Annotated in this window: 55 protein-coding genes; 27 read left to right on the plus strand and 28 right to left on the minus strand. The window is 56.4% G+C overall.

Translation table 11 applies throughout. The features are described 5' to 3' along the window. Window positions 1–105 precede the first annotated feature (105 nt). Window positions 106–1,038, minus strand: a complete 933-nt coding sequence (locus tag ACR0ID_RS16875) for a phosphotransferase (RefSeq protein WP_480607210.1) — start codon at window positions 1,036–1,038, stop codon at window positions 106–108. Window positions 1,039–1,053: 15 nt separating this feature from the next. Further along, window positions 1,054–3,477, minus strand: coding sequence for a GcvT family protein (locus tag ACR0ID_RS16880; RefSeq protein ID WP_480607213.1), 2,424 nt, complete (start codon window positions 3,475–3,477; stop codon window positions 1,054–1,056). A 146-nt stretch (window positions 3,478–3,623) separates the two neighbouring features. On the opposite strand from ACR0ID_RS16880, the gene ACR0ID_RS16885 reads away from it, so the two are divergent. Further along, window positions 3,624–4,385 (plus strand): DeoR/GlpR family DNA-binding transcription regulator, encoded by a 762-nt coding sequence (locus tag ACR0ID_RS16885; RefSeq protein WP_480495848.1) that lies wholly within the window; start codon window positions 3,624–3,626, stop codon window positions 4,383–4,385. A gap of 346 nt (window positions 4,386–4,731) precedes the next feature. On the opposite strand, the gene ACR0ID_RS16890 is transcribed toward ACR0ID_RS16885, so the two are convergent. The 6 genes from ACR0ID_RS16890 to ACR0ID_RS16915 all read right to left on the minus strand — a co-directional run bounded on the left by ACR0ID_RS16890 (window position 4,732) and on the right by ACR0ID_RS16915 (window position 7,753). Continuing rightward, window positions 4,732–5,463, minus strand: a complete 732-nt coding sequence (locus tag ACR0ID_RS16890; protein WP_480555697.1) for an amino acid ABC transporter ATP-binding protein — start codon at window positions 5,461–5,463, stop codon at window positions 4,732–4,734. Further along, window positions 5,460–6,113 carry an amino acid ABC transporter permease gene (locus ACR0ID_RS16895; protein WP_480607216.1) on the minus strand — a complete coding sequence of 218 codons (654 nt, stop codon included), beginning with the start codon at window positions 6,111–6,113 and terminating at the stop codon, window positions 5,460–5,462. The genes ACR0ID_RS16890 and ACR0ID_RS16895 overlap by 4 nt, the downstream gene beginning before the upstream one ends. Then, a complete protein-coding gene (locus ACR0ID_RS16900) occupies window positions 6,113–6,544 on the minus strand; it encodes an amino acid ABC transporter permease (protein ID WP_480607219.1) in 432 nt (143 codons plus the stop codon). Before ACR0ID_RS16900 ends, ACR0ID_RS16895 begins: the two co-directional genes overlap by 1 nt. A 12-nt stretch (window positions 6,545–6,556) precedes the next feature. Then, a complete protein-coding gene (locus tag ACR0ID_RS16905; RefSeq protein WP_480607222.1) occupies window positions 6,557–6,718 on the minus strand; it encodes an ABC transporter permease subunit in 162 nt (53 codons plus the stop codon). A 154-nt stretch (window positions 6,719–6,872) separates the two neighbouring features. Continuing rightward, window positions 6,873–7,439, minus strand: a complete 567-nt coding sequence (locus ACR0ID_RS16910; protein WP_480607225.1) for an ABC transporter substrate-binding protein — start codon at window positions 7,437–7,439, stop codon at window positions 6,873–6,875. 173 nt (window positions 7,440–7,612) lie between these two features. Further along, window positions 7,613–7,753 carry a hypothetical protein gene (locus ACR0ID_RS16915; protein WP_480555687.1) on the minus strand — a complete coding sequence of 47 codons (141 nt, stop codon included), beginning with the start codon at window positions 7,751–7,753 and terminating at the stop codon, window positions 7,613–7,615. A 427-nt stretch (window positions 7,754–8,180) separates the two neighbouring features. Here ACR0ID_RS16915 and ACR0ID_RS16920 point away from each other — a divergent pair, with 427 nt between their 5' ends. Next, a complete protein-coding gene (locus ACR0ID_RS16920) occupies window positions 8,181–8,897 on the plus strand; it encodes a substrate-binding domain-containing protein (protein WP_480607228.1) in 717 nt (238 codons plus the stop codon). Window positions 8,898–9,087: 190 nt separating this feature from the next. On the opposite strand, the gene ACR0ID_RS16925 is transcribed toward ACR0ID_RS16920, so the two are convergent. The 7 genes from ACR0ID_RS16925 to pobA form a co-directional block, all read right to left on the minus strand. Then, window positions 9,088–10,149 (minus strand): 3-carboxy-cis,cis-muconate cycloisomerase, encoded by a 1,062-nt coding sequence (locus ACR0ID_RS16925; protein WP_480607231.1) that lies wholly within the window; start codon window positions 10,147–10,149, stop codon window positions 9,088–9,090. Between the two features lie 66 nt (window positions 10,150–10,215). Further along, a complete protein-coding gene (locus ACR0ID_RS16930; RefSeq protein ID WP_480607234.1) occupies window positions 10,216–11,037 on the minus strand; it encodes a 3-oxoadipate:acetyl-CoA acetyltransferase in 822 nt (273 codons plus the stop codon). Window positions 11,038–11,085: 48 nt separating this feature from the next. Beyond that, entirely contained in the window at window positions 11,086–11,703 is a 618-nt protein-coding gene (pcaG, locus tag ACR0ID_RS16935; protein ID WP_480607237.1) for a protocatechuate 3,4-dioxygenase subunit alpha, read from the minus strand. 2 nt (window positions 11,704–11,705) lie between these two features. Beyond that, entirely contained in the window at window positions 11,706–12,434 is a 729-nt protein-coding gene (gene pcaH, locus ACR0ID_RS16940; RefSeq protein ID WP_480607241.1) for a protocatechuate 3,4-dioxygenase subunit beta, read from the minus strand. A 52-nt stretch (window positions 12,435–12,486) separates the two neighbouring features. Continuing rightward, window positions 12,487–12,864, minus strand: a complete 378-nt coding sequence (pcaC, locus tag ACR0ID_RS16945) for a 4-carboxymuconolactone decarboxylase (RefSeq protein ID WP_480477645.1) — start codon at window positions 12,862–12,864, stop codon at window positions 12,487–12,489. Beyond that, the gene (gene pcaD, locus ACR0ID_RS16950; protein WP_480607244.1) at window positions 12,857–13,645 is read right to left on the minus strand and encodes a 3-oxoadipate enol-lactonase; all 789 of its coding nucleotides are present in this window, start codon (window positions 13,643–13,645) and stop codon (window positions 12,857–12,859) included. Before pcaD ends, pcaC begins: the two co-directional genes overlap by 8 nt. Beyond that, window positions 13,645–14,814 (minus strand): 4-hydroxybenzoate 3-monooxygenase, encoded by a 1,170-nt coding sequence (gene pobA / locus ACR0ID_RS16955; protein ID WP_480520864.1) that lies wholly within the window; start codon window positions 14,812–14,814, stop codon window positions 13,645–13,647. Before pobA ends, pcaD begins: the two co-directional genes overlap by 1 nt. A 97-nt stretch (window positions 14,815–14,911) precedes the next feature. Here pobA and pcaQ point away from each other — a divergent pair, with 97 nt between their 5' ends. From pcaQ to ACR0ID_RS17000, 9 genes are all read left to right on the plus strand, one after another. Continuing rightward, window positions 14,912–15,853: a pca operon transcription factor PcaQ gene (gene pcaQ / locus ACR0ID_RS16960; protein ID WP_480607247.1), complete on the plus strand. Its 942-nt coding sequence runs from the start codon at window positions 14,912–14,914 to the stop codon at window positions 15,851–15,853. Between the two features lie 44 nt (window positions 15,854–15,897). Next, window positions 15,898–16,605, plus strand: a complete 708-nt coding sequence (locus ACR0ID_RS16965; RefSeq protein WP_480607250.1) for a class II aldolase/adducin family protein — start codon at window positions 15,898–15,900, stop codon at window positions 16,603–16,605. A 197-nt stretch (window positions 16,606–16,802) separates the two neighbouring features. Continuing rightward, window positions 16,803–17,828 (plus strand): LacI family DNA-binding transcriptional regulator, encoded by a 1,026-nt coding sequence (locus ACR0ID_RS16970; protein ID WP_480607253.1) that lies wholly within the window; start codon window positions 16,803–16,805, stop codon window positions 17,826–17,828. 93 nt (window positions 17,829–17,921) lie between these two features. Then, complete coding sequence (locus ACR0ID_RS16975) at window positions 17,922–19,226, plus strand: ABC transporter substrate-binding protein (RefSeq protein WP_480477635.1); 1,305 nt, start codon at window positions 17,922–17,924, stop codon at window positions 19,224–19,226. 106 nt (window positions 19,227–19,332) lie between these two features. Further along, window positions 19,333–20,199, plus strand: a complete 867-nt coding sequence (locus ACR0ID_RS16980; RefSeq protein ID WP_480477633.1) for a carbohydrate ABC transporter permease — start codon at window positions 19,333–19,335, stop codon at window positions 20,197–20,199. A 12-nt stretch (window positions 20,200–20,211) separates the two neighbouring features. Beyond that, window positions 20,212–21,042 carry a carbohydrate ABC transporter permease gene (locus ACR0ID_RS16985; protein ID WP_480477631.1) on the plus strand — a complete coding sequence of 277 codons (831 nt, stop codon included), beginning with the start codon at window positions 20,212–20,214 and terminating at the stop codon, window positions 21,040–21,042. A gap of 12 nt (window positions 21,043–21,054) precedes the next feature. Further along, entirely contained in the window at window positions 21,055–22,059 is a 1,005-nt protein-coding gene (locus ACR0ID_RS16990; RefSeq protein ID WP_480607256.1) for an ABC transporter ATP-binding protein, read from the plus strand. Next, a complete protein-coding gene (locus tag ACR0ID_RS16995) occupies window positions 22,056–22,829 on the plus strand; it encodes an L-iditol 2-dehydrogenase (RefSeq protein WP_480520850.1) in 774 nt (257 codons plus the stop codon). The genes ACR0ID_RS16990 and ACR0ID_RS16995 overlap by 4 nt, the downstream gene beginning before the upstream one ends. Beyond that, the gene (locus ACR0ID_RS17000) at window positions 22,829–24,328 is read left to right on the plus strand and encodes a mannitol dehydrogenase family protein (RefSeq protein WP_480607258.1); all 1,500 of its coding nucleotides are present in this window, start codon (window positions 22,829–22,831) and stop codon (window positions 24,326–24,328) included. Before ACR0ID_RS16995 ends, ACR0ID_RS17000 begins: the two co-directional genes overlap by 1 nt. Window positions 24,329–24,435: 107 nt before the next feature. On the opposite strand, the gene ACR0ID_RS17005 is transcribed toward ACR0ID_RS17000, so the two are convergent. The 3 genes from ACR0ID_RS17005 to ACR0ID_RS17015 form a co-directional block, all read right to left on the minus strand. Further along, a complete protein-coding gene (locus ACR0ID_RS17005; protein WP_480607261.1) occupies window positions 24,436–24,558 on the minus strand; it encodes a hypothetical protein in 123 nt (40 codons plus the stop codon). A gap of 93 nt (window positions 24,559–24,651) precedes the next feature. Further along, window positions 24,652–25,809, minus strand: a complete 1,158-nt coding sequence (argE, locus tag ACR0ID_RS17010) for an acetylornithine deacetylase (RefSeq protein WP_480607264.1) — start codon at window positions 25,807–25,809, stop codon at window positions 24,652–24,654. 3 nt (window positions 25,810–25,812) lie between these two features. Further along, window positions 25,813–27,024: a M24 family metallopeptidase gene (locus ACR0ID_RS17015; RefSeq protein WP_480607267.1), complete on the minus strand. Its 1,212-nt coding sequence runs from the start codon at window positions 27,022–27,024 to the stop codon at window positions 25,813–25,815. Window positions 27,025–27,490: 466 nt separating this feature from the next. Here ACR0ID_RS17015 and ACR0ID_RS17020 point away from each other — a divergent pair, with 466 nt between their 5' ends. From ACR0ID_RS17020 to ACR0ID_RS17050, 7 genes are all read left to right on the plus strand, one after another. Continuing rightward, window positions 27,491–27,865, plus strand: a complete 375-nt coding sequence (locus tag ACR0ID_RS17020; protein ID WP_480607269.1) for a hypothetical protein — start codon at window positions 27,491–27,493, stop codon at window positions 27,863–27,865. Between the two features lie 305 nt (window positions 27,866–28,170). After that, on the plus strand, window positions 28,171–29,754 hold the full coding sequence (locus ACR0ID_RS17025) for an ABC transporter substrate-binding protein (protein ID WP_480495867.1): 1,584 nt from the start codon (window positions 28,171–28,173) through the stop codon (window positions 29,752–29,754). Window positions 29,755–29,822: 68 nt separating this feature from the next. Next, entirely contained in the window at window positions 29,823–30,917 is a 1,095-nt protein-coding gene (locus tag ACR0ID_RS17030; protein WP_480607272.1) for a M24 family metallopeptidase, read from the plus strand. After that, window positions 30,917–31,924 (plus strand): ABC transporter permease subunit, encoded by a 1,008-nt coding sequence (locus tag ACR0ID_RS17035; RefSeq protein ID WP_480477613.1) that lies wholly within the window; start codon window positions 30,917–30,919, stop codon window positions 31,922–31,924. The genes ACR0ID_RS17030 and ACR0ID_RS17035 overlap by 1 nt, the downstream gene beginning before the upstream one ends. Next, complete coding sequence (locus ACR0ID_RS17040) at window positions 31,924–32,826, plus strand: ABC transporter permease subunit (RefSeq protein ID WP_480488831.1); 903 nt, start codon at window positions 31,924–31,926, stop codon at window positions 32,824–32,826. The genes ACR0ID_RS17035 and ACR0ID_RS17040 overlap by 1 nt, the downstream gene beginning before the upstream one ends. Before the next feature lie 4 nt (window positions 32,827–32,830). Then, complete coding sequence (locus ACR0ID_RS17045) at window positions 32,831–33,808, plus strand: ABC transporter ATP-binding protein (protein WP_480488833.1); 978 nt, start codon at window positions 32,831–32,833, stop codon at window positions 33,806–33,808. Then, entirely contained in the window at window positions 33,805–34,761 is a 957-nt protein-coding gene (locus ACR0ID_RS17050) for a dipeptide ABC transporter ATP-binding protein (RefSeq protein WP_480607275.1), read from the plus strand. Before ACR0ID_RS17045 ends, ACR0ID_RS17050 begins: the two co-directional genes overlap by 4 nt. 73 nt (window positions 34,762–34,834) lie before the next feature. Here ACR0ID_RS17050 and ACR0ID_RS17055 read toward each other — a convergent pair whose 3' ends face one another. After that, window positions 34,835–35,605 (minus strand): transporter substrate-binding domain-containing protein, encoded by a 771-nt coding sequence (locus tag ACR0ID_RS17055; RefSeq protein ID WP_480607278.1) that lies wholly within the window; start codon window positions 35,603–35,605, stop codon window positions 34,835–34,837. Window positions 35,606–35,726: 121 nt separating this feature from the next. On the opposite strand from ACR0ID_RS17055, the gene ACR0ID_RS17060 reads away from it, so the two are divergent. From ACR0ID_RS17060 to ACR0ID_RS17070, 3 genes are read left to right on the plus strand one after another with little or no spacing between them, the layout of a single operon-like run. Then, a complete protein-coding gene (locus ACR0ID_RS17060; protein WP_480607281.1) occupies window positions 35,727–36,467 on the plus strand; it encodes an amino acid ABC transporter ATP-binding protein in 741 nt (246 codons plus the stop codon). Between the two features lie 9 nt (window positions 36,468–36,476). Beyond that, the gene (locus ACR0ID_RS17065) at window positions 36,477–37,235 is read left to right on the plus strand and encodes an amino acid ABC transporter permease (protein WP_480477601.1); all 759 of its coding nucleotides are present in this window, start codon (window positions 36,477–36,479) and stop codon (window positions 37,233–37,235) included. Between the two features lie 11 nt (window positions 37,236–37,246). Continuing rightward, the gene (locus tag ACR0ID_RS17070) at window positions 37,247–37,582 is read left to right on the plus strand and encodes a carboxymuconolactone decarboxylase family protein (RefSeq protein WP_480477599.1); all 336 of its coding nucleotides are present in this window, start codon (window positions 37,247–37,249) and stop codon (window positions 37,580–37,582) included. A 31-nt stretch (window positions 37,583–37,613) separates the two neighbouring features. Here ACR0ID_RS17070 and ACR0ID_RS17075 read toward each other — a convergent pair whose 3' ends face one another. Then, window positions 37,614–38,546: a hydrogen peroxide-inducible genes activator gene (locus ACR0ID_RS17075; RefSeq protein WP_480520830.1), complete on the minus strand. Its 933-nt coding sequence runs from the start codon at window positions 38,544–38,546 to the stop codon at window positions 37,614–37,616. Between the two features lie 107 nt (window positions 38,547–38,653). Between ACR0ID_RS17075 and katG the strand changes: the two genes are divergently transcribed. Continuing rightward, window positions 38,654–40,834: a catalase/peroxidase HPI gene (gene katG / locus ACR0ID_RS17080; RefSeq protein ID WP_480607284.1), complete on the plus strand. Its 2,181-nt coding sequence runs from the start codon at window positions 38,654–38,656 to the stop codon at window positions 40,832–40,834. 69 nt (window positions 40,835–40,903) lie between these two features. Here the strand turns inward: katG and ACR0ID_RS17085 are convergent, their stop codons facing one another. The 6 genes from ACR0ID_RS17085 to ACR0ID_RS17110 all read right to left on the minus strand — a co-directional run bounded on the left by ACR0ID_RS17085 (window position 40,904) and on the right by ACR0ID_RS17110 (window position 45,691). Continuing rightward, a complete protein-coding gene (locus tag ACR0ID_RS17085; protein WP_480607287.1) occupies window positions 40,904–41,746 on the minus strand; it encodes a fumarylacetoacetate hydrolase family protein in 843 nt (280 codons plus the stop codon). 18 nt (window positions 41,747–41,764) lie between these two features. Next, entirely contained in the window at window positions 41,765–42,520 is a 756-nt protein-coding gene (locus ACR0ID_RS17090) for an SDR family oxidoreductase (RefSeq protein ID WP_480607290.1), read from the minus strand. A 139-nt stretch (window positions 42,521–42,659) separates the two neighbouring features. After that, window positions 42,660–43,490, minus strand: coding sequence for an amidohydrolase family protein (locus tag ACR0ID_RS17095; protein WP_480607292.1), 831 nt, complete (start codon window positions 43,488–43,490; stop codon window positions 42,660–42,662). Further along, the gene (locus ACR0ID_RS17100; RefSeq protein WP_480607294.1) at window positions 43,487–43,915 is read right to left on the minus strand and encodes an RbsD/FucU family protein; all 429 of its coding nucleotides are present in this window, start codon (window positions 43,913–43,915) and stop codon (window positions 43,487–43,489) included. The genes ACR0ID_RS17095 and ACR0ID_RS17100 overlap by 4 nt, the downstream gene beginning before the upstream one ends. Further along, window positions 43,905–44,957, minus strand: coding sequence for an aldo/keto reductase (locus tag ACR0ID_RS17105; RefSeq protein ID WP_480607297.1), 1,053 nt, complete (start codon window positions 44,955–44,957; stop codon window positions 43,905–43,907). The genes ACR0ID_RS17100 and ACR0ID_RS17105 overlap by 11 nt, the downstream gene beginning before the upstream one ends. Continuing rightward, window positions 44,954–45,691 (minus strand): GntR family transcriptional regulator, encoded by a 738-nt coding sequence (locus ACR0ID_RS17110; RefSeq protein WP_480607299.1) that lies wholly within the window; start codon window positions 45,689–45,691, stop codon window positions 44,954–44,956. The genes ACR0ID_RS17105 and ACR0ID_RS17110 overlap by 4 nt, the downstream gene beginning before the upstream one ends. Window positions 45,692–45,772: 81 nt before the next feature. On the opposite strand from ACR0ID_RS17110, the gene ACR0ID_RS17115 reads away from it, so the two are divergent. The 4 genes from ACR0ID_RS17115 to ACR0ID_RS17130 are packed head-to-tail and all read left to right on the plus strand — an operon-like array spanning window position 45,773 to window position 50,887. Further along, a complete protein-coding gene (locus tag ACR0ID_RS17115; protein ID WP_480607303.1) occupies window positions 45,773–47,326 on the plus strand; it encodes a UxaA family hydrolase in 1,554 nt (517 codons plus the stop codon). 41 nt (window positions 47,327–47,367) lie between these two features. Continuing rightward, window positions 47,368–48,891, plus strand: coding sequence for a sugar ABC transporter ATP-binding protein (locus ACR0ID_RS17120; protein ID WP_480607306.1), 1,524 nt, complete (start codon window positions 47,368–47,370; stop codon window positions 48,889–48,891). Then, a complete protein-coding gene (locus ACR0ID_RS17125; RefSeq protein WP_480495892.1) occupies window positions 48,891–49,898 on the plus strand; it encodes an ABC transporter permease in 1,008 nt (335 codons plus the stop codon). Before ACR0ID_RS17120 ends, ACR0ID_RS17125 begins: the two co-directional genes overlap by 1 nt. A 44-nt stretch (window positions 49,899–49,942) precedes the next feature. Then, window positions 49,943–50,887 carry a substrate-binding domain-containing protein gene (locus ACR0ID_RS17130; protein WP_480607309.1) on the plus strand — a complete coding sequence of 315 codons (945 nt, stop codon included), beginning with the start codon at window positions 49,943–49,945 and terminating at the stop codon, window positions 50,885–50,887. Between the two features lie 54 nt (window positions 50,888–50,941). On the opposite strand, the gene ACR0ID_RS17135 is transcribed toward ACR0ID_RS17130, so the two are convergent. After that, the gene (locus tag ACR0ID_RS17135; protein ID WP_480607312.1) at window positions 50,942–51,241 is read right to left on the minus strand and encodes a CcdB family protein; all 300 of its coding nucleotides are present in this window, start codon (window positions 51,239–51,241) and stop codon (window positions 50,942–50,944) included. Beyond that, window positions 51,241–51,471: a type II toxin-antitoxin system CcdA family antitoxin gene (locus ACR0ID_RS17140; RefSeq protein ID WP_480520806.1), complete on the minus strand. Its 231-nt coding sequence runs from the start codon at window positions 51,469–51,471 to the stop codon at window positions 51,241–51,243. The genes ACR0ID_RS17135 and ACR0ID_RS17140 overlap by 1 nt, the downstream gene beginning before the upstream one ends. Between ACR0ID_RS17140 and ACR0ID_RS17145 the strand changes: the two genes are divergently transcribed. After that, window positions 51,459–51,712 (plus strand): hypothetical protein (locus tag ACR0ID_RS17145; protein WP_480607315.1); only part of this gene is annotated, 254 nt, incomplete at its 3' end. The genes ACR0ID_RS17140 and ACR0ID_RS17145 overlap by 13 nt on opposite strands.

Raw genomic sequence — 51,712 nt, forward strand, 5'->3', positions numbered from 1 at the left:
ATTGACCACAACATAAACGCTGAGACATAAACAAAGGTGGGTCAAATCTCGGTGAAAATACCGGGTCACTTCTCAGCGGAAATCAACACAACTTATCCATCTGCTTTATTCGGTCGCAACTGCCTGAACATGCGCTGCGAAAGCAGGATCAAACATCAATGCCTTGCACCTGTCGAACCGACCCGTTGCATAGGCCCAGAAATCTTCGGCGGGGTTATCATCGGCATGTTGGATCAAGCCCCAGAGTGTCCACAGAAGATCGCACATCGCCTTGTAGATCACCATTCGCCCGAATTGAGCCGCTGTTGGTGCCGCGCCGAAATAGGACGTCAGCATCTCGATTTCTTGCGCCTCGGTCAGCCCGGCTTCGACCGACAAATCGCCGAGGTCCCAAAGGGCATCATTCATGCCGGAATACTCGAAATCCACGATCCACATACGGTCACCGTTGTCGAGAAAATTCTCGCAAAGCGGATCGCAATGGCTGGGAACCAGCATGCCCGGCCTGTCTTGCAGCAGCTGTTTGATCGGCGCAGCTTCCGCGACAATTTCTGTATAGCCTTCGGGCAGGGAAATATCCTTTGTTGACAGGACTTTCAGATATTCATCGATCATCGAAAAAAGTTCGAACCGAAATTCGAAAGGGCGGGGTGACTCGTGTAGTTGCCGCAGGGCATGCCCGGCACGTGCGGCCGCTCCGGTGCGCGTTGCGAAAAGCTCGGGTGTCATGGTGACGATACCGTCAATGCAATCACTGATCATCACACCGGTATCTGCATCCGCCCAAAGCACAGCAGGACCGATACCAGCTTCGGCTGCGACCCTGGCATTGTGAATCTCAACGCCGCGATCGATGTAATCCGCGGTGCCATCTCCGGGGATACGAACGATCATGGAGTGCCCGCCGGTTTCCACTCTGTAGACCAGATTGGTCAACCCACCCAGCCGTTTGATTTTGCTGTCTTGTGCTGAGATTTCCTCAAAACCTTTCAGGTTGCGAAGTTCACTCAGGACACGATCAGTGTTTCCGTCAGTCATTTTCTGCCCTCCCCCTCAGGCTTTTAGCCGCTCATTGGTCGGATCGTACAGAGGCCCATCCACCCGGTGGATCTGTTCGCGGTCTCCGAACAATTCGAGTTCGAATTCCGTCTGGTCCATCAGCGCCACCGGAAGATAGCCGTAGATGATCGTTTTCCCGACATGGTGCCCATAGCCACCGCTGCTGGCGCGCGAAACGGTTACGCCATTGTGCAGGATGGTTTCCCCCCCGGTCATCGGCAGTTTTTCCTCGGTCACGAAGGTACAGAGTTTCTGTGCTGCGCCATTGGATTTCTGGCCCTCCAGAACATCGCGCCCGAAAAAACTTCCCTTGGATTTCAGGTGGACGCGAGAGCTCAGGCCCGCTTCTACAGGTGTATAGTCCGGGGTGATATCGGTGCTCCAGTAAAGATACCCCTTTTCCAGGCGCAGCGAGTCTATGGTCCGGTAGCCAATGTCGCGGATGCCATAGGCCTGTCCTGCCTTCCAAAGCTGATCATAGACATGAAGTGCAAATTCGGTTGGGATGTGCAGTTCCCAGCCCAATTCGCCGGTATAGCCGATGCGCACCGCACGCACTTTTGCTGCTCCGACCGTAATGTCGCGCGCTGTTGCAAAGGGAAACGCAGCGTTTGAGATATCCTCTTCGGTTACCGCCTGCAGGACGTCGCGCGCTTTTGGTCCGCAGATATTGATCACCGCCCGGGATGAGGTAACCTCGATCAGATGTGCCGATCCGTCTTGCGGCAGATGGCGTCGGATCCAGTCGGAATCGTGCACCCCGAATCCGGCGCCGGTCACGATATAGAAATGGTCGCGCCTCAGGCGGGTGATGGTGACATCCGCCTCGACGCCGCCTTTGTCGTTACAAAGCTGGGTATAGATTACGCTGCCATCCGGCTTGTCCATGTTTGAGACCGCCAGGTGTTGCAACACACCCAACGCGCCAGAGCCGATCAGTTCGAACTTGGAAAAGCTCGACTGGTCGATCAGAACGACACCTTCGCGGGCAGCGCGGTGTTCTTCGGCCGCGAAGACATTCCAACCGGGATTGAGAAAATCGAGCTGATCCACTGGGGCGACCCCAGCTGGCGCAAACCACAAGGGCCGCTCCCACCCGTTCTTTGACCCATAGACCGCCCCGTGTTCTTTCAATCGGTTGTATAGCGGAGACAGTCGCAAATTGCGTGCGGTCTCGGCCTCCTGGCCCGGATAGCGCATCTTGTAGTGATGCGCGTAATGTTCGACGGCTCGGGGATACATAAAGGCCTTGGTCGCATGATGTGGGCTGAACCGCCGCACGTCCAATGGCCAAAGATCCAGGCTTGGACGCCCGTTCAGAATCCATTCCGCGATCATTTCCCCCGCGCCCCCGCCAGCCGCAATACCGTAGAGGAACCCGGTCGAGAGCATCAGGTTTTTAACCTCAGGGGCCCAGCCCATGACAAAATCACCATCGGCGGAGTAGGGGATTGGTCCATTGATGATTTGCCGGATGCCGACCTGGTTCACGACAGGCGTGACGACACCGGCAAGTTCAGCCAGCGGCGCGAAACGGTCAAGATTGTCCGGTAGCAACTGGCGCACGAACTCTCCGGGAATGCCCCGTTCTCCAAATGGCAATGTGTCGTCTTCGTAACCTCCGATGACCAGACGCCCGCCAGCATCGGGCTTGTAATAGACCAGACGCTCAGGGTCGCGCAGCGTGGGCAGGCCCTTGACCAATTCCGGCTCTGGCAACGGTTCTGTTACGACATATTGGTGCTCGACAGCGCAGGCTGGCACCACGACGCCCAGTCTTGCGGCCAGTTCACGGCTCCACATGCCCGAGGCCAGCACAACGGTTTCCGCCTCATAGTCGCCGTTGGTTGTCATCACTTTGGTTATGCGGCCATTGCGGATTTCGAAATCCTCGACCTTCACCCCCTGCCTGATCTGTGCGCCGTGGCTCCGCGCACCGGCTGCAATCGCCAGACACAGGCCAGCGGGGTCAACGTGGCCATCCGATGGAATAAAGGCAGCCCCCTCTAACCCGTCGGCATCAATATAGGGAAACAGGGCTTTCGCTTCGGCTGGTGAGATGATTTCCATCTCCAGGTCAAAACTGCGTGCCATTGTCGCCAGACGTTTTGCCTCCAGCAGCCGTTCCTTGGTTGCCGCCAGCCGCAAGCTGCCGACTTTCTTCCAGTCGAACTCCATACCGGTCTCGTCGGCCAGCCGGTCATAGAGCGCGACCGATCGTTTCAGCATCCGGGTCGTATTGCGGGAAGACCGCAGTTGCCCAACCAGCCCGGCAGCGTGCCATGTTGCACCCTCTGTCAGAGATGCCTTTTCCAGAAGGACGACATCCGTCTCACCTGCCCGGGCCAGATGATAGGCGATTGAGCATCCGATGATGCCGCCGCCAATAATAAGGTGTTTTGCAGAATGGGTTGTCATGGCCTCGCCCCTGTCGACAAATTTGATGCCAGATCATCGTATCGACCAACAGAAATCAACAAAAATTAAAAAAGAGTGTTGAAATATGTTGATTTAAAGAGGTATCAACAATTCATCCTGTTAGAATCCAACATCCGAGTGGCTGAATGTCGAAATACGAAAAGGACATCCTAAGCGCGGTTAACATTCATGGCCGAATCTCGGTCATGGACCTGGCGCAGAGGCTTAACGTTTCCGATCAGACAATCCGTCGAATTGTGAAGCCGTTGGTGGATGCGGGGCACATCGACAAGGTTCACGGCGCGTTGGTCAGCACCCAAAAGGTTCTGGATCCCCCTTTCATCGCGCGTATGACAACCAACCGCGCGGCGAAAGTCGCCATTGCAAAGTCCATTTTGAACCTTGTGCCTGATAACGCGTCCATTGCTATTGATACAGGATCTACGTCGGGTTTTGTGGCTCAGGCTCTCAAGGCGCGCAGAGATCTTACCGTGGTGACGAATTCAGCGTTCATTGCAACAACTCTGGCGATGGGGAACGGCAACCGGGTATTTATGGCGGGCACACAGCTTAGAAATCATGACGGCGCAGCGTTCGACCGCGCGGCCTTTGACGTTATTGCAAATATGTCGGTGGAATACTCGATCCTGTCGGCGTCGCGTGTGCATCCGAAACAGGGTTTTTTGGTGTTCGAACAATGCGAAGTCGATATTGCGGTCGCAATGAAGGCGATCAGCGAACGATGTTTCATGGCAGTGGACTCGACCAAGTTCCAGGCATCCGAACCCAAACCGGCCTTGCATCTTCCAGCTCTTTCGGCAAGTGACTTCCTGATAACCGAGCGGAAGCCTACGTCAAAATTTGAAGGCGTTATAGGTCGGGCAAAGACAGTAATCGCCGCAGATTAGTTTCAAGCTTTTGACGAATGAGCGGCTAAGAAAGGACGCGGCCCACCTGCACGCCGCGTTCAGTCATGTTCTGGACAGAGTGTACCGGGGTTATAAGTTAACAGCGTGCAAGACTGTATCCTTGGGGAAGTGACAGGGCTTCAATGTGATCAAGTTGCGAACTGTTAACGAACTGTTTTATGGGAACAAACGTCAGATCACCTATGCTCCCCAACTGTATTTTAAAGTTGGCAACATAGTCTTCGTCCGCAAATGCGCGGCGTACGTCGCTCCGCCGCGCGTGTTTTCGGGCATCTAGGTCCGGATTAGAAGATAAATTGGCCAGCTGTAGACATCCGGATCTGCTTCAGTGGCTGAGAATCTTGGAAAGGAAATCCTGAGCACGCGGGCTTCGCGGGGAACCAAAAAACTCGGCCGAGGGCGCGTCTTCGACGATTTCGCCATGGTCCATAAAGACCACGCGGTCGGCCACCTTCTTGGCAAACCCCATCTCATGCGTGACGACCATCATCGTCATGCCTTCCTTGGCCAGTTCCACCATGACGTCCAGAACCTCGTTGATCATCTCTGGGTCGAGCGCCGATGTTGGTTCGTCAAAGAGCATTGCCATCGGCTCCATCGCAAGGCCGCGGGCAATCGCCACCCGCTGCTGCTGGCCGCCGGACAACTGAGAGGGGTATTTCTGCGCATGTTCCGTCAGGCCCACGCGCTCAAGAAGTGCGAGCGCCTTTTCCTCCGCCTCTTTCGGATCGCGCCCCAGCACCTTGATCTGGCCGATCTTGATGTTCTCGGTCACGTTCATATGGGGAAACAGCTCAAAATTCTGAAAGACCATACCGATCTTGGAGCGCATCTTGTCGAGATTTGTCGATTTCGCGGTGATCGAGGTGCCCGCGACGGTGATCTCGCCATCATTGATCGGCTCAAGCCCGTTCACCGTTTTGATCAGCGTGGACTTGCCCGAACCAGAAGGGCCGCAGACCACGATCACCTCACCTTTGGCGACGCTGAGGGTACAGTTCTTCAGAACCTGAAAGGTCTTGCCGTACCATTTGTTGACATTCTTCATCTCGATCATGTGGCAAGCCTTTTTTGCAGATACCGGACGCCCATGGAGGCGAGGAAACAGAGGGTGAAGTAGACCGCAGCGACGAAGAGGAACATTTCCACCAGCTTCTGGTCACGGTTTGCAACGATCTCGGCACTGACAAGGAAATCGCGCAGGCCGACGACATAGACGAGCGATGTGTCCTGAAAGAGGATGATCGCCTGTGTCAGCAGGATCGGCGTCATCGCCCGGAAGGCCTGAGGCAGCACGATATAGCGCATCGACTGGCTGTAGGTGAGGCCGATGGCGCGCGCGGCGGCCAGTTGTCCGGGGCGGACAAAGTTGATGCCGGCCCAGATGATCTCGGAATAATAGGCGGCCTCAAACAGGATAATTGCCACGAGAACCGAGGAGAAGGCGCCGACAGGTCGCCCGACGATAAGCGGCACAAGGAAGAAGAGCCAGAAGATCACGAGGATCAGCGGCAGCGAGCGGAAGAAGTTGACATAGGCCGCAGCGAACTGGCCCAGAACCGGTACCTTTGCGATGCGCAGAAGGGCAAGGACCGTGCCAAGGACGATACCCCCGACCACTGCGAGGCCCGTCAGCAGGAAGGTCATTTTCATGCCGTCCCACAGCAGTTCGCCATTGGCGGAAATGACGGAAAAATCGAGTGTCATCACACAGCCCCTTTCGCGAAGGTGCCGGGCAGGGCGGTCATCTTGTCGACCCGTCGCATAACCGCCATCACCGTGAAGGTGACAAGGCTGTAGACCACAGTTGCTGCGGTGAAGGCTTCAAACCCCTGGAACGTATATTCCTCGATCTGTCGTGTCATCGCCGTCAGTTCGACGACACCGATGGTCAGCGCTAGCGAGGAATTCTTGAAGATCGTCAAAAACTCGCTTGTCAGCGGCGGGGTGATGATGCGGTAGGCATTGGGCAGAAGAATATATCGATGAACCTGCACTTCGGTCATGCCGATGGCGCGGCCTGCCTGGCGCTGGCCACGGCCCACGGCCTCGATTCCCGAACGGACCTGTTCGTAGACACGCGAGGCGGTATAAAGGCCGATAGCGACAATGGCGGTGGTCAGTGCCGGGAAGGGCATGTCGCGCTTGACCTAACGCGACCAGTCATCCGGCAGGACTTCGGGGAAAACGAAGTACCACAGGAACAGCTGTACCAGCAGCGGAACATTGCGGAAGATCTCTACATAGGTGGTGCCAACGGCCCTGAGGACCGGGCTGGATGAGGTGCGGAAGACACCGAGCGCTGAGCCCACCGAAAAAGCGATTGTCCTGGCCAGAAGCGAGATAACTATGGTCCAGCCGAAATAGGGCTCGCGGAACAGAATGCCCCCAGTCCCAATTATAGATCATGTCATCCCCCTGCCGCAGCTGGGGAGGGGCGGATGTACCCGCCCCTTCTTTTGTTGCTTATTCTGGCAGTGCCTGAATTTCGAACGCGGTCGCCAGTGTATCGGAAAGCGGCATGTCGATGTTTGTCGGGCCCGGCTCGAACCAATTGGCGTAAATCTCCTTGATCTCACCAGAGCGCATCAGACCGGCCATGACCGTACGTCCAAGACGTTCGAATGTGGAGTCGTTGCGCTGCATCATCAGGGCATAGGGATCGAAGGACAGGTACCGCCCGGTGACCTGATAGCCAGTCGGATCGGACGCCTTTGAGATCAGGCCATAGAGCGGAACATCGTCCGAGCCATAGGCGTCGATGCGGCCCGTTTCCAGCGCCAGCCAGCCCTGGCTGCGATCTTTGACCGGTACGATCTCGACGTTCAGGCCCTTTTCTTCGATGATGGCCTTGATCGCCTTTTCGTTGGTCGTGCCCGCAGACAGGCCAATGACCTTTCCTTCCTGATCCTCGATCTCGGTGATGCCCGACCCGGTCTTAGAGGCAATCTTGGTGCCGGTGAGGAAGGTCGTGGGCGGATATTCCACCTGCAACTGGCGGGTCAGGTTGTTGTTGGTGGTATCGCATTCCATGTCGATCGTGCCATTGGCATCAGTGAGATGCAGGTCTGGCCGGTGACCGGCACATAGTGGACCTCCAGATTGTCTACGCCAAGCTCCGCCTTGATCGCATCGACAATCTTCAGGCACAGGTCGATCGAATAACCGATCGGCTTGTTAACAGGGCCGATACAGGAGAAAGGGATCTAGGTTTCCCTTTGGCCGATACTGACCACGCCGCGTTCTTGAATGCGCTGCAATACCGGGCTCTCGCCGGCATCGGCAAAGGCCGGACCCGCAAGGGGAAGAATCGCCGTGACGGTCACTTGTGCAAGCATGTGCTTCATTTTCGTCTCCTCCCAAAAGTCTGTCTCTATTAGGCTATAGCTTTCATATGGTGCAGTTTCCGCAACCATCTTTGATCCGCCGGGGCTGCACCCTAGCCCCCATCCATCACGCCGAATACTGCGCACCACCCCGACGGACTCGCATTATCATTACTCAATACATGCGCTATCTGAAATTTGTATCGCTATTTAGGCAAGTTTATATGCAGAAACTGCATGCTAATGTGTCGCCGTGGACAAAGACTCAATACTCGATCTGCTCGCGCTGATCCGCGCCGAAAGCGTTTCGCTTGCCGCGCATAGCCGCATTTCTTCGCAATCCGCCTATTCCAGGCGACTTCAGGCCCTTTAGCATCTGTTTGACACTGAACTGTTGGACCGGTCGCGACGACCGTCAGGCCCGACCTATCAGCTCAGGTCCCTACAGGTGGAGCTTGAAGCAGCACTCGTCGGCCTCAACCGGCTTTCCGACGCTTTTGCGATCACGTCCGCTGAACCATTGCGGATATCCGCATTGCATTCGATCTCGGCCAACATCCTGCCTCGGGCGCTTGCCGCGTTCGGCGACACGCTGGCATCTCACGACTTGCGGCTGCGGTCGGCCAATCAGGAAACCTGCTTTCAGATGCTGATGACCGAAGAGGTCATGGTTGCCTTCTCCTACGAGGCTGAAACCCGCAGGCTAAACCCGCCAAAGGATCTGGTGCATCGCGCACTTGTCGGCAAGGACGGGTTCGTTCCCGTGGCAGCCGCGGGGATGTTGCAGGAGTTTCAGGCGCGTAGCGAGCGGGACGAGGTGTTGCCGATCATCTGCTATCCATCCAACGTCTTTATGGGTGATCTCACCCGCTCGGTGCTGTTGCCGCAAATTCCGCAAAGGGTCTCGTTAAAGATCGTTTCGGGCCTGACCCAGACGATCGCCAAATGCATTGAGCACGGGCTGGGTGTCGGATGGCTGCCACGAAGTTCCATCGAAGACCAGTTAGCGAATGGAACCCTGGTCGAGCTTTCCGATCTCGGCTTTCCGACCGCCTTGATCGACCTGACCATGATGCGGCTCAAGACGCGCAGCTTTTCCCAGCCCGAAAAAGTGGTTGAGGCGATCTCTGCCGAAATATCGGCAATCTTTTCGCGGCAGGCCTGACGCCTGTTCGTTGCCGTCGGCGGTTTCGGCGGCCTTGTCGAAATCCGTCCGTTTCAGCAGTTCGCCCAACTGTCAGTGTAGTCAAGACGCCATCTCCACTGATGCTGACATATATAAGTTACTGCGGCAAAACCGGTGACGCCAAGTCGACGTACCGCCTGAGTAACGTCGGGCTCAGAGGCCAGTGCAGTCACTCCAGGATGCCTATCCGTTCGATCTGTTGCACTAACGTACCACAGCTGATCAGGGCCTGCCCCGTTGCCAGGATCATCTGGGGCAGGATCATCCATTCTAGCGTCCAGGCAACGCCGGAACGTTCCTGCTCGTGCACCAGCGCCTGATGCATGCCCGACAGTTGGGTTGCGTTGAAACGAGCCAGTGCGACCAGCAGTTCCGCACGGACCGGGTTGCGCTTGTGAGGCATCGCCGAAGATCCGCCGCCACCTGTCAGCGAAACCTCGTCCACCCCTTGCTGGGCCATGAGCGACACGTCCTGACCAATCTTCCCCAGCGATCCGGTTATCAATGAAAGCCATGAGGCAAGTTCTGCAAGATTGTCCCGGCGGGTATGCCAGTTTGCATTGCAGCTGGCCAGGCCAAGCCTGTCGGCCATATGATCTGCGATTGCCTGTCCGGATCCGAGCATCCCAACGCGGTCGCCAACGGCGCCGCCAAGTTGCAGCACAAGCAATCTGGGCTGCAATTCGGTCAGGCGTTTCTGGTGAACGGCCAATGGCAACCGCCAGTTTCGCAGGCGCGTGGCAACTGAAATCTGCAATGCCGCCTGCATTCGGGTTCGCCCCATCATCACGTGTTCGCCATATGCCTGCTCCAGCGCCACAAGCGCATCTATCAGGTCTGAAAGACGGGCCGAAAACACCTCCAGAATGTCTTTGATTGACAAAACCAGAGCGGTGTCGACAACATCCTGCGACGTCATCCCCTTATGCAGCGCGACGTGGCAATGTTCAGGCAATGCCGCTTTGAGCGACCGCACCAGCGCGGGCACCACAACGCCATCCAATGCCGTCCCATCGCGCAGCGCCTGCATGTCGGGACGGTGTTGTCGGATAAGTTTTGCCGCGGTTTCCGCCACCTCTGGTGGTACGGTGCCGACCGCCGCCAAAGCCTCTGAATATGCGGCCTCGACGGCCAGCATGTGTCTCAGCTGAGCCTCTGCACCCAGCAACTCTGAGGTCTGTGGGTCCTGAAACAACCCGCTGAGCCAGGGATGAGTGGAAAGCTGTTCCATCCTATGTGTGGCCTTTGAAATAAAGCGAGCGGATATCAATCGTCATGGCGCCATTCCTCCCTGCGCTCAAAGAGCCAAAATCTCGCGGGCCTGTTGCCAGGTGGCGACCGGACGTTCGTGCTTTGCGCATAACTCGGTCACGCGATTGACCAGCGTTGCGTTCGAAGGCGCTAGTGTATTCCGATCCAGCCGGACATTGTCTTCCAAACCTGTCCGCGTGTGTCCGCCCGCAGCAATGGCCCATTCATTTACCACAATCTGGTTTGGACCGATCCCGGCGGCACACCATTCGGCATCCGGTGCGCGATCCTGCATGGACTTCACGTAAAAGTCGAACACGGCCCTGTCGACCGGCATCGCGTTTTTGACACCCATGACAAACTGAACATACAGCTTGCCATAAAGCTTGCCTTCCTTGTGCAATCTGATCGCTTGCAGGATGTGGGACAGGTCAAACGCCTCGATCTCGGGCGTGACTTTGTATTTTTGCATTTCGGCTGACAGCCAGTCCACCAGGTCGGGTGGATTTTCGTACACCCGGGTGGGAAAGTTGTTCGACCCGACAGACAGCGACGCCATGTCAGGGGCAAGGGGCAGCATTCCGCCCCTGGCCTGACCGGCGCCTGACCGCCCACCAGTGGAAAACTGGATGATCATTCCGGGACAGTGTTTTTGCAAACCCTCTTTCAGGAGAGCGAATTTGTCGGGGTCGCTGCTGGGCGTCTGATCATCGTTGCGAACATGGGCGTGGACAATGCTGGCCCCGGCCTCGAACGCCTCTTGCGTGCTTTCGACCTGTTCTGCAACCGAGATCGGCACCGCGGGGTTGTTGTTTTTGGTAGGCAGGGAACCGGTGATGGCCACGCAGATGATGCAAGGTTTGGTCATGGTGACTTCCTGAATTAAGTGCTGCCTTGGAAAGGCAACACCAAGTAATCAGATATCAAAAAAAACGGTCTCATCTTCGCCTTGTATCTTGATATCGAAGCGATAGACAATTTGACCGTCCCTATTGGTGCGTCTGGCCAGCAGCGTTGCGCGGCGGCGTTCCCATTCGATGAGATTAAGGACCGGGTCCTTGCTGTTGGCCTCTTCCTCGTCCTCGAAATAGATACGCGTATTCAGGCCGACATTGATGCCCCGGGCAACGACCCAAAGGTTGATATGAGGCGCTTGCTGGCCCACGTTTCGTCCCGGTGTCGGGCCGGGTTTGACTGTGTCGAACGCCCATTCGCCGGTTTCAAAATTGGTGATGACGCGTCCCCAGCCGCGAAAGCCGTCTTCGACATCGCCGCCGCCCTCAGGATGGGCATAGACGCCCCTGGCATTTGCCTGCCAGGCCTCGAGCAAAACATCCTTGATGGGCGATCCTGCCCCGTCCACGACCAGTCCTTCGACCCGAATACGCTCACCTTCGGCATTTGGTCCGGCTATATCCCAGCCCAGTTCCTGCCTGTAGATCTCAAATCCGGCAGCCCCAGGCGCCAGACCGATATGGACGTAAGGCCCGGCTGTTTGCGAGGGGGTTTCCTTCAGATAATTCAGCTGTTGCATCTTCAGTTCCCCTCCAGACGGTTTTCAAACAGGGTCGAGCGCCGACCGCGCAAGACCACGTCAAATTTATAGGCGATGGTATCCAGTGGGATCGTTGAATTCATATCGAGCCGCGAAATCAGGCGGCTGATCGCATCGGCGTCAGGAATAGTTTTCACGATCGGGCACCTGTCAATCAGCGGGTCACCTTCGAAATAACATTGTGTGATCAGGCGCTGTGCAAAACCTGTTCCGAATATCGACATGTGGATATGGGCGGGACGCCAGCTGTTCACCCAATTGCGCCAGGGGTAGGCACCGGGTTTTACGGTGCGGAAGAAATAATACCCGTTTTCATCTGTCAGGGTGCGGCCACAACCACCGAAATTGGGATCGATCGGTGCCAGGTAGGTATCCTTCTTGTGGCGATAGCGCCCACCCGCATTCGCCTGCCAGGTTTCCACCAACGTGTTTGGCACCGGACGTCCGTTTTCATCCTGCACCCTGCCGTGCAGAATAATTCGCTCGCCAATCGGGCTTTCACCGGGCTGCGCATAGTTCGAGATCAGGTCCTTATCCAGAGGATCAACATCGTTGTGGCCAAAAACCGGGCCGGTGACCTCACTGATCGAGTTTTGCAGCGAGATCAGCGAATATTGCGGTGAACGGGTCACGCTGGTCTTGTAGTCGGGCGTCAGTGCAGGTGGGTGCCACTCGCGGTCACGCTGGTAGAATTCACCTTGTTTCAACATTGTCGGATCACACTTCCTTTTTGTCTAACTGGGGTTTCTGCGCGTTTCCCATTCAGTCCTGTTCCATTTCGTCATACGTTTGTTTTGCCAGCCTGAGGGCCTGATTGGCGCGTGGTACGCCCGCGTAAATCGCGACGTGCTGAAACGCTTCAAGTACATCCTGCTTGCTGGCGCCGGTACGGGCTGTGGCGCGGATATGCATCGGGATTTCTTCGAAATTGCCCAACGCAGCCAGCAAAGCCAGCGTCAGCATGGATCTCTCACGGTCGCTGATCCCGTCCGAAGCCCAGACAGTGCCCCACGCGCCTTCGGTGATAAGCGTCTGAAATGGACCGTCCAGATCAGATTTGGCGGCTTCGGCACGATCCACATGGGCATCGCCCAGAATTCTGCGCCGCACTCGCATACCGGACGCGTATTTGTCACTCATTGCGGTTCTCCATCAGGAATGCGGACAAGTGTTCAGCATAGGTGGCGGGGGCTTCCACGCATGGCAGGTGCCCGGTGTTGGGTATTTCGGCATAGCGCGCCCCGGGGATCATAGCACAGGTCTGCTGGACCAGTTCGGGCGGGCAGGCGCGGTCATCTGATCCGGCGATGGCCAGAACTGGCAATCGCAGCGCCCAGGTCATGGATTCAAGATCAACATTTGAAATCGCGTTGCAGCATCCCAGGTACCCAGAAACAGGGGTACGCACCAGCATGTTGCGCCAAAGCAGCACGTTATCGGTTGCCCTGAAACCCGCTGCAAACCAACGGTCCAGAATTGCGTCAGCCACAGACTCGATGCCGGACGATCGGATTGCGCCCATCCGGTCACGCCACATCTGGGCCGTCCCCATTTTTGCGGCGGTGTTGGAAAGAACAAGGGCGCGGATCAGGTCTGGTCGGCGCGAAGCCAGCGCCTGACCGATCATGCCGCCAATCGACAGGCCGACAAACACCGTGTCGCGAACCCCGATATGGTCAAGCAACGCCTCGGCGTCATCTGTCAGCTCAGCCAAGCTGTAAAGCGCCTGAGGGCATTCCGACAGGCCGTGACCACGCAGATCGAACCGGATCAGGCGCAGCCCCTTGGGCAGTAAGGGCAAAACTTTGTACCAAAGGCGCAGGTCAGTTCCCAGCGAGTTGGCAAACACCACAGGCGTGCCATCTGGATCGCCATCCTCACGCCAATGCAGGTGAATGTTATCCAGCGCCGCAATCTGCATCAGTAGGGCAGCCCGACGTAGTTTTGTGCAAACACCGATTGGGCCTCTTTGTTTTCGCGCAGGAAATCAATGTCAGCCTTCTGCATTTTCAGGTCAAAGCCGTTCTGTTCCGGAAAACGGTGCAACAGGTTGGTCGTGGACCAACTGAACCGCTCGGCTTTCCAAATTCGGGCCAACGCTTTTTCGGAATAGCGGTCGATGCCTTCGCTGTCGTGGTCTTTATAGAATTGCAGCAGGGCGTTGTGCAGATAGTGGATGTCGCTTGCCGCCGTGTTAAGCCCCTTGGCCCCGGTGGGGGGCACGATATGCGCGGCATCCCCACACAGGAACAAACGGCCCCAGCGCATTGGTTCGGTCACAAAAGACCGCAGCGCTGCAATTGATTTTTCGACCGATGGCCCGGTGATCAGTGTCTCAGCATATTGCGCGGGAATCCTGCGTTTCAGCTCCTGCCAGAAGGCTTGATCAGTCCAGTCATCGGCACTGTCAGACAGCGAGCATTGAATGTAGTAACGGCTGAGGTTCTCATTGCGCATGGAACAAAGCGCAAAACCGCGCTCCGACCCGGCATAGATCAGTTCGTCATGGACCGGGGGTGTTTCGGACAAAACACCCAGCCAGCCAAACGGATAGACCTTTTCGTATTCCCGGCGCACGGTCAGCGGGATGGTTTGACGCGACACCCCATGAAACCCGTCGCACCCGGCGACAAAATCGCAATCAATCCGGTGTCCGGTCCCATCCGCTTGATACGTCACATAAGGTGCATCGCTGTCAGCCCCATGAATCTGAAGATCATCGACGTTAAAAGCAATCTTGCCGCCCATCGCATCGCGTACATCATACAGGTCGCGGGTTACTTCCGTTTGTCCGTAAACAACCACATGTTTGCCCGTCAGCTCTTTAAAGTTGATGCCGAATTCGATATCGCCATACGAGATCACTGTGCCGTCATGGACAAAACACTCCTTGTCCATCCGATCTGCTACACCGGCTTCGCGCATCAGCTCCACAAAACCGGTTTCCAGAATGCCAGCGCGAATGCGACCCAGAACATATTCCCTGGTTTTGCGCTCTAACACGATGGTGTCTATGCCGTTGCGGTGCAACAACTGGCTGAGCAAAAGACCTGAAGGTCCACCGCCGATGATCGCGACCTGAACGCGCATGTTGGCTCTCCTGATTTCGCGTGTCTAATAATTGAACGTCATTTCTCGATATGTAAAATGAGTTCTGCTTGGACTTAGTTGCTATAATTGGAAAGTAATGATAGATCGCCGCATCAAAGTTAGGCATATTCAATGTTTTATTGAGATATGTCGCGAGAAAAGCCTGAAAGTTGCGGCAGAGAAGCTGTTTCTCACGCAACCGGCGATATCCAAGACGCTTAAGGAGCTTGAGGATATTCTGGGCACTGTGCTGTTGTCCCGTAACCGATCCGGTGTTTCTCTGACGCGGCAGGGCGAAGTGTTTCTGCATTTCGCCGAAATGTCGCTGGCCGCTTTGCAGCAGGGCTTTTCTGGTGTAGAGCAGATCGAAGCGCGCGGCAGGGCCAGTCTTCGGGTCGGGGTGCTGCCTTCGGTTGCGGCCCGTTTGATGCCAGCCGTTGCCACCGAGTTTTCCGAACTTGCGGGCAATGCCCGACTGAGCGTTTTCGACGGTCCACATGGCCATTTGATGGAGCGTCTTCGTCTGGGCGACCTGGAGCTTGTTATCGGGCGTTTGGGTCGCCCTGAAACCATGCAGGGCATTTCCTTTACCCAGCTTTACGAGGAGAAGGTCGTCTTCGTCGTGCGCGCGGATCACCCGCTGCTGAAAGCCCCCGATCTCAGGCGGATTACCGAGTGGCAAGTGCTTTATCCACCTGAAGGATCGGCAATCCGGCCCTTGGTGGATCGCCTCATGATCGCGCATGGGATTGGTGAAATCGAAGATCGTCTGGAAACTGTCTCGGGTGCTTTCGGACGGGTGTATACCCGACAGACCGATGCGATCTGGATTATCTCGGCAGGGGTGGTCGCCAATGAAATCAGCGATGGCCACCTTGTAGCGCTGCCGTTTGATGCGTCGATCACACGCGGGCCCGTTGGGCTGATGCGTCGGCCTGACCAGGTCCTGTCACCTCAGGCGCAGGTTTTCGGGTTGGCTTTGGACAATGCAATTGCGAGGTTGGGCTTGTCGCCTGATGGTGCGACCTCTGATAACTAAGGCTGGTCCATTCTGCCGGAGTGGCGCGAGGACAGGAGCACAAGATGGATGACAAGGAACGCGGAATCCGTGAGGCGATTATCGAGAAATGCCTTTTTCTGAATTCCAGTGGTCTTAGCCAGGGAACATCCGGCAATATCTCGGCCCGATACGAGAACCGGATGCTGATCACACCTTCGGCGACGCCATATGACAAGCTGACCCCAGAGATGATCGTCTCAATGCCATTTGATGGAGACTATGGGACTTGGGATGGCCCGCTCAAACCTTCGACCGAATGGCGGTTCCACTTCGACATCCTCAAGACCCGCCCCGATATGGGCGCTGTTGTCCATGCACATCCGACCTATTGCACGGCGCTGGCGATTGCACACAAAGAGATCCCGGCAGCGCATTACATGGTCGCGGCTTTCGGTGGTACTAATGTTCGCTGCGCACCCTATGCGCGCTTTGGAACGCCCGATCTGTCGGAGCTGGCGATCGAAGCGCTGCAAGACCGAACCGCCTGTTTGCTTGGCAATCATGGGTCCATTGCCATGGGTGAGGACCTGGACAAGGCCATGTGGCGCGCGGTTGAGCTGGAAACCATTGCCCGGCAATATTACCTTTCCTTGGCCCTCGGTCCGGTAATCCTGACCGATGAACAGATTTCTGAAACGCTATCCGGTTTCGCTTCTTACGGCATTCATGACGACTACAAGGACGTCGCAGAAGGTACTGCCGGGAAGCAAAATGAGCCTGAACAGACCTGACGACCAAGGTGGTTGCGCTGGGGGTCGATATATTGGGCTCAAGTCCAAAACGCCGCGACTTGATCAGGAGGTTTTCGGCTGTTCGGCGTTGGCGCCACGCGTCTTACCATTCGCGCGGATACGGCAGCCTATTGATTTATTGCCGCGCGTAAAGAAGATGTAAGGTCAAAGCGAAAGAGTTCCGCAAGCGGGTAGGTATGGCAAAAATAAGAAATATGGAGGAGTTCGCGGCCCTGAGCGGGATTTCTCGGCCAACGGTTTCCAAATATTTTCACGACCCGGAAAGCGTTCGTTCCTCTACGCGGGCGCGTATCGAAGAAGCTTTGGAAAAGTTCGATTACCGTCCGAATATCTATGCGGTGAACCAGAATCGAAAGCTGACCAAGAATATCGGCATCGTTGTTCCCTATCTAGCCGATCCGTTTTTTGCCGAGATGGCCAGATACCTTGAGCAGAGCTGTATTGCCGCCGGGTATCGTCCATCTCTATTCAGCTCGCACGGTGAGCAGGAACTCGAGAACGAAATACTCGACAGCCTGCGGTCGCTCAAGCCGGCCGGAGTACTTTTTGCCCCTTTGGGTCGCGGGTCGGACCGCGCTCACATCGAGAAATTTTGCGCCGAGGTGCCAACGGTTCTGTTTGACAGCAACCTCGAAGGTTTGGGTGCAGCCTTTATAGGATCGGACAATTTCAGTTTTGTGTCCCAAACCGTGGAATACATGACCCGGACGGGTGAACCTCCGTCTTTCTTTGAAATGCGCACGCCAGCAAACCCAAACGCCAACAAGCGACGCAAGGCATATATAGAGGTTATGGAACGTCTGGGGTTCGAGCCCGATGTCATTAAAATTGATGGCGAAGGCTGGGCGTTTGAAGAGATTGGGCATCAAGGTGCTTTGAGAGTGTTGGAGAAAGGCGCTCTCAGGACGAACTCGGTTTTGTGCAGCAATGACCGCCTTGCGATCGGATTTCTGGCAGCCTGTTATGAGCAGGGGATTCGGGTTGGGCGAAAAGAAGATTGCTCACTCCGCGTCGCATCAAATGACGACCACCCCTTTGCAAAATTTACGTGCCCATCGCTGACAACAGCTGCGCATGATTATGACAACGTGGCTGGGCGCAGTGTGGATACCTTGTTTGAACTCATTGAAAGCGGGGGAAAATTTGACGATCGGACGGAAACTCTATTTCCGGCACGGCTTGTCTTGAGGGAATCTGCATGAACTAAAAGTTAACGCGCGTAAAGTTTATATTGACGCCGCGACAATTTATAAACTAGGGTCTCTGTACAGCATCCAAGCTCAGGGAGGACAGGGATGTATTTGAAGAACGCACTTCGTGCGGCGACTGCGTTGACTTTCGTCGTTACGGCAGCAGCCCAAGCGGAAACCATCACGATCGCGACCGTCAACAATGGTGACATGATCCGGATGCAGGGCTACACAGACAACTTCACCAATGCGACAGGCATTGATGTCGAATGGGTGACGTTGGAAGAAAACGTTTTGCGTCAGCGCGTCACGACCGACATCACCACCAAAGGCGGTCAGTTCGACATCATGACCATCGGCATGTACGAAACCCCGATCTGGGGTGCGAACGGCTGGCTGGTACCGCTGGACGGTTTGTCCGATGAATATGATGTTGGTGATCTGCTGCCTGCGATGGCAGGCGGGTTGAGCCATGATGGCACGCTTTATGCTGCGCCTTTTTATGGCGAAAGCTCGATGATCATGTACCGCACCGACCTGATGGAAAAGGCCGGTCTGGAAATGCCAGAAGCACCAACATGGCAATTCATCCGTGAAGCTGCGGCTGCCATGACTGATCGCGACAACGACATCAACGGCATCTGCCTGCGCGGTAAGGCGGGCTGGGGTGAAGGTGGTGCCTTTATCACCGTAACCGGCAATTCCTTCGGTGCGCGCTGGTTTGATGAAAACTGGAAGCCCCAGTTCGATCAGCCCGAGTGGAAAGAGGCGCTGACGTTCTTCGTCGACATGATGAGTGAATCCGGCCCGGCTGGCTATGCCACTAACGGTTTCAACGAGAACCTGTCTTTGTTCCAGCAAGGCAAGTGCGGCATGTGGATTGACGCCACCGTTGCCGCGTCTTTTGTGACAAATCCGGAAGACTCAACCGTAGCTGACAAAGTTGGCTTCGCACTTGCACCAAATTCGGAAGGCGTCGACAAGCACGCCAATTGGCTTTGGGCTTGGGCGCTGGCGATCCCGGCGGGAACTCAGCGGGAAGATGCGGCCAAGCAGTTCATCGAATGGGCAACCTCGAAAGACTACATCGAGCTGGTGGCAGAAAACGAAGGGTGGGCCAATGTACCTCCGGGCGCGCGGACCTCGCTTTATGAGAATGACAACTACAAGGCAGTCCCATTCGCAAAAATGACTCTGGAATCGATCCTGAAGGCTGACCCGCAGAATTGCTGTGTGCAGCCGACGCCCTATACCGGTGTCCAATTCGTGGCCATTCCGGAATTTGCAGGGATTGCCACACAGGTAAGTCAGGAATTCTCGGCCGTTTATGCCGGGCAGCAAACAGTGGATGAGGCGCTTGCCAAAGCGCAGGCCTTCACAGCAGAAGAGATGGAAGCCGCAGGGTACTGAGGCAACCTTCCCAGCGGGGGGCAGATCTTCTGTCCCCTGCTCCCACTTCCACAATTCGTGTTTTTCTCGCAGGCTGTCTTACGCCTGAACAGAGAGGTCTTGCGCAATGGCAACTCAACATTCCAGATCAGTTGCACGCCTGATGATGGCACCCGCAGTGGTGCTGCTGCTTGGCTGGATGCTCGTGCCGCTGACGATGACCCTGTATTTTTCCTTCAAGAAGTATCTTCCCCTGCGGGGCGGTGATCTCGGATGGGTGGGTTTCGACAACTATATCCGATTTGTTTCGTCCAGTTCGTTCTGGCCCGCCGTTCAGGCAACGCTTGTCATTGTTCTCGGCGTGTTGGCGATTACGGTCATTCTGGGCATCCTGCTGGCGATGCTTTTAGATCAACCGATGTGGGGCCAGGGGGTGGTGCGCATCCTAGTCATTGCGCCATTCTTCGTTATGCCGACCGTTTCGGCTCTGGTCTGGAAAAACATGTTCATGGACCCGGTCAACGGGTTGCTGGCCCATCTGTGGCGCTTTTTCGGGGCTGAACCGGTCTCGTGGTTGTCCGAAGCTTCAATGACCTCAATTGTCATGATTGTGTCGTGGCAATGGCTGCCATTTGCGACACTGATCCTTTTGACCGCAATCCAGTCGCTGGACAGTGAGCAACTGGAAGCTGCTGAAATGGACGGTGCGCCGCCGCTCAAGCGGTTCTACCACATCATTCTGCCGCACCTGAGCCGTGCAATCACAATCGTAATCCTGATCCAGACAATCTTTCTGCTTTCGATCTTTGCCGAGATTTTCGTCACCACAGGTGGCGCGTTCGGCACCCGTACACTCACCTACCTGATCTTCCAGCGCGTTTTGGAAAGCCAGAATATCGGTCTCGGATCAGCCGGAGGTGTCTATGCAATCATTCTCGCCAATATCGTTGCGGTCTTCCTGATGCGCATTGTCGGCAAGAACCTGGACGCGTGAGGAGATAAAACCATGGCCCGCTCCGTCACAATCCAACGCAAGTCGCTGAACACAGCCCTGGCTTGGGCCGTCGGTCTGCTGATCTTTTTCCCGATCCTCTGGACGATCCTGACCAGCTTCAAAACCGAAGCGCAGGCCATTGCGAGCCCGCCACTGTTCCTGAACTTTGACTGGACGCTTGAGAACTATGCTGTCGTACAGGAACGCTCGAATTACATGCGTTTCCTTTGGAACTCGGTCATCATTGCAGGTGGGTCAACCCTGTTGGGTGTGATCATTGCCGTACCGGCAGCATGGGCAATGGCGTTCGTTCCTTCGAAACGAACAAAGGACATTCTGCTTTGGATGCTCTCTACCAAGATGTTGCCGGCAGTCGGTGTCCTTTACCCGATCTACCTGCTGTTCATCCGTCTGGGGCTGCTTGATACACGAGGTGGACTGGTCGTCGTGTTGATGCTGATCAACTTGCCGATCATCGTCTGGATGCTCTACACCTACTTCCGTGAAATTCCCGGTGAAATCCTTGAAGCCGCACGGATGGACGGGGCGACACTGAAAGAGGAAATCCTGCACATCCTGACACCCATGGCTGTACCGGGCATCGCTTCGACTGTTTTGCTGAACTTCATTCTTGCCTGGAACGAGGCGTTCTGGACCCTCAACCTGACAGCCGTTGACGCGGCCCCGCTGACCGCATTTATCGCCAGCTATTCCAGCCCCGAGGGCCTGTTCTTTGCCAAGCTCAGCGCGGCTTCGACAATGGCGATTGCACCGATCCTGATCCTTGGCTGGTTTAGCCAGAAACAACTTGTCCGCGGCCTGACTTTTGGCGCTGTGAAATAAGGAAAACTTATCATGGGACGTATTCAACTCAGGTCCGTGACCAAAAGCTTTGGCGACGTGCAGGTTATCCCGCCACTGGATCTGACCATCGAAGACGGAGAGTTCACGGTGTTCGTCGGGCCATCGGGTTGCGGCAAGTCCACTTTGCTGCGTCTGATTGCGGGGTTGGAGGACATCACGTCAGGTTCCATCGACATTGACGGGGCCGACGCGACAAACGTACCACCCGCAAAACGCGGTCTGGCGATGGTGTTCCAGTCCTATGCCTTGTATCCGCACATGTCCGTTCGCAAGAACATCGCCTTTCCCTTGCGCATGGCAAAACTGGATCAGGCCGAAATCGACAAACGTGTGAAAGGGGCCGCGCAGGTTCTGAACCTGACCGACTATCTGGATCGCCGCCCCGGCCAGCTGTCCGGTGGCCAGCGTCAGCGCGTTGCTATCGGGCGTGCCATTGTCCGTGAACCCGCAGCGTTCTTGTTCGATGAGCCGCTGTCCAACCTGGACGCTGCGCTGCGCGTTGGCATGCGGTTGGAGATCAGCGAGTTGCACGAACGGCTGGCGACCACCATGATCTATGTGACCCATGATCAGGTTGAAGCAATGACGATGGCCGACAAGATCGTCGTGCTTCAGGCTGGTGTGATCGAGCAGGTCGGAAGCCCGCTGGACCTGTATCGTACGCCACGAAACCTTTTTGTCGCCGGGTTCATCGGTTCGCCCAGGATGAACTTTATCGAAGGCGAAGAAGCTGCAAAACACGGCGCACATACAATCGGCATCCGCCCCGAACATATTGCTGTGTCCGAGAGCGACGGAACCTGGAGCGGTGTTGTAGGCGTGTCCGAGCATCTTGGATCAGATACGTTTTTCCACATACATGAAACCGGTCTGGCGGAAACAATCACGGTGCGAGCAGACGGAGAGGTTGGATTTAGGCATGGCGACCGCATCTACCTGACACCACGTGCCGACGTGCTTCATCGTTTTGACGCGCAAGGGCTGCGGATCGAATGAAGCGACTGGACGGAAAAACCGCGCTTATCACTGGTGCTGCGCGTGGAATCGGGCTGGCCTTCGCAAAAGCTTACGTCGCCGAAGGTGCGCGTGTGGCCATTGCCGACATAGATTTCGCGCGGGCGCAATCCGCAGCCTCGGAAATCGGTGACGCTGCAATGGCGGTCGAAATGAATGTTGTTGATCAGGACAGCATCGACATTGCTGTTGCGCGCGCAGTGGATCAGTTCGGCCAGATTGACATTCTGATCAACAATGCTGCCGTTTTCTCAGCAGCGCCAATCATCGAAATCGACCGCTCCGATTACCAGCGCGTTTTTGATATCAATGTTTCGGGCACCTTGTTTACAATGCAGACCGTTGCGCGGCACATGATCGACGCCAATGTCAAAGGCCGGATCATAAATCTGGCCTCACAGGCTGGTCGGCGTGGCGAACCTTTGGTCGCCGTTTACTGCGCCAGCAAGGCTGCCGTAATATCTTTGACGCAGTCAGCGGGGCTCAATCTGATCGCTCACGGGATAAATGTGAATGCGATCTCACCCGGTGTTGTTGATGGAGAGCATTGGGACGGCGTCGACGCCTTCTTTGCGAAGTACGAAAATAAAAAACCGGGGCAGAAGAAGCGTGAAGTTGCATCAGCGGTACCGTTCGGCCGTATGGGACGGGCCGAGGATTTAACCGGGATGGCGGTGTTTTTGGCGTCTGATGAAGCGGAATACATCGTGGCCCAGACTTACAATGTCGATGGCGGAAACTGGATGAGCTGATGACCCCTTTGGCGGACATAACACCGGTAGAGCTGTGCCTCGAACGCCTCGGATCGCTTCCTGCGGATGTCAAAATACCCGGATACCGGCGTGAAGACCTGACCCCTGGAATTGTTCATATTGGGCTTGGGAATTTTCACCGTGCGCATCAGGCGTGGTACATCCACAGGCTGATGCAAAAAGGGCAGGCCCTGGACTGGGCGATCATCGGGGCGGGCGTTCGGGCTTATGACGCGGACATGCGCGAAAAGCTGATTGGGCAGGACTGTCTGACAACTTTGATCGAGCTTGACCCGTCCGGTGTTTCGGCCGAAGTCATCGGTCCGTTGATGGACTATCTGCCCATTGAACCCGAAAATGCGCCTCTGATCCGGAAAATGTCCGATCCCGCCATTCGGATCGTGTCCCTTACCGTAACGGAAGGTGGCTATTTTCTGGATGCCAAGTCGGGTGTTTTCGACGTGGATCACGATGATATTCGACACGACGTGCAAAACCCGCAACAGCCTCGCACGGTCTTTGGTGCCATTGTGGCGGCACTTGGCAACCGCCGTGCCGCCGGGCATCTGCCCTTTACGGCATTAAGTTGTGACAACCTTCAGGGCAACGGTACTATCTTGCGCAACTGTGTTGTTGAACTGGCGCGCCGGACGGACCCTGATCTTGCGGATTGGATCGATCAGAACGGGGCGTTTCCGAATTCAATGGTGGATTGCATTGTTCCCGCCACCTCTGATCAAGTTCGGTCGCAGGCTCGAGCCCTAGGAATTGAAGACTGCGTTCCGGTGTCACACGAGAATTTCCGCCAATGGGTGATTGAGGATGATTTCTGCGCCGGGCGGCCAATGTTGGAGAATGTCGGCGTTACGATCACCAAGGACGTACACGCATATGAAACACTGAAACTGCGTATTCTGAATGGCGGGCACCAGATTCTGGCGAATGTGGGCGAGGTTCTGAACATCCCCACAATCTCGGACTGCATGAACGACCGGGAAATTTCGGCATTCTTCCTGAAAGTCCAGACCGAAGAAATTCTTCCTCATGCCAGTGCGGTTCCTAGGATGACACCGGAACAGTATCTGGATCTGGTTAAACGCAGATTTTCGAATACGGCTATTCACGATACCACGCGACGCGTGGCCTTTGATGGGTCTGCACGCCACCCCGGTTTCTTGCTTCCGTCCATTCGCGATGCTCTGGCCTCGGGTACATCTGTTACTGGGCTGGCGCTGGTTGAAGCTTTCTGGTGCCGTATGTGCGCCGGTCTGCGTGAGGATGGATCAGAGATTGCGTCCAATGATCCCATCTGGAGCGAATTGCAGAGTGCGGCCCTTGCCGCCAGGGGACGGCCCGAAAAGTGGCTTGAGGTAGCAAACCTGTACGGAAGTACTGGCCGTGAAACGCAGTTCGCAGAATCCTTCACACGCTGGTTGCCACGGATCTGGCAGCACGGATGCCGGTCGACGATCAAAAGCTATGTGAATGCGCTTTCCTGACGGTTGTGATCTCGGTTCAGGTGGTTTCTATCGTTTCGCTGGTCATGGTGATGGGAAATATCACGACAAAAAAGAATGAGTATTGCACTGTGCTAGCCGGTACCGGGTCATTTCGAGTGATCACGCGGCAGGGCAGGGCGGAACACCGCCAGCAGCGGCAGAAGACACAGAACAGCCAGACCATAACGGATCGCAAGCATGGTCATCGGTTCCACATAGGGCAGCGCCATCTTGGCAAAACTTTAGCCACCCGCCCAGAACAGCACGAACAGAACCGGTGCACCCAACCAGAATATCGATACCGCGCGGACCGAGGTCATCATCTACTCCAGCTTCGAAGATAACCGCCGAAGCATATCAAGGCACTGGGCCATCTGTTCGACCGAGACGTATTCATCCGGTTTATGCGCCTGATCGATTGATCCGGGACCGCAGACAACGACGTTCATCCCCAACTGCTGGAATATCCCGGCCTCGGTACCGAAGGGTACAACGTCGGCTCCGTTTGCCCCTGTCAGTTCCATCACAAGGTCACGGGCCTCGTTGTCGTCCTTTGGTTCTAGCCCGTCGACCTCACCGATAATTTCGGTCTTGATACCAGCATCGGGGTGAATAGCCTGCATTGCCGGGATCAGGGTTTGCGCGCAAAACCGGTGCAGTTCGTCTTTGACGTAATCCGCATCCGCCTTTTGCACTGGTCGCATCTCCCAATCGACCCGCGCCTTACCGGGGATCACATTATGGGCCACCCCGCCCACCAACGTACCGGTATTTATTGTCGTCCATGGTGGGTCGAACGGGCTGTTTGCCGGTGCTCTCCCTTGCAAATCAGCCTTCAGCGTCAGCAGTTTCGAGACGTATTGCACCGCGTATTCGACGGCGTTTACACCGCGCTCGGGGGCCGAGCCATGGCCTTCGAACCCGGTAAAATGCGCTGTATATTCATAGCAGCCCTTATGGCCCTCGATGATGCGCATCGAGGTGGGTTCCCCGATGATGACCACAGCGGGTTTGATCGCTTTCTTCCGCAGGGTCTTGGCCAAAGCCTGCGCGCCAAAACAGCCGATTTCTTCATCATATGTAAAGGCGAAATGCAATGGACGCTGAAGATCCAGCTTTGCGTAATACGGGGCCATGACGACTGCCGCCGCGATAAACCCTTTCATATCGCAGGTGCCGCGACCAAACCACTTGCCGTCCCGCTCCTCCATCACGAATGGGTCCGAGGACCAGTCCTGATCCGTAACAGGCACCACATCGGAATGGCCTGATAGGACGATACCACCGTCGCGCTTGGGGCCCAATGAGGCAAAAAGATTGGCTTTGGTGCCGGTTTCGTCATGCCATATTTCCACCTCTGCACCGCAATCGCTCAACCGGTCCGCGAGGTGCTTGATCATGTCCAGGTTACTGTCTGACGAAACCGTGGGGAAGCTGATCAGTTCGCCCAGCAGGGTCTTGGCGTCTTCGAGGGTGCTCAAGGCTTAGTCTTTCACAAAGAGCTTTCGCTCGATATTGCATAGGGCTTCAGCGGGGCCGTTTTCAGTGATAAGAATGGTTTCCGTGGTCTCAAGGCCCCAGCTGTCCATCCACAACGCAGGCATGAAATGGAAAACCATGCCCGGTTGCAGAATGGTCTCGTCTTCGGCGCGGATCGACGCTGTCCGTTCGCCCCAATCTGGCGGATAGCTCAGGCCGATAGGGTATCCCATGCGCCCCTCCCGTTCGAGTCCGTGACGGGCAAGAACCTTAAGAAAAGCGGTTGCAATGTCGCTTGTCCGATTGCCAGCCCGTGCAGCCTCTAAACCCGCCGCTATCCCTTCGATCTGCGCGCGTTCCGCGTCCCGCATTTCTGGCGGCGGAGTGCCAAGATAAACCGTGCGGCAAAGCGGAGCGTGGTACCGCCGATAGCAGCCTGATAGTTCGAAAAATGTTGCCTCACCCTTCTTCATCGGTGCGCCATTCCATGTCAGGTGCGCGGCTGTGGCATCCAGCCCTGAGGGTGTCAAAGGGACAATGGCTGGGTAATCCCCCCAATCATCCTCAACCCCGGTAATCCCGGCATGAAAGATATCTGCGACAAGGTCGTTCTTGCGCACTCCCACTGCAGCGCGATCAATGGCCGTTTGGATTACTTTTTCCGAAATCCGGGCCGCCTTGCGAATAAATACAATTTCTTCTTCCGACTTGATCAGACGCTGCCAGTTTACCAGTGCCGTCGCATCCACCAGCGTCGCTTCGGGCAATTCCGTGCCCAAAACCTCGTGTGCCTTTGCGGAATAGTAATAGTTCTCCATCTCAACGCCGATGCGGGTTGTACCCAGCCCGAGCGCGCGAATGTGGCCTGCCAGATCCTGCATAGGATGGCGTACGGTTGATTGAACGTAGTGGTCTTCATAGCCGCGAATGTTGTCCTTGGACATCCAGCAAGTGCGCAACCCACCCAATGCATCCATCTGGCGTCCCCACCAAATCGGCTCACCTTCCATGCCGAGCAATACGCCCTGATGCACGTAAAAGGACCAACCATCATAGCCAGTCAGCCAAGCCTGGTTCGAAGGGTCGGTGACAAACAGCAGCTCTAACCCCGCTTTTTCCATAGCGCTTCGGGTCCTGGCGATCCTACGGTCATATTCCGCCTGGCTGAAGGGGGCGTGTTCAATTGGCATGGCATCCTCGGAGGCTGAATCTGACATGTACTTGAGCGCAATCTTACCAATTTGTACACAAATGAACTTGTGAGCGATACCTGAACCGCGACTCCTGTTAGAAACCAATGGATTATCTGATGGGGCGATCCCGGTATGGGAACAGAGTAGTCGCACTCAGCATCGAAGGACGCCGTAGAATGGAGCGCTGGATGCACGCGAAGGTCCCAGTTCAGCGGATAGCGCGCTTCCGGAACCGCGCCAAAAGCCGTGAGTCACCGAGGGTCACGAAATAGCTCTTCAGACCTCATCTGATCGCGGTATTCACGGGTCTCTCGGCTATGTGTGCGGTTTTATGCTGCGCCAGAGCGAGGATCGGCATTTCTCCGCTGGATATGATTGCAAGATGGCAACGGTGGCGCCTGATTTCGTGGGTGGCATGGTGCGGGAGGTAGTTGTCCTGAGGCACAGTGAAGGCTCGCTGCCAAACCCCAGATGTCCAAGGACTCAACCAATGTTACACACTGCGCCCGCCTGTCGAGAGGCGGCCCCTTGTTTCGATGCATGTCGATCCAGTGCGCTCGACACCAACGGCACTCTCAATTCGACGCGTGCCGCGTCCCCCGTGGTGAACGAGGCAGAGTGTCAGAGCCTGCGCAACTCGACCGGTCAGGGGAATGCGCGCAATCTTTGGGGAATGGGTGCGTGGGGTGTGTTGGTGATAGTCCAAATCGCCGCATACGCCGCCATGTTCTATGGCGTGTTGGTTATGCATATCTCGCTGCTTCCTTACGTATTTCTGGTCACACTGACAGTCTTATTCTGGCTGGGTTACGATTGCATTCGCGATATGCGCAAGGATACTTCCTCAGCTACCGGTCAGAGATAGCTATCCATTCTTACCAAAATGACTTTGGGTCAACGAGAGTCGATATCTGTGGCCAAACTGCCGGAACCTGTGAAATGTTAGTGTCGCCCTTCGCGATTTCCTAGGGGCAGGGCGCTTTCAGGTTCATGACACACCCTGTCAACGGGGCATCATTCACGAAAGTCAGTGACAGAGCCGGTTGACAACAGGTTTTGTATTTTGGATACATTTGTCAGGGATATCGCAACGACCTGTATTGTTACTGAACGCTCTGACGACAAAGAGCCATGCGATTGTCTTGCCAAGTCCATTTCTGGGAGAAAATCATGAAACTCAATCTTCTGGCCGCAACCACGGCAATAGCCCTGTCGGGTGCCGTGGCACAGGCAAATACCCTGGTGTATTGTTCCGAAGGTTCACCCGAGGGGTTTGACCCTGCACTGTTTACCGCAGGAACAACCTTTGATGCCTCGTCGCATCCTATTTATAACCGGTTGCTGGAATTCGAAACCGGTACAACCAACGTGATCCCCGGCCTGGCTGAAAGTGTCGAGGCCAGTGATGATGGCCTGGAATACACCTTCAAGCTGCGCCAGGGTGTCAAATTCCATTCGAATGATGAATTCACCCCGACCCGCGATTTCAACGCCGATGACGTAATCTTCTCGTTCATGCGCCAAAAGGACGAGAACCACCCCTATAACCAAGTGTCTGGCGGCACGTGGGAATACTTCCAGGGTATGGGGATGCCGGATCTGGTCTCTTCTATCGAAAAGATTGATGACTACACGGTGAAGTTCACCCTGTCCAAGCCAGAGGCACCTTTTGTTGCGAATATGGCGATGGATTTTGCATCGATCATGTCAGCCGAATATGGCGATGCCATGATGGCTGCCGGCACGCCTGAGAAACTGAATACCGCACCCATCGGGACCGGGCCTTTCTCGTTCGTGGCCTACCAGAAAGACGCGGTGATCCGCTATGCCGCCAATGGCGATTATTGGAAGGAACCGGCGCAGGTCGAAAACCTGATCTTTGCCATTACGCCGGACGCGTCTGTTCGCTACCAGAAGCTGAAAGCTGGCGAGTGCCATGTGATGCCTTACCCGAACCCGGCTGACATTCAGGCGATGAAGGATGATGCAGACATCAACATGATGGAGCAGGAAGGGCTGAACGTCGGGTATCTTGCCTACAACACCACGATGGCGCCGTTCGACAACCCCAAGGTTCGCAAGGCGTTGAACATGGCGATCGACAAGCAGGCGATCATCGACGTGGTTTTCCAGGGCTCGGGCCAGGCTGCCAAGAACCCGATCCCGCCAACCATGTGGGGCTATAACGACGCCATCGCGGACGATCCATATGATCCCGAAGCGGCCAAGGCCATGCTTGAGGCCGAAGGCGTCTCGGACCTGTCGATGAAGGTCTGGGCGATGCCGGTTCAGCGCCCCTATAACCCTAATGCCCGCCGCATGGCCGAGCTGATTCAGGCCGATTTTGCCAAGGTTGGTGTGGGCGTCGAAATCGTCTCGTACGAATGGGGCGAATACCTGTCACGCTCGAAAGAACTGAACCGCGACGGTGCTGTTCTGCTGGGCTGGACCGGGGATAACGGCGATCCGGACAACTTCCTGGCCGTTCTGCTGGGCTGTGACGGTGTCGAAGCATCGAACCGCGCGCAATGGTGCCACCAGCCGTTCGAGGATCTGATCCTGAAAGCCAAGCAAAGCACCGATCAGGCCGAGCGGACCAAACTGTATGAAGAAGCTCAGGTCGTGTTTAAAGAGCAGGCCCCATGGGCAACCATTGCTCACTCGGTTGTATTCATGCCGATGAGCAACAAGGTGCAAGGTTACAAAGTGCACCCGCTGGGCGGCCACATCTTCTATGGTGTGAGCGTCGAGTAAGCCACCACTCACTCACCGGAGCCGCCTGTTTGGCGGCTCCGGCTTTCTTATTGAGGAGGTCGGCCTGAATGCCGGATCTGTCCGAATATCGTCAACTGGCACGGGACATGTCAGTCGACGCTGTTGCTCTTGTACCTGGCCCGAATTTCACCCGCGCTTTGGGAAAAGCTTTCATGAGCCACGAACGGCCCTTCGTGGTTGTTGTCCCGCCTGAGGGACAGGCCGCAGCGATTGTGCCCAATCTGGAACTGGCCTCATGGGATCTTGTCGGATTCGAGGGCGCTGTTTTCGATTGGCGCGATCAGACCGGTTATGACGATGCGTTTACCGCATTGGCCGCACAAATGCCGATCCGCTCGCTTGCGGTGGAAGGTCAGGTGATGCGGGTTTTCGTCTCTGCGGCGTTCACCCGTGCTTTGCCGGGCTTACGGATCGTCGACGGTGAACGCGAAATCTCGGGCCTGCGCATAATCAAGACCGATGAAGACATTGCTGCGATGCAGGCGGCCATCGATATCTCGGAACGTGCTCTGGGTCGTGTGATTGCAGATGTGCGTGTCGGCCAGACCGAAGAACAGATCGAGCAAGCCCTGATACAGGCGCTGTTTGCAGAAGGGGCCGAGTCACTGGCGTTTTCACCCATCGTAGCGGCTGGCGACAATTCGGCACGGCCGCATGGGAAAGCGCGCAACGACTACCAGATCAGGGCAGGCGACGCGTTACTGTTCGATTTCGGTGCCCGCAAAGATGGTTTCGCCGCCGACATTACGCGAACCTTCTTTGTTCAGGACGTGTCGGACGAGGGCAGGGAAGTCTACGACACCGTTCTGCGCGCCAACAAAGCCGGGTTCGAAGCCTGCCGCCCTGGTGTAGCGGCCCATGACATAGACGATGCGGTCATAAGCGTGCTCGAGGCCTCGCCATTTGCGGATCGTATTCGCACCAAAACGGGTCACGGGTTGGGTCGGGATGTGCATGAGGCACCTTATATCATGCGTGGGAATCATCAGAAAATCCTGCCGGGTATGGTCTGGACGAATGAACCAGGTCTGTATGCGCTCGAAAGTTTTGGCGTTCGCATCGAAGATGATGTGCTTGTCACTGAGGATGGCTGCCGGTCGCTGACCCATTTCCCCAAAGAGCTTACAATCATAGGTCGCTGATGTTTGGTTACTTACTCACCCGCATTGGCCTGTTCGTCCCGACCTTTCTGGGCGTGACGTTGATTTCATTCATGTTTATCCGGGTGCTACCGGGTGATCCGATCATCGTTATGGCCGGCGAGCGCGGCATGACTGAAGAACGCTACCAGGAAATGGTAGAAAAGCTGGGTTTCGACAAACCGGTGTTGCAGCAATACTGGGAATACCTTGCCGGAGTTTTGCAGGGCGATCTCGGCGAAAGCTTTGTCACCAAAAAACCGGTCTGGGAGGAGTTCTTTTCGCTGTTCCCCGCGACAATGGAACTTTCGCTCTGCGCCATGATCTTCGCCATCGCATTGGGTCTGCCTGCCGGCGTGATTGCGGCGGTGAACCGGGGGAAGTTTTTTGACAGGGCACTGATGTCTTCGGCATTGGTCGGATATTCGATGCCCATCTTCTGGTGGGCGCTGCTGCTGATCATCGTGTTTTCGGGCAATCTTGGCTGGACACCGGTGTCCGGCCGGATCGACCTGCTTTATTACTTCCCAAGTGTCACTGGCTTTATGCTGATCGACAGTCTTTTGTCCGGACAGGAAGGCGCATTCGGGTCGGCCGTTCGTCATCTGATCCTTCCGACGATTGTGCTGGGTACTATTCCGCTGGCCGTGATCGCGCGTCAGACCCGGTCGGCGATGCTGGAGGTTCTGGGCGAGGATTACATCCGCACCGCGCGTGCCAAAGGGTTGTCGCCGACCCGGGTAAACGGGCTGCATGCGCTACGTAACGCGCTGATACCGGTTGTCACGGTGATCGGGTTGTCGGTTGGTACGTTGCTGGCGGGGGCAATTCTTACTGAAACCATCTTCAGCTGGCCGGGCATCGGCAAGTGGATGGTCGACAGTATTTTCCGCAGGGATTACCCGGTGGTGCAAGGGGGTTTGCTGATGATCGCGGTGATCGTGATGCTGGTGAACCTGCTGGTCGATGTTTTGTACGGCATCATCAACCCCAAAATCCGGAGACGATGATGACCGAGCTTTCGTCGAACCAACCAATGGCTGAAAATCGTCCCAGCGCACTGCGAGAGTTCTGGTACTATTTCAGCGAAAACCGCGGTGCCGTGATCGGGTTGTGGGTTTTTGCCGCCTTTGTGTTCTGTGCGGCCTTTGCCCCTTTGTTGGCCCCCTATGATCCGACCGAACAGTTCCGGGACCATATCCTGCAACCCCCTGCCTGGCAGGAAGGCGGAAGCTGGGCCTTCCCGTTGGGCACCGATCCATTGGGCAGGGATATGCTGTCGCGGCTGATCATGGGTTCACGCTATTCCTTCTTTGTGGGGATCGTTGTGGTCTGTGTTGCCGTAACGGGCGGCGTAATGGTCGGCCTTCTGTCGGGTTTTGCGCCCAAATGGGTTGATACGTTGATTATGCGGGTGATGGACATCGTCCTGGCTTTCCCGTCTCTGCTGCTCGCCCTTGTTCTGGTCGCCATTCTGGGCCCATCACTGACCAATGCGATGATTGCTATCGCCATCGTGTTTCAACCGCATTACGTGCGCCTGACCCGCGCGTCGGTTCTGGCGGAACGGCAGAAAGACTATGTGACCTCGGCTCGTGTGGCCGGTGCTGGCAAGTCGCGGCTGATGTTCATCACGGTATTGCCCAACTGTCTGGCGCCAATCATCGTTCAGGCGGCCCTGTCTTTTTCGACTGCCATTCTGGACGCGGCGGCCCTTGGGTTTCTGGGCATGGGCGCGCAGCCCCCCACACCAGAATGGGGCACCATGCTGGCTGAAGCGCGCGAGTTCATCCTGCGCGCATGGTGGGTTGTAACCTTCCCCGGTCTCGCGATTCTGGTCACCGTGCTTGCCATCAATCTGATGGGTGACGGGTTGCGGGATGCGCTGGACCCGAAACTGAAACGGAGCTGATCGCATGAGCCTTTTGCAGATCCGTAATCTGACTGTTGAGTTCGCCACATCTTCGGGTAGTTTCCGCGCCGTGGACGGTGTCGATCTGTCGGTCGACAAAGGCGAATTGCTGGCCATCGTCGGCGAAAGCGGTTCGGGCAAGTCCGTGTCGATGCTGGCACTGATGGGCTTGCTGCCCTGGACCGCCACGATCACCGCCGATGAGATGAGCTTTGAGGGCCGTGACCTGTCCGGTATCTCGGCCCGCGAACGGCGCAAGATCATTGGTAAGGACATGGCGATGATCTTTCAGGAACCGATGTCCTCGCTGAACCCCTGTTTTACTGTCGGGTTTCAGATCAAAGAGGCATTGCGCATCCACCTTGGCCTGAACCGAAAAGAGCGTCACGAGCGTGCGGTCGAATTGTTCGATCAGGTTGGCATTCCCGCGCCTGAAAGCCGCCTGAATTCCTTTCCGCATCAGATGTCAGGGGGCATGAACCAACGGGTTGTGATCGCGATGGCCATTGCCTGCAACCCCAAGCTGCTGATCGCGGATGAACCGACCACGGCGCTGGACGTGACCATTCAGGCGCAGATTCTGGATCTGTTGATCCGGTTGCGTAATGAGCATGGCATGGGTCTGGTTCTGATCACCCATGACATGGGTGTCGTGGCGGAAACCGCCGAGCGGGTTCAGGTGCAATATGCCGGGCAAAAGGTTGAAGAACAGCCTGTCAGGGATTTGTTTCGAACGCCGCGTCATCCCTATACCACGGCCCTGCTAAGTGCTTTGCCGGAGCGGGCAACGTCCAAGATTCTGCCGACGATTCCAGGTGTTGTCCCGGGGCAATTCGACCGGCCAAAAGGATGCCTTTTCAGCCCACGGTGCCGCTTTGCCGATGCGACCTGCGCTCAGACCCCGCCGACCCCTCATGCCGAGGCATTTGGCAAAGCGCGCTGTCACTATGTTGAAAAGATTGCCGCCGGAGAGCTGGTATGACCACACCTATCGTTCAGGCCAACGCCCTGGCCCGGTTTTACACGGTCAAAGGCGGGTTGCTGTCCAAACCCGCAACCGTAAAGGCGCTGTCGGGGGTGGATTTCGACCTGCAACCGGGAAAAACATTGGCCATTGTCGGAGAGTCAGGCTGTGGCAAGTCTACGCTGGCCAGACTGATCACAATGATCGAAGAACCAACCTCGGGCAGCCTGACGATAAACGGGGTCGAAATTACCCCTTCGCAATGGAGCAAGATGCGAGAGACGGTGCAGATCGTCTTTCAAGACCCCTATAGCTCGTTGAATCCGCGTCAGCGCATCGGGCAGATCCTGCAGGAACCGCTGATCATCAACCGGCCACAGATGACAGCCGCCGACCGTGAAAAGCACGCTCGCAAGATGATCGAGATGGTGGGCCTGCGCCCGGAACATTATGACCGCTATCCGCATATGTTCTCGGGTGGGCAGCGCCAGCGGATCGCCATTGCGCGGGCGCTTATGCTGGATCCCAAGGTGCTGGTTCTGGATGAACCTGTTTCGGCGCTGGATGTTTCGATTCAATCGCAGATCCTGAACCTGCTGGTCGATCTTCAGGAACGGCTGAACTTGGCCTACCTGTTCATTTCACATGACTTGTCGGTTGTCCGGCATTTCGCCGATGATGTGATTGTCATGTATCTGGGGCGCGCGGTTGAAAAAGGCCCGAAAGAGCAGCTGTTCGCGGCACCCCGACATCCGTACTCCAAGGCGTTGCTGTCCACGACGCCCCGTGCCGACCCGGATGCCCGGAAAGAGCGGATCAAGCTGGAAGGCGAATTGCCGTCACCGATGAATATCCCGAAAGGGTGCGCTTTTGCGCAACGATGCTGGCTTGCGACGGACCAGTGCAGGCAAACATTGCCTGAACTGGATGACAAAACCCATCAGGTCGCGTGTCTGCATCCTCTTTTCTGAAGAACCAGATGGCAGACGAAAACGCCCGGGCCATAGGACCGGGCGTCAGGAAATCCGCACGTCCTTGAAGGCGTCAGAGCCCCCATTTCTCGCGGTTTGCTTCAAAAAAACCTTCTGCTTTTTTAACCTCGATCCAGTTGTTCACATAGTTGATCCAGATCTGATCGCCTTGTGGCAGGATCATCGCAATCGGCGAAGGTGATCGGGGGCCGGCGTTTTTCACGCGGATAACAGGAAACTTCTCCTCTAGGGTCGAGCCCTCGATGTTCGACGTGATGAATACATCAGCACGACCGGCGATTACTTCCTGATACCCGCGGGCCGGGGCCTCGACCACCTTGATCTCGGCGTTCGGGAACCATTCGCGGACCCGTTTTTCGAATGTGGTGCCCAAAGTCGTCGCGACTTTCACACCGGTCTGGTTGATCGAGTCATACCCGTCGAATTTGTCAGCCTTGTCCTTGGTGGTGTAGGGAAAAAGTTCGACCGAAATATAGCTGTCCGAAAAACCTGCAACTTTCATGCGCGGTGGCGAAATCGATGCCGACCCGGTCAGGTGGTACTTGCCCGCGACCACACCATTCACCAGTGTTTTCCAGTCGGTGGGGACAAATTCGACCTCAACTCCAAGATCGGCGGCCAATGCATTCATGATGTCGATGTCGTACCCTTTGTAGCTGTTGGTTGCCGGGTCACGCAGTGTCATCGGGTTCCAGTCACCTGTGGTCCCAACCTTGAGAACGCCGGAATCCAGCACCTCGTTCAGCGCAGATTGCGCCTGTGCGGAACCGGACAATACAAGCCCCAACACGGCAACCGCCGCGGCTTTCCAAAAAACGCTCATAGGTATCTCCCGTTGGTGGCGTTACGACCTTGTGATTGCAATCCTCATTGATTTCAGTCCAAAGGGAAAGATAACCTCAAGAAAATATTACTATGGGGCAAAAACGGGGGCAGTTCAGCTTATGGCAGGCGCCGCAATCGAACTTGTGGGCGTGAATAAGTGGTATGACAAATTTCACGTTCTCAAGGACATCAACCTGACGGTCAGCAGCGGCGAAAAGGTGGTGATTTGCGGGCCTTCGGGGTCAGGCAAATCCACGGTCGTTCGATGTATCAACCGGTTGGAAAAACACCAGAAAGGTATCATTCGGGTAGATGGGGTTGAGCTGTCGGATGACGCCAAGTCTACGGCAACCATACGGTCCGATGTCGGAATGGTGTTCCAGCAATTCAATCTGTTTCCGCATTTGACCGTCTTGGAAAACCTGACTTTAGGTCCGATCAAAGCGCGCGGCCTGAGCCGGAAGGACGCAGAGGAAAAAGCACGCCATTATCTGGATCGGGTACATATCCCCGATCAGGCGGACAAAAAGCCCATGCAGTTGTCTGGCGGTCAGCAGCAACGCGTGGCCATCGCGCGATCCTTATGCATGGAACCGCGCGTGCTGCTGTTTGATGAACCCACGTCGGCGCTGGACCCCGAGATGATCTCGGAAGTGTTGGAAGTTATGGTGGAACTGGCGAATGAGGGCATGACCATGGTGGTCGTGACCCACGAGATGGGGTTTGCCCGCAAAGTGGCTGACAAGATGATCTTCATGGATGCTGGTGAGATCGTCGAAGAAGGCAAGCCGGAACATTTCTTCTCCAACCCTCAGTCTGATCGGTGTCGCAAATTCCTGTCTCAGATACTGCAGCACTAAGAGGGGCAGATGAAAAAACTCTTTATGATAATGCCCCTGCTGATGCTCACAGGCTGTTCGTCGTCCCAGACCTGGGGTTGGTATGTGATCAACCCGACCACAGCATCGGGTTGGATCAATGTAAAATTCCTGATCTCAGGGATGGGGGCAACGATCCAGATTTCACTGATCGCGGCCGTGTTGTCGATCGTACTGGGGCTGATGGTGGCCCTGCCGGGATTGTCCGAGAAACGCGGCTGGCGGCTGGTCAACCGTGTTTACGTTGAATTCATTCGCGCCATTCCCCTGCTGCCGATGCTGTTCTGGGTCTTTTACGGATTGCCCATTGTGTTCAAGTCGATGGGCATGAATGTCCCCATCGATCCCTTTTGGGGTGCGATCATCACATTGGCGATTTCTGACAGCGCCTTCACTGCCGAGATTTACCGCGCAGGAATTCAATCCATTGCGCGTGGTCAGAGCGAAGCGGCGCAGACCATCGGGCTGAACTATATGCAGACCATGCGCTATGTGATCCTGCCGCAGGCAATCCGGCGCATTCTGCCGCCCTTGGCAAACCAGTTCATCTACATCGTCAAGATGAGCGCATTCGCCAGCGTCATCGGGATGCAGGAACTGACCCGGCGCGCGAATGAGCTGGTGGTCACGGAATACCGCCCGTTGGAAATCTATACCCTGTTGATCTTTGAATACCTGATCCTGGTTCTGATCATCAGTGCCGGTGTGCGCTGGCTGGAGCGTCGCATGGGCGCGGACGAGCGCGGTTAAGGAGAATGGATATGGACTGGAAAGCTTTCATGGCCGAGACCGAGGCCAATATCGGAACTTTTTCGAAGGAGGTGCCCGAAACCGTGCGCGGCTTTGGCATCATGGGCAAGGCCGCCAAGACCGATGGCGCGCTGAGTGAGAAAACCAAGGAATTCATGGCCCTTGGCATCGCCATTGCGACCCGCTGCGACAGCTGCATCGGATTTCACGTGCGTTCCCTTGTCCGGCTGGGTGCCACCCGAGACGAGATGTGCGAGGCATTGGCGATGGCGACCTATATGGGTGGCGGGCCGTCTTATGCCTACAGCGCCAAAGCGTTGAAGGCTTATGATGTGTTTTCCGGGTAATTGCCACGCAAATCACTAAAGCGGTTAGTGATCATCCGTTTGGTTCCGGTTTCATTTGCCCCATGCCTCCAGCGTTTTCTTCGGCGGTTTTGCGAATAATTGCGCCAATTTTCAGGAGGTTTTCGCCCAGCGGGTTGGTCTTTCGCCAGATCAGGCCGATGGTCCGGGTTGGTGGAGTATCCTGAAAGCGGGCGATGGACACGTCGGCAGACCGGGTTTCCAGCCCCACGGCCATTTCCGGTATCAGCGTCACACCGATGCCCGCCCCGACCATCTGCACCAATGTGGACAGAGAACTGCCCTCCATAATGTGTTGCGGTTCGATATTGCGGATCGAACAGAATGAAAGCGCCTGATCCCTGAAACAATGCCCTTCTTCCAGCAACAGCAGCCGCATGGTTCTGAGCTGTGACGAACTTGGCATTGGCAACCCGGCGTCCCGCGCCGGGCGAACCAGCAGAAAGTCTTCGTTAAACAACGAAAATTCCCGAAGGCTGGGTTCCGAGACCGGCAAAGCGACAACGGCAAAATCCAGTCTGGAGTCCAAAATTTCGCCGATCAGGGTTTGGGTGATGGTCTCTTTGGGTTCGATCGTCAGCTGCGGGAATCGTTGCGACAGTGCCTTAATGATTGATGGCAGCAAATAAGGCGCGACCGTGGGGATGACCCCGATTCTGATGCGACCCGACAAGGGACCAGCGGAAGATTGCACAAGATTCCCCAAATCCTCGACCCGCGTCAGGATTTCGCGGCCATGTTTTAGGACATCCTCGCCAAGCGCGGTCAGGCGGGTTTCACGCGCTGCGCGTTCGACCAAGGGGCCACCCATGATGGCCTCCAGCTCCTTGATTTGTATGGAAAGCGCGGGTTGCGATATCGCGCTGGCCGCCGCCGCCTTGCCAAAGTGGCCGTGGGTGGCAAGCGCTTCGAAGTAGCGCAGGTGTTTAAGTGTGAGTGACTTCATAGGAAAAATTAATTGCAACGATAGTAATTACAAATTTCCAATTATCGAAACCGTAAGGTACGAGTCAAGACATCTGAACCCCTCGGTAAATACTCAGGAGATTTACAATGGACGGTAATCCCCACAATCACCAATCCGGCGGCTGCCCAGTCTTGCATGGCGGGAACACGGGCACGGGCAACTCTGTCACCAAATGGTGGCCGGATGCGCTGAACCTGGACATTCTGAGCCAGCACGACACCCGCACCAACCCGATGGACGCGGATTACAACCACCGCGAGGCAGTCAAAGGGCTGGATTTCAACGCTGTTCGTGCTGACGTCGAAGCGTTGCTGACCGACAGTCAGGACTGGTGGCCGGCCGATTGGGGCCACTATGGCGGCCTGATGATCCGACTGGCGTGGCACTCTGCCGGGTCGTACCGTCTGGGGGATGGTCGTGGTGGCGCAGGCTCGGGCAACATCCGTTTTGCACCGCTGAACTCGTGGCCGGATAATGCCAGCCTTGATAAAGCGCGCCGTCTGTTGTGGCCGGTGAAAAAGAAATACGGCAATGCGCTGTCCTGGGCAGACCTGATTGTTCTGTCGGGAACGGTTGCCTACGAATCCATGGGTCTGAAGACCTTTGGCTTTGGCTTTGGCCGCGAAGATATCTGGGGCCCGGAAAAAGACGTCTACTGGGGTTCGGAAAACCAGTGGCTGGCTCCGTCCGAGAACCGCTATGGCGATCTGGAAACCCCCGGCACGCTGGAAAACCCGCTGGGCGCGGTGCACATGGGTCTGATCTATGTGAACCCCGAAGGTGTGAACGGCAATCCAGATCCTGCAAGAACTGCTCTGCACATCCGCGAAACCTTTGCCCGTATGGCGATGAATGACGAAGAGACGGCGGCGCTGACCTGCGGTGGTCACACAGTCGGCAAAGCCCATGGTGCGATGGCAGGCGATCATATCGGTGCCGAGCCCGAAGCCTGCCCGGTCTCCGGTCAGGGCCTGGGTTGGAACAACCCCGATCAGAACGGCAAGGCAACCAACGCATTCACCTCTGGTATCGAGGGTGCGTGGACGAAAAACCCGACCAAATTCGACATGGGCTTTTTCGATTACCTGTTCGGATATGAGTGGGAATTGGGTAAATCGCCCGCGGGTGCACAACAGTGGCAGCCTATCGACATGCCGGAAGATGAAAAGCCGGTCGACCCGACCGACCCTTCGGTTCGGCGTATGCCGGTCATGACCGATGCGGACATGGCAATGAAGATCGATCCGATTTACAACGCGATCTGTCAGAAGTTCATGGCCGACCCGGATTACTTTGCTGACACCTTTGCCCGCGCGTGGTTCAAGCTGACCCACCGCGATATGGGGCCACGCGTCAACTACTATGGCCCAAACGTCCCGTCAGAAGAGCTGATCTGGCAGGACCCGATCCCTGCCGGTTCGACCGCGTATGACGTCGGTGCCGTCAAGGCAAAGATCGCCGACAGCGGTCTGACCGCGGTCGAGATGATCACCACCGCATGGGACAGCGCCCGTACCTTCCGTGGCTCGGACAAACGCGGCGGCGCAAACGGTGCGCGTATCCGTCTGGCACCACAGAAAGACTGGGCAGGGAACGAGCCCGAGCGTCTGGCAAAAGTGCTGGGCGTGCTGGAGCCTATTGCCGCGGAAACCGGGGCCTCGATTGCCGACGTGATCGTTCTGGCGGGCAACGTTGGTCTAGAACAGTCGATCAAAGCCGCAGGCTTTCACGTGGCGGTTCCATTCTCGGCCGGTCGCGGCGATGCGACGGATGAGCAGACCGATGCCGACAGCTTCTCGGTGCTGGAGCCGCTGGCGGACGGGTTCAGAAACTGGCAGCTGAAGGAATACGCTGTATCACCCGAGGCGATGATGCTGGATCGCGCGCAACTACTGGGTTTGACCGCAGCCGAGATGACGGTTCTGGTTGGTGGCCTGCGTGTGCTGGGTGCCAATCACGGTGGATCAGAGCATGGGGTCTTCACGGATCGCGTGGGTCAGTTGACCACCGACTTCTTCGTCAATCTGACGGATATGTCGCTTAGCTGGCATCCGGTCGATGGCGGCACCTATGAGCTGCGTGATCGTGCTTCGGGTGAGGTCAGGTTCACCGCAACCAGCGCGGATCTGGTCTTCGGCTCGAACTCGATCCTGCGTGGCTACGCCGAGGTCTATGCCCAGGACGATAATGCCGAGAAGTTCGTGCGCGACTTCGTAGCGGCCTGGACCAAGATCATGAACAACGACCGGTTCGATCTGGTAGCCTAAGTCAAAAAATATCAGGCGAGGGAAACCTCGCCTGATATCGTGTTCGGGCTGACATCTGGTAGTGACCGATTATCCCGCGATCACATTCTGTTTTTGAACACCCAAGCCTTCGATGCCCAGTTCAATCGTGTCGCCGGGTTTCAGATAGACTTGCGGGTTTTGCCCCATGCCCACACCCGGCGGAGTTCCGGTCGAGATCACATCGCCCGGCTGTAAAGACATGAATTGCGACAGGTGTGAGATCACAGTTGCCACCCCGAAATGCATCGTCCGGGTCGAGCCGTCCTGATAACGGTGGCCGTTGACCTCAAGATACATCGGCAGGTTCTGTGGGTCTGCAACCTCGTCCCGCGTCACCAGCCACGGACCGATGGGGCCGAATGTATCTGCCGACTTGCCCTTGACCCACTGCCCCGAGCGGTGAAGCTGAAAATCACGTTCCGACAGGTCATTGACCACGCAATAGCCAGCGACGTGATCCATCGCTTCGGCCTCGGAGATGTATTTTGTTTCCTTGCCGATCACCACGCCCAACTCGACCTCCCAGTCGGTCTTGACGGACCCGCGCGGGATTTCCACCGTGTCGTTCGGCCCGATAATGGCCGATGTCGCCTTGAAAAAGATCACAGGTTCCTGCGGCAATTCCATACCGCTTTCTGCCGCGTGGTCGGCATAGTTCAGGCCGATGCAAATGAACTTGCCCACATGGCCGACACATGCCCCTAAACGGGTGTTGCCTTCAACCATCGGTAAATCTCGTGGATCCAGCGCGCGCAGTCGCGTCAACCCTTCGTCGCTGAGAACGTCGCCCGAAATATCGTCGATGACGCCTGACAGGTCGCGAATTGTGCCATCGTCGTGCAGCAGCCCGGGCTTTTCAGCACCCAAGGCGCCAAACCGCAGTAGTTTCATATTGTGATCCCTTTCAGTTTAAATCGCCCATCCGCCATCAATGGCAAAGGGCTGACCAGTGGTAAATGCACTGCTGTCGCTCGCAAGGTAGAGCGCCAGATCGGCAATCTCGTCCGCGGTTCCAATGCGCCCCATCGGCTGACGGGCGATGAAATCCGTCATCGCCTTTTCGTAGTCGCCTGTCGCCCGCAAACGCTCGTGCAGGCTGGGGCTGTTGACAGTGCCGGGGCAGATTGCATTGCACCGGATGCCCTGCGTGACAAAATCGGCGGCGATCGACTTGGTCAGGCCAATTACGGCAGCCTTTGATGCGCAATATACAAACCGGTTTGGAACGCCCTTCATCGACGAGGCGACCGAGGACATATTAATGATCGACCCCCCGCCGTTTTTCAACATCGCGGGCAGGGTCAGGCGGATCAGGCGATACATGGCCTTCACATTAAGATCGAAACTGAAATCCCAGTCGTCCTCTTCGCACTCAAGAATGGTCCCGTTTGCCACGTAACCCGCGCAATTGAACAGGATATCCAGCGGTGGCAACTCAGCCACGGCTCGTTTCACGGCATGCGCGTCAGTCACGTCGAGATGGATCGGAGAGATCCCTTCGATTTCCGAAAGCTCGGCCAATTTGGTTTCGTTGATGTCGCTGGCAAAGACATGCGCGCCTTCGGCTGCGAACAGTTCGGCCGTGGCACGTCCGATGCCCTGTCCAGCGGCGCTGATGAATGCGGTTTTGCCTTTTAGTCGGTCAGAAGGCTGATGCGATGTCATTCTGGTCCTCATGGTTTTCCCGAAACCGGGTGGTGTGTTGGGGATAACTACCCGTCTGTTCGCGCCTCAGGGAAAACACTGGTCAGGATCAGCGGGCGCAAAGCAGGGCGTCACGTGTTTGGGGTCCGGTGCAGCACCATCAAATCCTGATGTGATAAGCCTTGGCCGCATTCCCTCCGAGGATGGTTTCGCAGTCATTGGAGGAAAGTGCGCTTAGCAGTTCATCGGTTGCATCGATCCAGCGTTCATAGCTGCTGGCCAGTGTGCAGACCGGCCAGTCGCTGCCCCAGATCAACCGCGATGGTCCGAACGTGTTCAGTAGGTGATCCACATAGGGGTACAGGTCCCGAACCGTCCAGTCAGGCGCAGCTTCGGTGACGAGACCGGACAATTTGCAGAACGCGTTGGTGTCTCGCGCGATGGCGGCCATGTCTTCGGCCCATCCGCCAAGTACGCCGTCACGGATCAGAGGTTTCGAGCCATGGTCGATCACAACCCGCATGTCCGGGTGCCGCGCCAGAAGTTGACGCAACGGCCCCAGGTGCCGGGGCAGGGTGAGGGCATCGAAAGTCAGATCGTTAGATTGGATGGCCTCAAAGGCAGGTCTCAGGGCCGCGCCGAGCATCCAGTTCGGATCAGCGATATCCTGAATCATTGGCCGCAGACCAACCAAAGCGGGATGAGCGGCAAGCTTGGCGATATGCGCGCTCGAATCCGGAGTGTCAAAATCGACCCAGCCAACCACACCTTTGATAAAAGGTGCCTTGTCCGCCAATGACAACAGGTACTCCGTCTCGGCGACGGTCGGCGCGGCCTGAACCAGAATTGTCCCGTCGATGCTCTGTGCTTGCAACAATGGCGCAAGGTCATCTGGCCCGAAGTCCCGGTAAATCTGGCTCAAGTCCGGTGTCAGCCACCCATAGTCGCCACGCGACAGCGCCCAAAAATGCTGATGGGCGTCGATTTTCATGCGATCACGCCCTTCTTCAGGATGATGTTGCCGTAGAGCCTGCGCTCGCCGGTCTGAATGATGGCAAATGCGGATGCCGCGCGTTGGTAGAAGTCGAACCGGTCCAGACTCTGAATTTGCGCGGGGTTGTCAGCCTGCGCGTCGATGATCTTTTGGAAATCTGCGACGGCCTCAGGCACGGCTTCGGGATCACCGACAACCTGCATGGTCAGCGCGGGGTCGGGCACGAATGTATCCAGCGGCATGACAGACAACACGGCGCCAAGCAGGTCGCTTGCCGTTGAACCGTCTGCACGGATGCAGTCGGGCCCAAGGCTTGAGCCCGGGAAATTGGCATCTGCAATAACGATGTCATCGCCATGGCCCATGGCGCGCAGGGCGTACAGCAATTCAGGAGACAGCAGCGGGTCGAGGTTACGCAGCATTGACAGGTTCCTTGGGCAAGGGGGCATCTGACCGGATCAGGCCTTCGGTACGCAGGTCTGACCAAAGCTGGGCGGGGATGGAGCGTTCCAGCAGGGCGACATTGGCTTGAACCTCGGCCGCGTTAACAGCGCCCGGAACAACCGTTTTCACGGCGGGGTGTCCTAGAACAAATTGCAGCGCGGCTGCGATCAGTGGTGTGCCATGGGCCGCACAGACGGCTTCGATCCTGCGCACCCGTCCAAGAATATCCTCAGGCGCATCGGAATAGTTATACTTGGCCCCTGGCACCGCTCCGGTAGCGAGGATGCCCGAGTTATACGGCCCGCCCAGAATGATGCCCACATCGCGTTTCTCGCATAGCGGCAGAAAACTGTTCAAGGCTTCCTGTTCCAAAAGCGTATACCGACCCGCCAGAAGAAATCCGTCGAAATCGCCAAGACCCAGCAGTTTCTCGCAAACCTGCCATTCGTTCACGCCCGCGCCAATCGCGGCGATCTCGCCTGCGTCTCGCAGTTCAACCAGCGCCTTGTAACCGCCGTCATCGAACAACTCGCGCACTTTGGCGTTTGACATTTCCTGACTTCCCTGACTGAAAGCGCAGACGTCATGCACCAGAAGAATGTCTGCATTGGCAACACCGATCCGGTCCCGGCTTGCCTCATATGACCGCATGACGCCGTCATAGGTATAGTCGAACACAATGCGTTTCTGCGGAACGTCCACAAACGCTTCGGGCGTCACCTCATGTGGTTCGCAATCCAGTAGTAGACGACCAATTTTGGTCGATAGCTGGATGTTCTCACGTCCAAACCGCCTGATCGCTTCGCCAAAGCGATACTCGGACCGGCCCAACCCGTATTGCGGCGCGGTGTCGAAAAACCGGATGCCTGTGTCAAATGCGGATTGGAGCGCAGCTTGCGCATCAGCATCCGAGACCTTGCGATAAAGATTGCCCAAAGGTGCGCCGCCAAACCCCATGCGGGTCAGTGGCACGGGCCGGGACGTTCTGTTGTTCAGAAGGGCGGTTTGCGAAACGGTCATCCTGCCTCTCGGGTGGTTTGGGGCGTTAAGTTGAACAGCTGCGGTCTGTCCTGTTGCAGCCGTTCGATCCGAGGCATCAGTTGCCCAAGGTGATGGCGCATGGCGTCTTGTGCCGCACGTTCGTCATGGGCACTGATGGCATCGAATATCGCCCGGTGTTCGGACAGTGTTTCCGCAATGCGGCCGGGTGTCGGCAACAGCAACATCCGTGCGCGGCTGACCTGTAGCGACACGGTCTGTGCCACATCCGGCAGGCGAAGCATCCCGGTGAACGCCATCAACAGGGCGTGGAATTCCTCATCTGCGTGGTAAAACCCGGCAATGTCTTCATCTTCGATCAACAGCTCTTGCAGGCGCACATTGCGGCTCAGCTTTTTGCGCTGATCTTCGGTCAGGTCACGCGCAACCTTGGCCACTGTTGCCAGCTCCAAGGCCTCTCGCAGAAAGGCGCCTTCGCGAATTTCATCCATCGAGAAATAGGACACACGTGTACCCGATTGCGGCACCACATCCACCAGCCCTTCGGCGGAAAGCCTGGTTATGGCGTCCGCGACAGGTGCGCGGGACACACCCAACTGCGCGCAGATCGGCGCCTTCCGAAGGTTAGCGCCGGGAGGGAAATCCAATGCCAGGATCGCCTGTTTGATGGATTGGTAAACCCGCTGCGCGAGCGACCCCTCAAGTGTTGAAATGTCGGGCAGGCGGGTGGCGTCAATGTCGTATGGGTGGTTCATAAATCTGAACTATCATACTAACATGTTAGTTGACAAGAGCGGATTATCCCCGTAGCTCTGTGGCGAACAAGCGGGGAATCCATGCACCCAGTTTCAGAGATCAAAGCCCAGGGCGGCCCCGCCCGTGACACAATCCGGCTGAACCCGGATGACAACGTGATCATCGCGTTGCGCGACCTGAAAGCCGGCGCGCAACCGGATGGGTTATCGGTGCAGCTTCCCACGGAAATCGCACGCGGGCACAAGATCGCCACCGCCCCGATTGCGGCAGGTGAGAATGTGATCCGCTATGGACAGATCATAGGTCAGGCCAAAGCGGATATCGCCGCAGGCGAGCATGTTCATGTCCATAATCTGGGTATGGGGACGCATCAGCAGGACTACGCATATGCAAGCGCGAACACGCCGCTGCCCGAGATTTCAGGCTCCCGTATCTTCCAGGGCTTCCACCGCGCCGATGGCAAGGTCGGCACGCGCAACTACATCGGCATTTTGACAACGGTGAATTGCTCTGGCTCCGTGGCGAGGTTCATAGCCGAAGCCACCGAGAAACGGAGCTTGTTGGACGCGTACCCGAATGTGGACGGTATCGTCCCGATCGTTCATGGCACCGGATGCGGGATGTCGGGAAAAGATGAAGGCTATGCCACACTGTTCCGGACATTGGCTGGATATGCCCAGCACCCGAATTTCGCCGGTATCCTTCTGATCGGTTTGGGGTGCGAGGTGATGCAGGTAGCCGATCTGGTTGGGGGTCGTCCGATCCGTCCTGATGGCGTGCTGCGTTACATGACCATTCAGAGTGAGGGCGGTACGCGCCGTACCATTGAACGTGGATTGAACGAGCTGCGCGGGATTGCCGAACTCGCGAACAAGGCCGAACGCGAACCTGCGCCGATCAGTGCGATAACGGTTGGAATGCAATGCGGTGGGTCGGATGGCTATTCCGGGATCACCGCCAATCCTGCTTTGGGCTATGCGTCGGATCTGTTGGTGCGGCATGGCGGTACGACGATTTTGTCCGAAACCTCGGAAATCTACGGTGCAGAACACCTTTTGACCCGGCGGGCCGAGACCGTTGAAGTCGGGGAAAAGCTGATAGAACGCATTCGCTGGTGGGAGGGGTATACTCACCGCAACGGTGGTGAGATGAACAACAACCCTAGCCCCGGCAACAAGCGCGGCGGGTTGACGACCATTCTTGAGAAATCGCTGGGCGCTGTCGCCAAAGGCGGAACCGCGCCCTTGCGCGGTGTTTACAAGTTTGGCGAGAAAATCGACAGGACCGGGTTTGTTTTCATGGACAGCCCCGGTTTCGACCCATGCTCGGTCACGGGGCAGGTGGCATCAGGCGCGAACCTGATCGTGTTTACCACAGGGCGAGGCTCGGTTTCGGGTTATCAACCAACGCCCTGCATCAAGCTGGCAACCAATTCCGAAATGTATGCCCGGATGTCAGAAGACATGGATCTGAACTGTGGGGACATCGTCACAGACGGCGTGAGCATCCAGGCAAAAGGCGAAGAGCTGTTCGAAATGCTGATCCGCGTTGCATCGGGTGAACAAACAAAAAGCGAAGAACTTGGCTTTGGTGGGGTCGAATTTGTCCCCTGGCAAATCGGCGCGGTGATGTAGGCCGCACCACCCCTTGGGGAGAGGGGTGTTTGGGAGGGTAAATGACAAAACTGGTCGACATGTCGGGGATCGAGAAACACTTTCCCGGAGTCCATGCGCTGAAATCAGTGCAGTTCGATCTGGTGCCCGGTGAAGTCCATGCGCTGATGGGCGAGAACGGTGCAGGCAAAAGCACGCTGATGAAAATCCTCTCGGGGATCTATCAGCGCGACGGCGGCACACTGCAAATCGAAGGGCGTAATGCAAACCCAACCACGCCACGCGAGGCGCAGGCTTTGGGTATCGGTATCATCCATCAGGAACTGAGCCTGATGAATGATCTGACGGTGGCACAGAATATTTTTATTGGCCGCGAACCTCGCAAACGGTTTGGACGACTGAACGATGCCGAGTTGAATGCACAGACAGCCGAGATTTTTGCGTCCATGAACCTAAACCTCGACCCCAGGGCGCAGGTCGGCAGTCTGACCATCGCCAAACAACAGATGGTCGAGATCGCCAAGGCCCTGTCTTTCCGGTCCAGGGTTCTGATCATGGATGAACCGACCGCGGCCCTAAACGATGCTGAAATTGCCGAGCTGTTCGTCATCATCCGCCGTCTGAAGGCCGAAGGCGTGGGCATTGTCTATATCAGCCACAAAATGGATGAGCTGAAGCAGATCGCTGACCGGGTCACGGTGATGCGCGACGGAGAATACGTTGGCACAGTTGACGCGGCAGCAACGCCGATCAGCCAGATTATCGCGATGATGGTGGGTCGCGAAGTCAAGGAAGAGCCGCTGGTTCCCCCCGATCTGAGCGATGCCGAAGTTTCGCTGGAAGTGACCGGGCTGTGTCGGGGTCACGAAATCCACGATGTCAGCTTCTCGGTTCTGAAGGGTGAAATCCTGGGCTTTGCCGGGCTGATGGGGGCCGGACGTACCGAAGTTGCGCGGGCAATCTTCGGGGCAGATCCCAAGGATAGCGGAGAAATCCGGGTGCATGGGCAGGTGGTCTCGATCCGCACGCCATCCGATGCCGTCAAGGCGGGCATTGGCTATCTTTCCGAGGATCGCAAGCATTTCGGCCTCGCCACTGGGATGAGCGTTCGTGACAATGTTGCCTTGGCGTCGATGGATATGTTCACCGGACGTGTCGGTGTTCTGAACGACAGTGAAATCAGCACGACAGCCAAGAGTTACATAATGCAGCTGGGTATTCGCACGCCTTCGGACACGCAGGAGGTGCGTCTTCTGTCCGGGGGCAATCAGCAGAAAGTTGTCATTGCCAAATGGCTGCTGCGGGATTGCGATATCCTGATTTTCGATGAACCCACGCGTGGCATCGACGTGGGCGCAAAATCTGAAATCTACAAGCTGCTGGAAGAACTTGCCGGGCAGGGCAAGACGATCATCGTGATTTCGTCGGAACTGCCCGAGATCATGCGCCTAAGCCATCGCATCGCTGTGATGTGTGAAGGCCGGCTGACCGGCATTCTGCCGGGCGGCAAAGACACCACTCAGGAAGATATCATGCATCTGGCGACCCAGCGGGTGGCAGCGATGCAGGTAACAGGAACAGCGTAATGACCTCAGCAACGGATATCGAAAAGAAAAGCCCGCTGGCGGGTCTCTCCGAAAGTGGCGCCTATCAAAAGCTGCTGGCCTTCGCCAGCTTGATTGCCTTGCTGATCGGGTTTTCAATCGCGTCGCCGAATTTCATGCAAACCTCAAACATGATCGCCATTTTGCAGGCGACATCGGTCAATGGGGTGCTGGCGGTTGCTGCAACACTGGTCATCATAACTGGCGGGATCGATCTGTCCGTGGGAACTTTGATGACGTTCTGCGCCGTCATTGCCGGTGTCGCGCTGACCTATCTCGGAATGCCGCTGTTGCTGGGGGTTGTGGCAGCGATTGCGGCGGGTGCGTTCTGCGGGCTGTGTTCGGGCACCTTTGTCGCCAAGATGAAAATCCCGCCCTTCATTGCCACGCTAGGTATGATGCTGATCCTAAAAGGGTTGTCGCTGGTGATCTCGGGCACGCGGCCCATCTACTTCAACGACACGCCGGGTTTTGACCAGATTTCGCGCGGGTCGCTGATCGGAGAGGTTTTCCCTGCTTTGCCGATCCCAAATGGCGTGCTGATCCTTTTCCTTGTTGCCATTGCAGCTTCGTACATTCTGGGGCGCACGGTTCTGGGCAGATACACCTTTGCGCTGGGATCGAACGAAGAAGCGGTGCGCCTTTCGGGGGTGAATACCGATCTTTGGAAGATGCGCATTTACGCTTTGGCAGGTGCGATCTGCGGTATCGGTGGAATCCTGATCGCGTCGCGTCTGAATTCGGCGCAGCCCGCGCTGGGGCTTGGCTACGAGCTGGAAGCTATTGCTGCCGTCGTGATCGGGGGCACGTCCCTGTCCGGTGGGCGCGGTACGATCCTTGGCACCCTGATCGGTGCCCTGATCATGGCAGTTCTGACCAATGGTTTGCGGGTGCTGTCCGTCGCGCAGGAATGGCAGACCGTTGTCACCGGCGCGATCATCATTCTGGCCGTTTACGCCGATATGGCGCGGCGCAGGAAGACAGGTTGAACATTCACAAAAATTAGAAACGAAGACCAACTGGAGGAGAAGACATGCTAACACGTCGTTTCATTTTGGGGGCCCTGAGTGCGGCCAGCCTTTCGATACCTGCATCAATGTCATCAGCGGAAGACATATATATTCCGCTGGTGTCCAAAGGGTTTCAGCACCAGTTCTGGCAGGCGGTAAAGTCGGGTGCGGAACAAGCCGCCGAGGAATCCGGTGTCACGATCACCTTTGAAGGCCCGGACAACGAAACCATGGTGGATCGTCAGATCGACATGCTGGCGGCGGCCTTGGCCAATAACCCCAAGGCCATCGGTTTTGCCGCTCTGGACAGCCAGGCCGCCATTCCACTGTTGAAGCAAGCTGATGAAAAAGGCATTCCGATCATCGCCTTTGACAGTGGCGTTGACAGCGACATTCCGGTTTCTACAGCAACCACAGACAATCAGGCCGCGGCTGCGCTGGCTGCGGACAAGATGGCCGAGATGATTGGCGGCAAAGGCAAAGTGGCCGTTGTTGCGCATGACCAGACCAGCCGCACAGGCATTGATCGGCGTGACGGCTTCGTCAATCGTATTGCTGAAAAATACCCGGACATCGAAGTTGTCACGGTTCAATACGGTCAGGGTGACCACCTGAAATCGACCGAGGTGACCAAAGCAATCCTGACGGCGAACCCCGATCTGAATGGCATCTTCGGCACCAACGAGGGCTCGGCCATCGGTGTGGTGAACGGGGTGCAAGAACTGGGGACCGAGGGGCTGGTCATCATCGGGTATGACAGCGGTAAGGCCCAGAAAGATGCGATCAAAAGCGGGTTGATGGCGGGTGCAATCACTCAGAATCCCGTGGGCATCGGGTATGAAACCGTCAAGGCTGCTGTAGCTGCGATGAAGGGCGAAGAAGTTCCTGCCCTGATTGATACCGGGTTCTACTACTACGACGCATCCAACATCGACGATCCGAAGATCGCGGCAGTGCTGTACGACTGATTTTCATTGTCATACTTGTTCCTGGCTCTTGGTTCTCCAAGGGCCAGAAGCTTGTCAGAATCCCTGCATCAGCATGTCGATGCCGGCGGTGATCTGCGCAAAGTGATCATCAAGGTTGTCGACTGGCGATTTTAGAATGCCCACCGGAACGGCAGCCATGAATTGGGTCGCCATTACAAACGGTTTGCCCTGGATATCAAAGACGGGATTGAGCCGGGTGGCTGGGATCGGCGCCGTCGCTTCGGGAAGCAGGGGCACGACGACGCGTGTGTTCAACCCGCACAGCAGATCGCTCTGGATGTCCAGAAGATACCCGTCACCTGACGGGTTGGGGAACACGTCGTATTTTGGCATCAGAACTGTCGGTAGGTATCCAGCGGTAAGCCATTATGCTCGACATACGCGTTGGAACTCTCAAGTGCGGCCTTGTTTTCGGCTTTCCAGCGTTCAGCTTTTGCGCTGGCGACTGCGGCCCGAATGCCGTCTTCGGCTGCCCGGGACAGGTTGATCTTCAGATCCCGCGCCTCGGACAGTATATCGCCATCCAGTGATAGATTTGTCGGTCTACGAGATGGAGCATTCATTTGGTTACCCTCAAGACTGCGCCATTTTACCACTACGCCATATGCGCGTCAAACATGCGCATATTGCTCGACGCGCGGAAAATCTCTGTTCAACGGCACGTGGCAATCAGGAAGTTATTGGCCTGAAAAGAGCATTGCGCTCTGTTCTTGAGCTCCCCCTATTACTCTGCGACTTTTTGTTTGTGTTTATTGAACTGTTGGTCGAAGAGGTTTTTGAAGGGGCCGTTTTTCTGCATGAGTT

This window comes from Ruegeria sp. AL2, from assembly GCF_056540845.1.

Coding starts and splice junctions, on each gene's coding strand:
- pcaH (WP_480607241.1), bottom strand. CDS start 12,434: ATGTTGAAACAAGGTGAATTCTACCAGCGTGACCGCGAGTGGCACCCA.
- pcaD (WP_480607244.1), bottom strand. CDS start 13,645: ATGCAGATTGCGGCGCTGGATAACATTCACCTGCATTGGCGTGAGGAT.
- ACR0ID_RS17140 (WP_480520806.1), bottom strand. CDS start 51,471: ATGAATGCTCCATCTCGTAGACCGACAAATCTATCACTGGATGGCGAT.
- ACR0ID_RS17100 (WP_480607294.1), bottom strand. CDS start 43,915: ATGCTGCGTAACCTCGACCCGCTGCTGTCTCCTGAATTGCTGTACGCC.
- ACR0ID_RS16930 (WP_480607234.1), bottom strand. CDS start 11,037: ATGACCAAACCTTGCATCATCTGCGTGGCCATCACCGGTTCCCTGCCT.
- ACR0ID_RS17070 (WP_480477599.1), top strand. CDS start 37,247: ATGGACTGGAAAGCTTTCATGGCCGAGACCGAGGCCAATATCGGAACT.
- pobA (WP_480520864.1), bottom strand. CDS start 14,814: ATGCGCGTTCAGGTCGCGATCATCGGCGGTGGACCTTCAGGTCTTTTG.
- ACR0ID_RS17040 (WP_480488831.1), top strand. CDS start 31,924: ATGACCGAGCTTTCGTCGAACCAACCAATGGCTGAAAATCGTCCCAGC.
- ACR0ID_RS17060 (WP_480607281.1), top strand. CDS start 35,727: ATGGCAGGCGCCGCAATCGAACTTGTGGGCGTGAATAAGTGGTATGAC.
- ACR0ID_RS16995 (WP_480520850.1), top strand. CDS start 22,056: ATGAAGCGACTGGACGGAAAAACCGCGCTTATCACTGGTGCTGCGCGT.
- ACR0ID_RS17020 (WP_480607269.1), top strand. CDS start 27,491: ATGTTACACACTGCGCCCGCCTGTCGAGAGGCGGCCCCTTGTTTCGAT.
- ACR0ID_RS17045 (WP_480488833.1), top strand. CDS start 32,831: ATGAGCCTTTTGCAGATCCGTAATCTGACTGTTGAGTTCGCCACATCT.
- ACR0ID_RS16985 (WP_480477631.1), top strand. CDS start 20,212: ATGGCCCGCTCCGTCACAATCCAACGCAAGTCGCTGAACACAGCCCTG.
- ACR0ID_RS17090 (WP_480607290.1), bottom strand. CDS start 42,520: ATGACATCGCATCAGCCTTCTGACCGACTAAAAGGCAAAACCGCATTC.
- ACR0ID_RS16915 (WP_480555687.1), bottom strand. CDS start 7,753: ATGAAGCACATGCTTGCACAAGTGACCGTCACGGCGATTCTTCCCCTT.
- katG (WP_480607284.1), top strand. CDS start 38,654: ATGGACGGTAATCCCCACAATCACCAATCCGGCGGCTGCCCAGTCTTG.
- ACR0ID_RS17115 (WP_480607303.1), top strand. CDS start 45,773: ATGCACCCAGTTTCAGAGATCAAAGCCCAGGGCGGCCCCGCCCGTGAC.
- ACR0ID_RS17050 (WP_480607275.1), top strand. CDS start 33,805: ATGACCACACCTATCGTTCAGGCCAACGCCCTGGCCCGGTTTTACACG.
- ACR0ID_RS17065 (WP_480477601.1), top strand. CDS start 36,477: ATGAAAAAACTCTTTATGATAATGCCCCTGCTGATGCTCACAGGCTGT.
- pcaG (WP_480607237.1), bottom strand. CDS start 11,703: ATGCAACAGCTGAATTATCTGAAGGAAACCCCCTCGCAAACAGCCGGG.
- pcaQ (WP_480607247.1), top strand. CDS start 14,912: ATGATAGATCGCCGCATCAAAGTTAGGCATATTCAATGTTTTATTGAG.
- ACR0ID_RS16875 (WP_480607210.1), bottom strand. CDS start 1,038: ATGACTGACGGAAACACTGATCGTGTCCTGAGTGAACTTCGCAACCTG.
- ACR0ID_RS16990 (WP_480607256.1), top strand. CDS start 21,055: ATGGGACGTATTCAACTCAGGTCCGTGACCAAAAGCTTTGGCGACGTG.
- ACR0ID_RS17135 (WP_480607312.1), bottom strand. CDS start 51,241: ATGCCAAAATACGACGTGTTCCCCAACCCGTCAGGTGACGGGTATCTT.
- ACR0ID_RS17125 (WP_480495892.1), top strand. CDS start 48,891: ATGACCTCAGCAACGGATATCGAAAAGAAAAGCCCGCTGGCGGGTCTC.
- ACR0ID_RS17085 (WP_480607287.1), bottom strand. CDS start 41,746: ATGAAACTACTGCGGTTTGGCGCCTTGGGTGCTGAAAAGCCCGGGCTG.
- ACR0ID_RS16890 (WP_480555697.1), bottom strand. CDS start 5,463: ATGATCGAGATGAAGAATGTCAACAAATGGTACGGCAAGACCTTTCAG.
- ACR0ID_RS17110 (WP_480607299.1), bottom strand. CDS start 45,691: ATGAACCACCCATACGACATTGACGCCACCCGCCTGCCCGACATTTCA.
- ACR0ID_RS17105 (WP_480607297.1), bottom strand. CDS start 44,957: ATGACCGTTTCGCAAACCGCCCTTCTGAACAACAGAACGTCCCGGCCC.
- pcaC (WP_480477645.1), bottom strand. CDS start 12,864: ATGAGTGACAAATACGCGTCCGGTATGCGAGTGCGGCGCAGAATTCTG.
- ACR0ID_RS16895 (WP_480607216.1), bottom strand. CDS start 6,113: ATGACACTCGATTTTTCCGTCATTTCCGCCAATGGCGAACTGCTGTGG.
- ACR0ID_RS16970 (WP_480607253.1), top strand. CDS start 16,803: ATGGCAAAAATAAGAAATATGGAGGAGTTCGCGGCCCTGAGCGGGATT.
- ACR0ID_RS17000 (WP_480607258.1), top strand. CDS start 22,829: ATGACCCCTTTGGCGGACATAACACCGGTAGAGCTGTGCCTCGAACGC.
- ACR0ID_RS17025 (WP_480495867.1), top strand. CDS start 28,171: ATGAAACTCAATCTTCTGGCCGCAACCACGGCAATAGCCCTGTCGGGT.
- ACR0ID_RS16880 (WP_480607213.1), bottom strand. CDS start 3,477: ATGACAACCCATTCTGCAAAACACCTTATTATTGGCGGCGGCATCATC.
- ACR0ID_RS17035 (WP_480477613.1), top strand. CDS start 30,917: ATGTTTGGTTACTTACTCACCCGCATTGGCCTGTTCGTCCCGACCTTT.
- ACR0ID_RS16910 (WP_480607225.1), bottom strand. CDS start 7,439: ATGGAATGCGATACCACCAACAACAACCTGACCCGCCAGTTGCAGGTG.
- ACR0ID_RS16925 (WP_480607231.1), bottom strand. CDS start 10,149: ATGGAACAGCTTTCCACTCATCCCTGGCTCAGCGGGTTGTTTCAGGAC.
- ACR0ID_RS16980 (WP_480477633.1), top strand. CDS start 19,333: ATGGCAACTCAACATTCCAGATCAGTTGCACGCCTGATGATGGCACCC.
- ACR0ID_RS17120 (WP_480607306.1), top strand. CDS start 47,368: ATGACAAAACTGGTCGACATGTCGGGGATCGAGAAACACTTTCCCGGA.
- ACR0ID_RS17030 (WP_480607272.1), top strand. CDS start 29,823: ATGCCGGATCTGTCCGAATATCGTCAACTGGCACGGGACATGTCAGTC.
- ACR0ID_RS17055 (WP_480607278.1), bottom strand. CDS start 35,605: ATGAGCGTTTTTTGGAAAGCCGCGGCGGTTGCCGTGTTGGGGCTTGTA.
- ACR0ID_RS16975 (WP_480477635.1), top strand. CDS start 17,922: ATGTATTTGAAGAACGCACTTCGTGCGGCGACTGCGTTGACTTTCGTC.
- ACR0ID_RS17005 (WP_480607261.1), bottom strand. CDS start 24,558: ATGGCGCTGCCCTATGTGGAACCGATGACCATGCTTGCGATCCGTTAT.
- ACR0ID_RS17075 (WP_480520830.1), bottom strand. CDS start 38,546: ATGAAGTCACTCACACTTAAACACCTGCGCTACTTCGAAGCGCTTGCC.
- ACR0ID_RS16965 (WP_480607250.1), top strand. CDS start 15,898: ATGGATGACAAGGAACGCGGAATCCGTGAGGCGATTATCGAGAAATGC.
- ACR0ID_RS17015 (WP_480607267.1), bottom strand. CDS start 27,024: ATGTCAGATTCAGCCTCCGAGGATGCCATGCCAATTGAACACGCCCCC.
- ACR0ID_RS16885 (WP_480495848.1), top strand. CDS start 3,624: ATGTCGAAATACGAAAAGGACATCCTAAGCGCGGTTAACATTCATGGC.
- ACR0ID_RS17130 (WP_480607309.1), top strand. CDS start 49,943: ATGCTAACACGTCGTTTCATTTTGGGGGCCCTGAGTGCGGCCAGCCTT.
- ACR0ID_RS16900 (WP_480607219.1), bottom strand. CDS start 6,544: ATGCCCTTCCCGGCACTGACCACCGCCATTGTCGCTATCGGCCTTTAT.
- ACR0ID_RS17095 (WP_480607292.1), bottom strand. CDS start 43,490: ATGAAAATCGACGCCCATCAGCATTTTTGGGCGCTGTCGCGTGGCGAC.